Raw genomic sequence first — 57,671 nt, forward strand, 5'->3', positions numbered from 1 at the left:
GCCCTGGTCTGTGGTGATGATTCCGGCTATGAGAATATCATGAAAAAAGATGCTGCACCTAATATTATCGGCACTCAGTCAACAACCATGCCTGACTCTGAGGATGTCATGGGCTGGGAAGTGAAAAATGAGGGACTTTATGTCGTGTTTTCCAAGGATATACCGACGATCATCGAAAACTGGCTTCAGCCTAATGTTTTAAGGTTTTTGAACAGCAATAACCTTGACGTTCCGAATCTCGATCACTTCATTGCGCACCCAGGAGGAAAGAAGGTCCTGGATGCCTATGTTTCTGCTCTCAAATTCCCTGAAGCAATGACCAGGACATCAATGGAGGTCTTAAAAGATTATGGGAATATGTCTTCAGCAACAATACTGTATGTATTAAAAAGGTTCATGGAGACAGCGGAGGCAGGCGATCTTGGACTGGGGGCAGCCTTAGGACCCGGATTTAGCTCCGAATTGCTTTTGATGAGGTGGGAATAACATGGTGTTCCTCATATTTATCGGATTAATCATCTTTCAGAGGCTGACAGAACTAGTCATAGCCAGAAAAAATGAAGCCTGGATGAAAGCACAGGGAGCAATAGAGTTTGGGCAGGGGCACTATCCCGCAATGGTGTCAATCCATACAGCTTTTTTCATATTTTTTATCCTGGAAGTGATCTTCTTTGATAAAAACCTGTCAGGATATTGGCCGGCATTACTTGCTTTGTTTATTTTTACGCAGGTGATGAGAATTTGGTCACTCTCTTCATTGGGAAGGTTCTGGAATACAAAGATCATCATTCTTCCAGGAGCTAACGTCATCAAAAGAGGACCATATAAAATCATCAAGCATCCAAACTATTTAATTGTAGCAATAGAATTGATTGTTATTCCTTTAATGTTCAATGCCTATATCACAATGGCAGTCTTCACCTTGCTGAACATCCTGATTTTATCGATCAGGATTCCTGCAGAGGAGAAGGCGTTGCGAGAGTTGACCATGTATGAATCTGAATTCTCGAATCAGGGTCGGTTCGTCCCGAATTTGTTAAATAAGTGTGACAATTAATCTGCTTCCATTGAAAATGATAATCAATAGTGCTACACTTTCCTTGAGATGAAAATTATTCTCAGTTAAAAAAGAACCTTAAGGATGGTGTCGTACCAATGGTTTCCATGTTAGTTGTTTCTACCATAGCAGCTTACTCCTTACTTATGAAATATGTATTGAGCAATGTACTAAAACCACATTAAAAAACAGATTCTCAATTAGATGAAAGCCCGGACTAAGTTCGGGCTTTTTCTTTTTGTCCATTTGTCAGTGCTTTTCTAGGTTGATTAATGTATTTGTTTTACTTTTTCTAAGAGGCGAAAATGTAATTATAGGAAAAGACCGAAAAATCATATAAAATAAAGTTATTCACAATTTTGTCACAAGGGGTTAGAGGAATGGGCCAGACTATTGCACAGCAAGATCATAAGCTTCTTGGAAAGATTTTATCTTTATATAATTTAATGAATTCAAATCACGATGACGATACAGCTGAAAAAGTAAAGGAATTGGGAAGGAAAGCAGTTGAGGAGGAATTTTCAATTGCTTTTTGCGGACACTTTTCTGCAGGGAAGTCGAGCATGATCAACAGGCTGATCGGCGACAATATCCTGCCCTCAAGCCCAATTCCGACCAGTGCGAACCTGGTACGGATTAAGTCAGGTACTGAATATGCAAAGGTCATCTTCAAAGACGGCGGCTCACGCTTATATCCGGCACCATATGATTATGAAACTGTCAAAACTTACTGCAAGGATGGCGAGCAAATCCAGGCTATCGAAATCAGCCATAATGGTGCGGAGTTTCTGGAACAGGCCGTCATCATGGACACACCTGGGATCGATTCCACTGATGATGCCCATCGGATTGCCACTGAATCGGCGCTCCATCTTTCAGATATCGTGTTTTATGTGATGGATTATAACCATGTCCAATCTGAACTGAATTTCCTTTTTACGAAGGAATTAACAGATGCAGGAAAAGAACTATATTTGATTATCAACCAGGTCGACAAGCACCAGGATGCAGAATTGTCTTTTGAGCAGTTCAAGACGAGTGTTGAAAATTCTTTTGCTGACTGGGGAGTAAAACATGCGGGGATTTTTTATACATCGCTGAAAGCCCCTGAATCGCCACATAATCAATTTCAGATACTCCTTTCGTTTATCATGGAGCGGAAGAACAAGAGAAAAGAAATACTGCCAGTTTCGATTTTTAAGTCGATGGAAAAATTGACCGAGGATCATTTGGCGCATCTTCATCAGAATGTCTCTGAAGAAATCGATCAATTTGAAACAATCCTCGAAGGGCTTTCGGACAGTGAAAGGCAACAGCTGTCATATGAACTGGATAATTTAAGGATGAATATTGAAAAAATCCAGGGTGAACGGGATCCTGAACGTGAATTCCGGGATGGACTCAATGATATTCTAAAAAGCGCCTATCTAATGCCATTCCAGACAAGGGAGCTGGCGGAGGCTTATCTTCAGTCAAGGCAGCCAGACTTTAAAGTGGGTTTGCTATTTTCAAAACAAAAAACGGAACAGGAACGAACAGCAAGACTCGACAGTTTCTATCGAGACCTCGAGGATAAAGTTCAATCCCAGCTCGACTGGCATATCAAGAACTTTTTATCCGAGCTGTTCAAGAAACATAATCTTTCGCAGACCGAGCTGCAGACATCAGCCAATAGCTTTAAGATTGAGTTCCAAACCGAGCTGCTATCTGGAGCCGTCAAGTCTGGTGCAAGACTTTCAGGAGACTATGTTCTCAATTATACTAACGACGTGGCGGAAGCATTGAAGAATCTTGCAAGAAGAAAGCTGGAGCCCATCAAGGAAAAGTTCATCGGCTATGTAAAAGGTCAGGATGATGAGGAGATAAATGAAATTCTCAAGAAAGAAGAACAACTCGCGAAGCTTTTCTCAGCGTGGAAGGCATTGAATGTCATTCTGGAAAACCTGGCCGAGCAACGCAGGTTCGTATCAGAAATTCTGTATGGTCAACCGACAGAATATCAAGAGGAAGCGTATCTGATTTTTAAGGCTGCCGAAGACGAGCCAGAAGTGATCGTAACTGATGATATTGCCTCCTCAAACACTGCGAAGGAAGTGACCGATCCTTTAGTACAGGAAGCTCCTGTCGAGCAAGGCGGGATTGAGATTGCACAATTTCATGAGAAACAACAGAAGCTGGTAAGAAAAATGAATTTTACATCTGAACAGATCGAGAATATACCTGGCTTGAAAAAAATCGCCCGTGAATTAAAGGATAAAGCCTCAAGGTTAAAGGAAAGAGAATTTACTGTTGCCTTGTTCGGGGCATTCAGCGCTGGGAAGTCCTCTTTCGCAAATGCTCTGGTAGGGGAACGGATTTTGCCGGTATCACCAAATCCGACAACTGCTGCCATCAATAAAATTAAACCGGTGACAAATGAGAATCCTCACGGAACGGTCATTGTCAAAATAAAAAGTGCCAGTGAATTACTGAAAGAACTGGACCGCTCTCTGGGATTATTCGGCAAGAACACGACTGATTTCGAACGAGCGATCGATCAAATCAATAGTCTTAATTCCGAGGATAGCGGTTACAGTGCCGCAGAAAAAACGCATTACTCATTTCTCCAGGCTTTTGCCAAAGGATTCAGTGATTTTAAAAATAGTTTCGGCGAGAAGCTTTTTGTTGATCTTGAATCATTCCGAGGCTATGTTGCTGAAGAGGAAAAATCTTGTTTTGTTGAATGGATAGAGGTCTATTATGATTGCGAACTTACAAGAGAGGGGATCACTTTGGTTGATACGCCTGGTGCCGATTCAATCAATGCCCGCCATACAGGAGTTGCCTTCGATTATATCAAGAATTCGGATGCTATTTTATTCGTAACCTACTATAATCATGCCTTCTCAAAAGCGGATAGGGAGTTCCTGATCCAGCTGGGCAGGGTCAAGGATACCTTTGAGCTTGATAAAATGTTTTTCATTGTCAATGCCGTTGATTTGGCGAATTCGGAGGAAGAGCAGTCAGCCGTATTAGAATATGTGAAAGACCAGCTTGTCCAATATGGCATCAGGAAGCCTCATCTGTTCCCAGTTTCAAGTTTGAATGGCTTAAATGCTAAGTTGGATCAAGAGACTGGTGGAGACCAGCTTTTTAATCGATTTGAAAAGGCATTTTATTCATTCATTGCCAATGACCTTATGAATATGGCTGTTGAGTCTGCAGAGGCAAAATGGCGTCAGGCTGTCAATGTGATCGAGGAAATGATTAGGTCGGCAGAAGAAGACAAGGCTGCAAGGACTGATAGGCGGAGGAAGCTATTATCACAAAAAGAAGAAATGCTGAGCGTTTTATCCGAGAAGCAACCGGCAGTGCTTAAGGATCGTCTTGTCCAAGAAAGCGATGAATTGACATATTATATTCGCCAGCGTGTCTTCATCAGGTTTGGGGAATTCTTTAGGGAGGCCTTCAATCCAGCGCTTTTGAAGGACGATGGGCGCAATATGAAGAAGGCTCTTGAAACAGCGCTTGATGAATTGATTGAGAGCATTGGATATGACCTGGCTCAGGAAATGAGGGCCACCTCATTAAGGGCCGAGGCGTTTATTTTACGGATATTGAAAGAGTTCCAGGAAGCTTTGTCAGCCGAATTGCTGAAAATTAATTCTTCGGTTTCTATTTCTGCCACAGAAAATGGTCCATTAACCGGAGTAGACTTTGAAACAGCATACCAGGACATCGATCATGCGATATTCAAGAAGACGCTTGGAATGTTCAAGAATCCCAAATCCTTCTTTGAGAAAAATGAAAAGAAATTAATGGCAGATGAACTTGAAAAGCTTTTACACGGACCTGCAGAGGATTATCTTGAAAAAGAGAATGCAAGGCTGAAAGACCACTACCTTCCTGAATTAGATCGTGAGTTTGAGAAAGTCCAAAAGGATTTTTCAGAGCAGATCACCGAGTATTTCGAAGGAATCACCTCTGCCCTTGATGATAATTTCTCTATCGATACTGTGAAAGCTGCATTGATGAATATAAAAAACGATCAATAAAGGTTGTATGAGGGATGACCAGTAACCGATTTCATGCATGTGCTACTTGTGTTAATTTTCAGGCTGAAAAAATTGATGGGAAAATGAAATATCATTGCCTAAGGCTGGGCTATGAAACCAAAAGCCACTATCAATTCAACTGCTGGGATCCAAAGGAGCATGTAAAAAAATTGATGGTCCAAAAACAAACGAAGGAGTGAATGCCTTGAGAAATCATGTTGATTCAAAATGGCTTAATGATCGTCTGGGAGACAAGGATACAAGAGTCGTCGATTGCCGATTCAAGCTGGGGAATCCTGATGAGGGCAGGCTTCTATATGAACAAAGCCATATTCCAGGCGCTGTTTATTTCGACCTGGAAAAAGATCTTTCTGGTTCGGTCGGGGAGCATGGCGGCAGGCACCCTCTCCCTGAAACAAGTCAGTTTAAAGAGAAGCTTCAGAATGCTGGAATCGATAATGAAACAACAATCGTTGTCTACGACGGAAAGGAAGGAGCATTCGCATCAAGGATGTGGTGGCTTCTTCAATACGTTGGACATGAGAAAGTCTATATCCTGAACGGAGGCTTCGACGCGTGGAAGAAGGCAGGGTATCCGACTGAGGAATCCGTAACGCATTATCAAAAGACAAATTACACGATAAATGAAAATAACGATATGCTGGCTTCCTATGAAGAGGTGAAAGATATTGCACTTGAAGGGAATGGGAGTGCTATCCTTGTTGATTCCCGGGAAAGCAGACGTTACCTTGGAATCGAGGAGCCAATTGACCGGATTCCCGGCCATATCCCGACAGCGATTAATAAACCTTGGATGGACGGCTTTGAAAATGGTTTTTTTAAGCCTCGGGACGAGCAGGAAAAGAGATTTAAAGACCTAGATTTTAGCGAGCCAATCATCGTTTATTGCGGCTCAGGTGTTACGGCAACGCCTAATTATATCGCCTTAAAAGAAGCTGGATTCAAGAATGTCAGACTCTATGCAGGAAGCTACAGCGATTGGGTTTCTTATCATGAAAATCCCGTTTCCAAAAGTGAATGATGTTTTGGGGAAAAGTCGCTTTGACTCAGTCTGGTTAGATGATTGAAGAATGGTTATTTTCGGAATATACAAGGGAACACCTATAATTGTGTTATAATATCAAAGTTGACTTTCACATTAAGGCATCAAGCTTTTTAAATAAAGCAATGGCTCAAAATTCTCATTGGAGGTGCCAGCTTGGAAAATAATAAAACTTCGCTAATGCTGGTTGACGGGATGGCTTTGCTTTTCAGAGCATTCTATGCAACAGCTGTTTCCGGACAGTTCATGATAAATTCCAAAGGGGTCCCAACAAATGCGATCCACGGGTTCATAAAACACTTTGCGACTGCAGTTGCAAATTTCAAGCCTACCCATACTGCAGTATGCTGGGATATGGGCAGCAAAACCTTCCGTACAGAAATGTTCGACCATTATAAAGCAAATAGACCTGAGGCACCTGTTGAGCTGCTGCCGCAGTTTGACCTTGTTAAAGAGGTAGTGGAAGCTCTGGATGTACCAAACATTGGTTTGAGAGGCTATGAAGCTGATGACTGTATAGGGACGATTGCCAGGACGGCTAAGGAAGTGGACTCCATTACGATTCTGACAGGTGATAAGGATATCCTACAGCTTATTGACGACCGGGTTTCTGTCATCCTGCTCCAGAAGGGCTACGGCAATTATCAAGTCCACGATCGCCATAGCCTTTTTGCAGAAAAAGGCATCTGGCCTGAACAGATGATTGATTTAAAAGCCTTCATGGGCGACCCAAGTGATAACTATCCTGGAGTCCGCGGGATTGGTGAAAAGACTGCTATTAAGCTGCTTCAGGAACATAGGGATGTTGAAGGTGTCATCGCGAACCTGCATCTACTGACAAAATCTCAGCGAGCTAAAATCGAAGCTGACCTTGATATGCTTCATTTAAGCAGACAGCTGGCTGAAATCAAATGTGATGTACCTGTTGAATGCAAGATCGACGACGCCAGGTTTAAAATTGACCGGGAAAAGCTTCTTTCCAAGTTCAATGAAGTTGAACTCAAAGGGCTGCACCGTCTGTTCGAATACGAAATGCACGCTTAATGGGAACGGCTGGTAATATACCAGCCGTTTTTTTATGGTTTAGCGTTCAGCAAACTTCGTTATTTTGTATTCTTTTTCTTAGCGGCATTTTCCAGCTTTGACTTTGGTTCTTCAGCCAATTCAGCATCTTGTCCATAGCCTTGTGGATTTACCCCGGGTGCCTTTGTCCCTCTGTTTCCCTTTTTGCTCATATTCAGCAATCCCTCCAGAAAAATTTTTGTTTAAAAATGTTCAGAAATGAGAATTAACCTTTATAGGTTGTCTGCTTATTACAGCTTAATCCTTATTATGAACGGGCAAGAATAAAAGCAATCATTTTTCTTCAAAATAACATGGAGGTGACGGAAGATGAATAAAGGTGCAGTTATTGCAATTTCAAGTATTGGCCTTGCTCAGGCTTTAAAAATACCGTTTCATTATGCTAAGACACAGGAATGGAAACCAGATTTATTTTTGGCCAGCGGCGGAATGCCAAGCTCCCATTCAGCTGGTGTCTCATCTTTAACAACATATGTTGCTCTTACTAAAGGTGTACGTTCGGTTGATTTTGCATTGTCACTCGTGTATGGCATTATTGTCATGTATGATGCCCAGGGGATAAGGAGACAAACAGGAGAACTGACTTTAAAAGTTAATGATCTTGATGAATTAATGGATAAGATTCATGAGGATGACCCTGTAGAGTTTGAAGAAAAGTCTCCAGATCCATTGAAAGAAATGCTGGGCCACCAGCCAAAAGAGGTACTTGGCGGAGCCTTTATTGGCATGGCGATGGGATTTGCTGGATATCTTTTAACAAAAAAACGGTAGAAAAAGCTCGAATATTGCGGTAAAATTTTACTAGAAACGGCTTGAAGAGAGGATTGATTCAGTCAGTGCGGACAGTTGAAGATTACCTGCTTCATTTGAAAAGCAAAGGGTTCCAGTTGCGTGAGGACGCCATCGGCTTTATTTATTTCGGTCAACAGTATACAAATTCTACCGATGAACTCACAAATACAGCCATTGAAATCACACTAAAAGCCCAAAAAGGATTTGATGGAAGCTTTTATATTTCGCTCTTGGAAACCTTTGCTTCTAATAAAATTCATTCCCGCAAAGAAGCGTTGCAGTACGTTAAAAAAATCGAGCTTTTGGCCGTATGACAAAAAGCGGAAGCGCCGGGTCAGCCCCGACAAGCGCTGAAGCTGAACTAGAATATAAAGAGAGGCTGGTTCCAAAGCGCTATGCTTTGAAATCAGCCTCTTTTTTAGGGATTATTTTACGAATGAAACTTTCGAATTTGCCAGACGGCAATTCCGCGAAAACCATACCGGCAAAAATTAATACACAGCCGGCAAGGGCAATATAGGTTAGGCGCTCATCTGCCCAGAAGTAAGCCGTAATTGCTGCAAAAACTGGTTCCATTGCAAAAATCAAGGCAACTCGAGTGGCCGTTGTGTGTTTCTGGAAATTCGTCTGGATAAAAAACGCCAGAGCAGTCGCCAGTATGGATGTAACCAGCAGGGCGATCAGGACATTCGCTGAAAAGATGACCTCAGGGTTGAATGCTCTTTTCCAATCCTCAAAAAGGATAGCTGATATTGCTGACAGAGCCCCTACAGTTGCGATTTGGACCATCGTCAAAAGGAGTGTCGGATAACTGCTGCTGAACTTTCCTGTGAAAACGATGTGCAGTGCGAATCCTGCGGCACATATTAGGACAAAGCCGTCACCAATATTCAGGCTGGATACATCCGACATTGTTAAGAGATAAAGGCCAGCAGTTGCTGCAGAGACCCCTGCGATCGAGTTCAAGCTCGGCCGCTGTTTCAGGATTCCAAGCATTAACAGTGGTACCAGGACCACACTCAATCCAGTTATAAAGCCAGCCTTGGATGAAGTCGTATACAGCAATCCTAATGTCTGGAATGCATAGCCGATGAAAAGCCAGAATCCCAGCATGATCCCGGATAATATCAATTTCTTATCCAGCTTTTTTAGCTGGTCTTTTTCAAAAACCATAAGCCAAAGTCCTAACAAGATTGCTGCCAGGGTAAATCGGACTGCATTGAAGGATTGTGGCTCGAGAAAAGATATTGCATTTTGTACAAGCACAAATGTTGCTCCCCAGATGAGGGCTACGAAAAGCAAGCTTAAATCCGCGAAAGTTGATGCTTTCATATTATTCTTCGGTTCCTTTCATGTTGTTCTCCCTTACAGCCTTTCTTGCCAGGTCGTCCGCTGTTTTATTTTCACTCGATGGAATCCATTTCATGAAGAACAAATCAAATTGCCCGGCAAGCATTAATGCTTTTTCTAGCAGGGGGGAATAAAGCTTGTTTTTCACGAACTCCTTTTCCACTGCTGCATTTACGAGCTGCGAATCGGTCCTGAATGATACAACACTGAAACCTTTTTCAAGACAGATTTCCAATGCTTTTATAAATGCATGATATTCAGCTTCATGGTTAGACATGACCCCAAGAGGGATGGAGTATCTGAAAACTTCTCCTTCTCCTTTTATAAAAATGCCAGCACCGCTTGGTCCAGGGTTGCCAGCACTTGCGCCATCAATATAAACTTCGAACAACAAAGATCACTCCCGGTTTGTTTGTACAGATAATAGTTAGTGTATCATAAGAGGAGCGATAATTTATAAAATATACTACCACCAATAAAGTTTCATCGTCCCTTTTTCATTGTAACGTGTTCAGAAAATGGGTAAGATAACTAAAAATAACCCATTTGGCGGAGCGAAAAAACAGATTAGAAAGCGGGGGAGAATTCATGAAATATAAATTGGAATGGGAATATAAAGTAAAAGGAATAGATCGAATCCTGTTCAGCTCAGATTTTCTTGATGGTGAGCATGCACTTCAGGCCGGTGAAGAGTTAGAGAAATCAGGTAAAGCTGGAGAAATATCTTTTATAGATGAAATCGGTACTTCGTGGACGATAAAGGAGATGCGCAAGCTTCTTGAAGAAGTAGAAGAAGAACCTCATGACCTTACAGTTTACTTTGACGGTGGATTTGATAATTTTAATCATAAGGCAGGACTTGGAACCATAATCTACTTCAAGCAGGGAAAGAAGAAGTACAGATTGCGTGCCAATGAGGTCTTCGATGAGCTTGAAACGAATAACGAAGCAGAATACGCTGCTCTTTATTTTGCCCTCACCATCCTTGAGGAAATGGGTGTAAGGAACATGACCTGTGACATTAAAGGGGATTCGCAAGTGGTACTCAAGCAGCTTGAGGGTGAGTGGCCATGCTATGAAGAAACCCTGAACCGCTGGCTCGACAGGATTGAGAATAAGATCAAGGAACTGGGATTGTATCCGAAATACAATCCTGTAGGCAGGAAGGAAAATAAAGAGGCTGACAAACTGGCGACACAGGCATTGCAAGGTAAAATGATCAATAGCAAAATGCAAATATTATAACGAGGAGAGAAAGGCGGGAATAGATTGACGCGTAATGAAGTCCTTGCCGAGGTGGAAACATTGCTCAATACATTCTGCAATGGATGCTTCCTGAAAAAGCATCACCGGCAAGAAAACGGAAAAAGATATGCCCACCGGTTCTGCATTAACGAATGCACCGTTGGGGAAAAAATAAAAAAATGCGGACAAAGACTTTAGTTTCGATTTCATGGTAGATCTTTTAAGGACATTTTAAAGGAAATGAGTGGCCGAAATGTCCAAGAAAGATAATTTTATGGACATTTCAACGGAGGAGTGAAGTCAAAATGTCTAAGAAAGTGGTTTTAATGGACATTTCAGCGGATGAGTGAAGTCAAAATGTCTAAGAAAGTGATTTTTATGGACATTTCAGCGGATGAGTGAAGTCAAAATGTCTAAGAAAAAGCGTTTAATGGACATTTCATTGGAAGTTCGAGGTCAAAATGTCTAAGAAAGTGATTTTTATGGACATTTCATTGGAAGTTCGAAGTCAAAATGTCCATAAAACGCTCAGAACAATCAACCAATCAAAAAAGGCTGGCGTCAGGCGCCAGCCTTCAACTTTTTGAATTATAGTTTTACTACGTTAGCAGCTTGTGGTCCGCGATTTCCTTCAACGATTTCGAAAGAAACTTCCTGACCCTCTTCTAGTGACTTATAACCATCGCCCTGGATTGCTGAGAAGTGGACGAATACATCGTCTCCGCCTTCTACTTCGATGAAACCGAAACCTTTTTCATTGTTGAACCATTTTACTTTACCGTTTTGCATGTTAAACTTTCCTCCCATGTCTTTCGCGGCACAAATGTGTGCCAAGTTGAATATTATCATCTAATGGATACACCTGCAGTTTTGCCATGGCAATTATAATCTATTAAATGATGTCTTAAATATACAATATTGGGAAGGATTCAGTCAAGAATGTAAGCGTCATACAAACTAAATAATCTTAAAATTTAGTCAATTTAAAATAAAATGAAATTATCTCCTCTTTAGTTCCTATTTCCGGAAATATTTGTTATTATTTTCTTAATCAGAGAGCAATCATTTTAAACTACAAGTCTATTATAAGCTAAGAGGAGGGTATCAATGAAGAAGACCACTCCATCCGCGTTCACGTCCTTAACTGATCATCAAATTGATGCATTATTGGATACAATCAGGAATGGCAATGCCATTCAGGACCGCACACCACAGATCGCAGTAAATAAAAAGCTTGATGATATATCAAAGAAAATCGATGAGGCTTCCAGGCAAATGGAAGAGATATTCGATATTGTTGCAAAGACAGGAGTTGTCCCTGTTGGTGAAATCAAGAATGACATCCTTCCTGTAATCAGGCAGGCGGCTGAAATTCCCCATATCTACCATCTCTTCTATGAGCTGAAGGCGCAGGATGAGTATACCTACAGGCACACAGTCTGTGTTGGCATCATCTCCACATTGATAGGGAAATGGATGAATCTGGGCCAATCGGAGTTGAATGATCTCACTTTGGGAGCGACACTCCATGATATAGGGAAAGCTCGTATCCCTGCCAACATCCTGAACAAGCCAGGAAGGCTGACGCAGGAAGAATACATTGAAATGAAACGCCATACAGCTTATGGCTACCGGATGTTAAAGGACATTCCAGAACTAAATGAAAGAGTTGCGCTGATTGCTCTTCAGCACCATGAGCGTGAGGATGGTGGAGGCTATCCGTTCAGCCTGAGCAGCGAAAAGATAGACGAGCTTGCGAAAATCGTTGCAATTGCAGACGTATACCATGCCATGTCATCCTCAAGGGTCTATCACCAGGCAGAGCCTTTCCATATTGTTATTTCCCAGATGCAAAACGATGTATTCGGAAAATTCAATCCGAAAATCATGCTCGTTTTCCTGTACAGAATCATGGACAGCCTTGTAGGAAGGCGTGTCCTCCTTAGCGACGGCGAAGAGGGGACAATCTTGATGGTTGACCAATTCGAGCCGTTAAGAGCATTGATTAAAACCGGGGATACACTTGTTGATTTGCGGCTGAATCGCGGGTTAAGGATCTCTCGAGTGCTTAATGATTCAATTGTAGGGGTATAATCTGCTGACGCCGTTCATATCTTTTAATAGTCAATGATGATGAATTAAAAGGGTGAGGGCATGTACCGCTTTTCGATAGGTGATGAGGATTGGATTATCATTTTTTCTCCGCATCTTTCACTTGAGCAAACAGAAAAGGAAGAAATTATCCGTTCCATTGCCATCATGGGTCCCCAGTGGGCGGGGTTCAGCCATGGGGAATCCTTTGTGATTTTCCAGCAGCTGGTCGGGGCAATCGTGGTGCGGATCGAAAAAGTTCCTTCGCTGATTTTAACCGTCTCGGCAGTCGTTAACAGGAATCGATGGTACATTAATGACAACAACATAGTCGAGCCATTTGAGGAATAATAAATCTTTTAGGCAGCTGATCATTTCAGCTGCCTGTTATTTTTTTAAGGGTTAGGGTACACAGCCAATGCAGGAAGGCGGGGAAAGCAGCAATAAAAGTCCTTTACGCTTTTGTCGAAAAAAAGATAAAATAGAGTTCGAAGATTAAACAGCACGTTCATATAAAAGTTTTTCAGGAGGAAATTATGAAATTGATTGTTGCGGAAAAGCCTGACCAGGGCAGAACGCTGGCCTCCGTATTCAAAATGAAAAAAAGGGATGGATTCATCGAGATACTCCCCAATGAAATATTCCCTAAAGGTGCTTACGTTTCATGGGCAATCGGCCATTTAACGGAATTGTCTGCACCCGAGCAATATAATCCAGCCTGGAAAAAATGGTCGCTGGATACACTGCCGATCATTCCGGAAAATTTCAAGTACGAAGTCGTCAAATCGAAAGCAAAGCAATTCCAGATCATAAAAAAGCTTGCCACCGATCCGCAGGTCACTGAAATCATCCATGCAGGCGATGCCGGGCGCGAAGGTGAACTGATCATCAGGAACATCCTTCGCCTTGCCAACTGCATGAAGCCAATGAAAAGATTGTGGATTTCCTCGCTGACTCCGAAAGCGATAAAGGAAGGCTTTCAAAACCTTTTGAAAGAATCAGATACAAAGAATCTATATTTTGAAGCATACACTCGTGCTTGTGCTGACTGGGTTGTCGGCATGAACGCATCGAGGCTGTACACTCTTCTTCTTCAAAAGAAAGGCTATTCAGACGTGTTCTCTGTCGGCAGGGTACAGACTCCTACGCTTGCTTTAATTGTAAAAAGAGAGCTTGAAATCGAAAATTTCGTATCGGAACCATTTTGGGAAGTACTCGCAAAATTCAATATCAATGGCAAGAAGTACAGCGGAAAATGGGAAAAAGACGGTGATTCACGGATTAAAACGAAAGAAATGGCCGAGAAAATTGCTGCTTTTTGCGATGGGAAGACTGCGGAAGCAGCAGAGGTTGCCTCTGAGAAAAAAGAATTCCTGCCGCCGCTTTTTTTTAATCTTTCTGCAATCCAGGCGGAAGCAAATCGCCGTTTTAAAATGTCGCCAAAAAAGACTCTGGACATTTTACAAGGATTATATCAAAGGGGAATCGTATCCTATCCGCGATCTGATTCCAGATATGTAACCCCAGGAGAAGCAGAAGGCTTTTCTGCCATTTTGAATAAACTGCAGGCTAATCATGAGTATCAGCAGCTTTTTCCATTACCAAATTCATCGATAAAAAATAATAAACGCTACGTGAATGAAAAAAAAGTCACAGATCACTACGCAATCATCCCGACTGAACAAGTTCCAAACCTAAGCAGGCTGTCCGGGGATGAGCTGAAATTATATGATTTGCTGGCAAGGACACTGATTGCAGCCCATTATGGTCCATACATCGCGGAATATACAACCATCAAGACGGTCGTGGAGGGACGAGCTGAGTTTATTTCCAAGGGAAAAGTCCAGCTGGATGAAGGCTGGAAAAAAGTTCTTCCGCAAAAAGACTCAGACAAAGAGCCAGAGCTGCCTGCTGTCCAGCAAGGAGAAACTGGAACGGTCATGAAAGCAGAGGTAAAGGAAAGCAAAACACAGCCGCCAAAAAGGCTGACTGAAGGCCAGTTGATTACCTTAATGAAAACTGCAGGAAAGCATATTGAGGACAAGGAACTTGAAAAGGTTTTGATGAAAGCTGAAGGCCTTGGAACTGAAGCGACGAGAGCAGGCATCATTACCATGCTTAAAGACAGAGCATATATTGAAGTCCGCAAAAACCTCGTATATGCAACTGCAAAAGCAAAAATACTCGTCGCGGCCGTTGGTGGACAAGTCCTTGCATCACCGGAAATGACAGCGAAATGGGAGCAGAGGCTGCATCAAATAGGGCAGGGAGAGGCTTCGCCCAAGCAGTTCATTGAGCAGACATCAAAAATGATTAAACATCTTGTTTCTGAAACCTCCGAAGGCTCCTCAGGCTGGACTTTTTCCGAGGAACTTACAAACGCCTTTGTGCCGGGGAAAAAGGGCGGGCGATCCCGCCGAACTACTAACCTGGGGAAATGTAAAATATGCGATGGCATGGTTGTGGACAAAGGGACGTTCTACGGCTGTTCAAACTACCAGAAAACTAAATGCAATTTCACTCTCTCCAAACAAATCCTTGGAAAGACAGTAACACAGAAAAATATCAAGAAGCTGTTGGCAGAAGGAAGTACAGACGTGATTGAAGGCTTCCAGAGTAAGGATAAAACCTTCAACGCGAAGCTATATTGGGATGGAGAGGAAAATAAACTCAAATTCGATATAGCTGCACAGCCGGTCAATCAAGGGGGATAGCGCCTTGTCACCCTTGTTCTTCTATAGTAAACTTTAATATGGCTATTGCTTAAGCATTGGAGGTCATGGGATGCCAACACCTAGTATGGAAGATTATATTGAGCAAATTTTTATATTAATAGAACAAAAAGGATATGCCCGGGTAGTGGATATCGCAGAGGCATTATCGGTCCATCCCTCCTCAGTGACAAAAATGGTCCAGAAGCTTGATAAAGACCAGTTCGTGGTTTACGAGAAATATCGAGGTCTTGTGCTGACTCCAAAAGGATATAAAACCGGCAAAAGGCTGGTCGACCGTCATGAACTACTTGAGCAATTGCTGAAGGTGATTGGCGTAAAGGAAGAAAATATATATAATGATGTAGAAGGTATTGAACATCATTTAAGCTGGGATGCAATCGACAGGATTGGAGACCTTGTCCAGTTCTTTGAAGAAGATAAATCTCGTCTCCAGGAATTAAGAGCAATTCAAAAACAAAATGATGAAGAATAAAACAAACACCTGACCATTAATTCAGGTGTTCAGACTGTAGACAAGCTCACTGAAACGGAGCTTGTCTACTTTTTTGTGAGTGGTTAATTTCGGAAGTGGTAAATGCTATATCATCAATGAAATGTACCCTTCTGGAAGGTGAACTCCCTGCATATGGTTACGATAAAAGCCGAATCGTGCCCTTATAGAAGGTGAACCCCCTGCATAAGGTTACGATAAAAGCCAAATCGTGCCCTTATGGAAGACAAACTCCCTGCATAAGGTTACGATTAAAGCAGCCTACTCCTTCTTACATAAATTTATAGGTTTACTTCCGTCCTTTTCTATATATACAAACCACCTGACAATGCTGTCAGGTGGTTTATTCGTTTTTTAATAAATATCGGGAAATTGTTCAAAGCCTGTTCCATCAGCTGAGGCTAAGGAATTATTTCCATCTGCACCCTCATTGATATTTACGCCTGTAATTGTTCCTGTATTAACTTCCATCAGTGCCTTACGGTAAGAAATGATCCTTCCGCTCGATGTCTGGAAACTGATGATTTCACCAGCGTTATTTTTATGTATGGCAACCAATTGTTCTTGTTCCAATATAATCTCTCCTTTCACACCTCCTAGTCTTGCACTTTTTCTGTAAAATTAAACTTAAGAGGAATTCCCTTTTTCGTAGCGAAATAACTATTATAGTAATTAGAAACTAGGCAGGTGAGCTTATGGATACATTTGACTGGAAAATGGAATCTGAAAAACAGTGGGACAGTATGGCCCCCTCGTGGAATTCCAGGAGCAGGGGGATGTGGGAATCTGGAAGCCGAAAGGATATCGTGCCATTCATCAAGCAATTTGTTCCGGAGGGTTCCCTTATTTGTGATTTAGGCTGCGCGGATGGAACAGGTTCGGAAAAGTTGGCGGAAGCAGGATATCTGGTAACTGGAATCGATCTTTCCGAGGAGATGCTTGAAAGAGCCAGGCTGAATCCAAGGAATGAGCACTGTTTTTTCAACAAGGTAAGTCTATCGGATTGCGGAAGTCCTGATAACTATTTCGACGCGGTCATGGCAATTAATTCAATAGAATGGACGAACCATCCCAATGAAGCTTTAAGTGAAATGGCTCGCATCCTCAAACCGAATGGATATGCCTGCATAGGCATACTCGGTCCAACTGCAGGCCCAAGGACAAAGAGCTTCAGAAGATTGTATGGAGAAGAGGTAATCTGCAACACAATCATGCCATGGGAACTAGAGAGGCTCGCTATGGAAAATGGCTGGAGAAAAGCGGGTGAGTTCGGAGTTTTTAAAAAAGCAGCAGAGCAGGTGCCGCATGGTTCATTGCCAGCAGAACTGCAGCAAGCACTATCATTTATGTGGGTTTTCATGTTCCAGGTTTTAAAATAAGGAGGCATTATAATGAGTCGGTATTCAATTGAAGAGTTTGTGAACAACACAAAGCAGCAGGATAAAGGGGAAGGGCTATTTGAGCTGGAAACACCGAGAATGCTGGAAATCAATTTGAATGGCCAGGTATGGTCGAAAGCAGGAGCGATGGTTTCCTATCGCGGCCAGATCAAGTTTGAGCGCGAGGGAGTGCTTGAACATGGGATCGGCAAGATGTTTAAAAAGGCGTTAACGGGTGAAGGTGCTTCACTAATGAAGGCAAATGGAAATGGAAAGCTTTATCTTGCTGATCAGGGAAAGAAAATATCAATCTTGCATTTGCAAAACGAAGCCATTTTCGTAAACGGCAATGACCTGTTGGCATTCGAGCCTTCCATTAGCTGGGATATCAAGTTGATGCGCCGGGTCGCCGGAATGCTGTCCGGCGGATTGTTCAATGTCCGCCTCGAGGGTACGGGCATGGTAGCGATCACATCCCATTATGAACCGCTGACCCTGCTTGTCAGCCCGGATAATCCGGTTTATACAGACCCGAACGCAACAGTAGCCTGGTCTGGAAATCTCCAGCCGGAATTCGTAACAGATATTTCGTTCAAAACGTTCCTTGGCCGTGGAAGCGGCGAATCCATTCAGATGAAATTCAGTGGAGAAGGCTTCGTTGTCGTCCAGCCTTTTGAAGAAGTTTATTACGCTCCGCAAAGTTAATAGAAGAGCCGGAAATAGATCCGAAATGAAGAAAGGCATCGACTCCGTCGATGCCTTTTCTTAATCCCATTCATATGGTGTAGCCTGGTATACATAATAGTTCAGCCAATTGGAGAAGAACAAATGGGCATGTGACCTCCAGCGGTTGACCGGTTTGTTTTCAGGATTATCATTAGGGAAATAATTCTCAGGCACTTCGATTTCAATCCCTTTTTCCTTATCTCTTAAGTATTCTTCTGCGAGTGTTGCAGCTTCGTATTCAAGGTGGCCGGTAATCATGATTTTCCTGCTGTCTCTGCTGGAAATAATCAGAGCGCCGGCTTCTTCTGATGAAGCCAGCAGCTTCAAATCAGGATGATCTTGCAATGACTCTTCAGGGATATCCGTATTTCTCGAATGCGGAGCAATAAATTCATCGTCGAATCCTCTTAAGATTTTTTCGGTATGGTCAAGAACTCTATGGTTGAACACGCCTGAGCACTTTCTCTGCAGGGCATACTTTTTGATGCCAAAATGATGGTATAAAGCAGCCTGTGCTCCCCAGCATATATGCAATGTGGAAGTGACGTTCTGCTCTGTCCAGTTGAGGATGTCCTTCAGTTCGTCCCAGTAATGTACTTCCTCAAATTCCATCAACTCGATTGGTGCACCGGTGATGATCATGCCGTCATATTTCTTTTCTTTTACTTCGGTAAAGGTTTGGTAAAACTCTTCCAGATGGTATTGTGATGTATTTTTTGAATCGTATGTAGCGGTTTTTAAAAATGTTATGTTCACCTGGAGTGGTGTATTTCCAAGCAGTCTCAGCAGCTGTCTCTCTGTTTTTTCTTTTTCGGGCATGAGATTCAGGATCAATATATTCAACGGCCGGATATCCTGTTTTGCAGCTCGGCTGTCGTCCATGATAAATATATTTTCTTTTTCCAGTATTTCTTTCGCTGGCAAGTGCAGCGGGATTTTTATTGGCAAAGTATAACCTCCCCTTTGGTAAATGCTGTTTTTCGCAATCCTTGTTGCTAATCGTACATGTTCTAATAACCGTATTAGTAAAGGTATCGAGGCTCTTTTCATGGAGACTTCTGTATAATGATTGCATCTATACTCGCAAAAAACCCATGTGGCGGTTTTTACTTTTGTTTGAAAAAGTAACAAAGTTTTTGAAAAGAGCCTTAGTAAACTAAAATCAATAATTTTTATTATAGTCTGAATTCTTTCGTGGAGCAATTGGCTAAAGAGGAAATTTTATGACAAATAAATATTTTTTGTCTGATAGTATTTCTCTGATGGTAAAATATAAGTTGGTAAGCATATAGAGAATATCTGGGGGGAATGGAAATGGGAACAAATATTCAAGTTAAGTCAGATATTGAAATTGCTCGTGATAGTAAAATGAAACCAATTGTTGATATTGCAGCGAACATTGGCCTGGACGCCGATGATATTGAGCTGTTCGGAAAGTATAAGGCGAAGCTTTCGTCAGAAGCTTTGGCTAAATTAAAAACAAAAGAAAGCGGCAAGGTCGTACTTGTTACTGCGATCAATCCTACTCCTGCAGGGGAAGGGAAATCAACTGTTACAGTCGGACTTGCAGATGCGTTGAACAAGCTTGGTAAAAAAACAATGATTGCTATGCGTGAGCCTTCTTTAGGACCTACTATGGGAATCAAAGGCGGTGCAACAGGCGGAGGTTTCGCACAGGTGCTTCCGATGGAGGATATCAATCTTCACTTCACGGGTGACCTGCATGCGATTACAACAGCGAATAATGCGCTGGCTGCATTGATTGATAACCATATGCAGCAGGGAAACAACCTTAATATTGATCAGCGCAGGATAGTTTGGAAGCGGGCTCTCGACTTGAATGATCGTGCATTGAGGAAGGTTATCGTCGGACTTGGCGGGCCAATGCAGGGAGTTCCTCGTGAAGACGGCTTCGATATTACGGTTGCTTCTGAAATCATGGCTGTCCTTTGCCTTGCAAGTGACCTGAAGGATTTGAAACTGCGTCTTTCAAAAATGGTTGTTGCTTATAATTATGACAAGCAGCCTGTCACTGTGGGTGATCTAGGAGTAGAAGGGGCTTTGACGCTTTTATTGAAGGAAGCAGTCAAGCCAAATCTTGTCCAGACGATTGAACATACTCCGGCATTGATCCATGGTGGTCCATTTGCGAATATCGCACACGGGTGCAATAGTGTCATCGCCACCGAGGCTGCATCCAAGCTTGCTGATTTCGTCGTTACGGAAGCAGGGTTCGGTGCCGATCTTGGAGCAGAGAAATTCTTGAATATTAAAGCAAGAACAGCAGGAATTGATCCGTCAGCTGTTGTTATTGTAGCGACTATACGCGCACTGAAGATGCATGGCGGAATGAAGAAAACGGAATTGGTCAGAGAAGACGTGAAAGCATTAAGGGATGGATTCACGAACCTTAAAAAGCATATTGAGACGATTTCAAGCTTTGGTTTGCCATATGTTGTTGCAATCAATCGATTCATTACAGATACAGAACTAGAAACAAATACATTGAGAGAGCTGTGCGAGAATGCTGGGATCCCGGTTGCCTTGACGGAAGTTTGGGAAAAGGGCGGCGCCGGCGGAGTGGAGCTTGCGGAGAAGCTTCTTGATGTAATTGAAAAAAGTGAAAACACATTTGCCCACCTTTATGACTTGTCCGATTCACTCGAGGATAAAATCAATACGATTGCCCGTCAGGTTTATGGTGCGGATGGAGTCGAATTTTCGCCGAAAGCCAAGAAGCAGCTTGTTGACTTTGAAGGTTTTGGCTGGGGTGTGCTGCCAATCTGTATGGCCAAAACACAATATTCATTGTCTGATGATCCGCAAAAACTTGGAAGGCCAACAGGCTTCATTATTACAGTCAGGGAACTTAAGCCGTCAGTAGGTGCGGGATTTATCGTCGCATTGACTGGCGAAGTCATGACAATGCCTGGCTTGCCGAAGCTTCCGGCAGCATTGAATATGGATGTCGATGAAGAGGGCAACGCTGTTGGATTGTTCTAAGTAAAATAAAACATTTTGGTCAGTCCTGGCAGGCATAGTGTCGACGTGTGATTGTTATTTCTATCTAGCGTCTGACATAGTGCTTTACATTGGACTGACCATTTTTCATTTGGTAAAGGGCAGAATTATGACTGGTAAAAGGAGTGGAAGCTTTGTTTGATCCGACAGCTTTTGAAAACATCAAAGTCGTCATTGAAGGCGATATATATGACAGGGATTTGAGCGGGGAAATTATTGTCATTGACCGCAATGACTGGATCAATGCCGCCAAGTTGTCGCGTAAATACGAAATTTCATTCGCAAAAAAAGGATATGAACAGGGGCTCTTGTCGGCAAACATGACCATCGAGGCCGGGTTGGAGAACCTCTCTGCTGAACTATTGCAAAACGAGAATGCCAAACAGCTTGCAGGTTGTATAGTAGGTATTTCATTCAAGCTTTTACATAGAAACGAAATGAATGTTTTTAATGAAGTTCAGAAAGCACTGGTGGGGATTTGGGGAAGGGACCGGGCGATTGTGCAGACCGCCATGATCGACCCTTTGGAAAAGAAATCACTCATACAAAGTCAGGTGAAGGTTTCCTTTAATCGCCTTGTTTTCGAAGAACAGATCGACGACTTGTCAGAAATGGTCGATTATATGATAACTTCACTGGAAAAATTAAAAAAAATTATTGATTGAATAATAATTCCTGTCTTTAAGGCAGGAATTTCTGTATTGTTTTCAGAATAATCTATTAACAAAGGGGTTCTCTATAATTCTGCTATTGGTGGAAGCACCCATTGTTAGGACAAGCATATCAGCCCTTTTAAGGTTAGGATTCTCTGTACGATTGATACAGGGGAATGGGTTGGCATCTGCAAACCATAATACTATTAAAATGAAAAAATGAAATAGGGGGAGTTTATTTGAAAAAAATCGCCTGGGTTACTGACAGTACAGCCTACCTGGATGAGGAGTTGAAAAATCATCCTGATGTATATCAAGTACCGATGACTATTGTATTGGATGATGTTGAGTACCTTGATGGAAAAGATCTGACTGCAGAAGAACTATATAAAAAATTAAAGACCGTGAAAACGGCGCCGAAAACCTCGCAGCCGCCTGTTGGTGTCTTTATGGAACTATATGAGAAGCTTGAGAAAGACTATGATCTCGTCTTTTCTGTCCTGATCTCATCCAAGCTGAGCGGGACAGTCGCCTCAAGTTTACAGGCTGCCCAAGCCGTCAATATTCCTGTCATAACCTTTGATTCTAAAGTTCTCACATATCCATTAACATCCCAATTGAAAAAAGGAATTGCGTTGGCTGAACAGGGGGCAACAATCGAGGAAATCAAAGAGAAGCTGGAAACCATTCGGGAGTCCAATGAAACCTATGTGATGATAGGAAGCCTGGAACAGCTTCACCGAAGCGGCCGTATGTCGGGGATGCAATTCTATCTTGGAAGCATGCTGAATATCAAACCAATCATCAGTATTGAAGATGGCGCATTGAATACCAAGGAAAAGGTCCGCAGCGATAAAAAGGCACGCGAGAAAATATTTGATTATTTGACCCAGTCTAACGAGAAATACGGAATTAAGGAAGTGTACATTCTCTATGGCCTTCATAAGGAGGTTGCTGATGAATGGCAACGAGAGCTGGAGGCAATATTTCCTGAGATCACTTTCCTCAGCTGTCCGATTGGAGCCGTGATCGGCGTCCATGCAGGTGAACATACAATCGGAATCAGCTGGAATAACGCAGATGCATAAGTGCCAAATTGGCACTTTTTTTTTTACTTAAACAACTACTCCGATGCAATCAAAACAGGGTAGGAAGGCTCTATCGGACAAATGGATGGAGGAAATCATGAAAAGTGTCCGATAGGCAGGCTCTATCTGACAAACATAGGCGGAAACGGGAAGATATCCTATAAATGTTTCTAAAGGTCAACAGGGGACAATAAAAGGACTAACATTCCAACCAAGAAAGATTTGTCGAATTCCCAATTAACCCAGCCGCCATAAACCAATTTCTATGGTAAAATGAGTTCGGTAGGAAAGTAGGTGCAGGATATGAGAGATAAATTAGCAATGGCAGTGGAGTTTGTCAAAGCTGAACTTGGCAAGGATTCTTCCGGGCATGATTGGCACCATATTGACAGGGTCAGGAAGAATGCCCGACTTATATGGAGCAAAGAACAGCAGGGTGACTGGTTCATCATAGAAATGGCCGCCTTGCTCCACGACATTCCAGATGATAAATTGAATGAATCAGAAGAAGCCGGATGGATGAAACTTGATTCATTTTTACAAAGCATACAATTAGATAGTGAAACCTCATCAAGAATAAAGAGTTGTATTGAAACAGTTTCCTATAAAGGCGGCAGGGTGATCGAGCTTAATAGTATTGAAGCGAAGATTGTCCAGGATGCCGACCGCCTTGATGCCCTTGGTGCGATCGGGATTGCAAGGACATTTGCCTTTGGCGGTAAAAAAGGCCACCCGATCTACGAGCCTGACCTGGATGTCAGGGGGGAAATGACGTTTGAGGAATACAGGAATGGCACCAGTTCTTCGGTCAATCATTTTTATGAGAAGCTTTTAAAGCTTAAAGATAAAATGAATACTGTTCATGCGAAACAACTTGCAGAGGAAAGACATAGTTTCATGGAAACTTTCCTTGAACAATTTTACAGTGAATGGAATGGTAAGGCATGAAAATGATCACGATTGAAAACGTGACGAAAACATACGGAGAAAAAGAGCTTTTCAATGGGATTTCATTTACGATTGGCGAGCGTGAAAGAGTAGGCCTGATTGGTGTGAATGGAACAGGCAAGTCTTCTTTACTCCGGATTGTGGCTGGGATCGACCAGCCGGATCTTGGAGATTTAATCTTTGCAAAAGACTATAAAATCTCATTTTTATCCCAACAGCCTGAAATGGAACATGATAAAACAGTACTTGATCAGGTTTTCAGCGGGGAGGCGCCAATCCTGAAGCTGATGAGGGACTATGAGATTATTTTATCTGAATTAAGCAGAAAACCTGATGATTCAGGGCTTCAGGAAAGATTTTATGAGTTGCAGCGGAGAATGGATAGTTCAGATGGCTGGGATGCCAATACTGCCGCAAAATCCATTCTCATGCAGCTTGGGATTTCTGACTTCACCAAAAAAATGGGGGAGCTTTCAGGTGGGCAGAAGAAGCGTGTCGCACTCGCTCAGGTTTTGATTGAAGCTCCAGACTTGCTGATTCTGGATGAGCCGACAAACCATCTTGATTACGAGACGGTAAAATGGCTTGAAGACTATCTTTCCAGATACTCGGGATCGCTTCTGCTCGTCACCCATGATCGCTATTTCCTTGATAGAGTCACGAATAGGATTTTTGAACTTGACGGAGGGAATCTGTACAGCTATAAAGGCAACTATGCCAGCTTCCTCGAAGCCAAGGCGATCCGCGAGGAAAACGAAGCGGCAACACTTGAAAAGAAGAAGAACTTGTTTAGACAGGAACTCGAGTGGATCAGGCGCGGAGCAAAGGCGAGGACAACTAAACAGAAGGCCCGCATACAGCGCTTTGACAAACTGGATGATGAAGTCTCTAATGTTAAGTCCTCCGAGAAACTCGATATCTCTTTAAGTGGCAGCAGGCTGGGCAAACAGGTGCTTGAACTGAAGGATACAACCAAAAAATATGAAGATAAAGTAATACTCGACAACTTCAATCTGCTTGTGAAACCTGGAGACAGACTGGGAATCATCGGCCGGAACGGGACAGGCAAATCAACTTTGCTGAATATACTCGCAGGCAGGATTAAGCTTGATGATGGTGAAATCATTACCGGACAAACCGTAAAGATCGTTTACTATACTCAAGAAAACGAAGATTTGGACGAAAATAAGCGGGTAATAGAATACCTGAAAGAGACCGCGGAAATAGTCCATACGACTGACGGCAAGACCATTTCCGCTGCACAAATGCTAGAGAGATTCCTGTTTCCGCCTTATGCACATGGAACTCCTATCAGAAAGCTTTCCGGTGGCGAAAAACGCAGACTATACCTGTTAAAACTGTTAATGGAAGAACCAAATGTCCTGCTCCTTGATGAGCCGACAAATGATTTGGATACACAGACATTAACAGTACTGGAAGATTATCTGGAAGAATTCCCGGGTGTCGTCATTACGGTATCCCATGATCGTTATTTCCTTGATAAGGTCGTAGATTTGCTGCTTGTACTGGAAGGAAATGGGCAGACAGATCTGCATTACGGCAACTACTCCGAATACCTTGAAAAGAAACCGAAACCAGAAGCAGCTACTTCGGTACCGAAGAAGGAACGAGTAGACCAGACAGAAAAGCCTAAGAAAAAGAAACTATCCTTCAAAGAGCAAAAAGAATGGGCAGAAATTGAGGATAATATTGCAGGTACAGAAACGCGCCTTGAAGAGGTCCAGGCAGAAATGGCCAATATCGGGAGTGATTTTGAAAAGGGCCAGGCCCTGGTAAATGAAGAGAAAGAATTGAATGAGCAATTAGAGTATCTAATTGAAAGATGGAGCTATTTATCCGAGCTCGCAGAAAACGAATAAGGCCCGGGAAACCAGGTCTTATTTTTTCTGTCTTAAACTTATATGAAGTCATAGCACCTTCAGACAGGTTCAGCGGGAAAAGAGGAAAAGCTGTCACAAGTCCGGACAGGTTCAGAAAAAAAAGGTGAAGCTGTCTGAACCAAGGACGGCTTAGGTCAGAAGGGCTCCGAAATGCTATCTATCCTTCATTATGTTAAAATGGCTTCATCCTGAAGGATGTTGTCGCATTGATTGTTGCTTTTCGTACATGTTCTAAAACACATTAAAAAGGTGTCGGGGCTCTTTTCGAGAAGATTTCTGGATGAAGATTGCTTTAGTTCTCGTAAAAACCCAGGTGCCGGTTTTTACTTTTGGTTAAGAAAGCAACAAAGTTTGCGAAAAGAGCCTTCCTGAAAAATATAAAGGGGTGGGAATGTGAAAATTGTATCAATAGAACCAACGCCGAGCCCGAATACGATGAAGATCAATCTGGATGAAGAACTTCCTATGGGCAAGAGCACTAACTATAAAAAGGATTCAGCGGCCGGGGCACCGGAAGTCGTATTGAACATATTGGATATTGAAGGGGTAAAAGGGGTTTATCATGTTGCAGATTTCCTGGCAGTCGAAAGAAATGCCAAGTATGACTGGAAGGTAATTCTTCCTGAGGTCAGGAAAGCGTTCGGAGAAGATGCAGAGGAATCAGGGGACGATGAACCTGAAATCAATGAGCATTTTGGGGAAGTAAAAGTCCTTGTGCAAGTATATAAGGGGATTCCCATGCAGGTAAAGCTTACTGACGGCACTGAAGAGAAGCGGTATGGACTGCCAGAAACTTTCGTGAAAAAAGTAGGGGAGGTACAATCTCCGGAGGATAACGTTGTCATGGTCCGCAGGTGGAAAGAACTCGGAGTACGGTACGGAGAATTCGATCAGGTAGGAAATGATGTTGTGGAAGAGCTTTTAGCGGCATATCCTCCTGAGAGGCTGGAGGAGCTTGTAAAGCTGGCTAAAAATCCCGGTCAGGAAGCTCAGTTAAGAGCGGCAAAGAAAAAAATCAGGATAACAGAAGCGGATTTGGAAAATCAGGATTGGCGGATAAGATACCAGCTTCTTGAGCAAATGGAAGATCCGACAATAGACGATCTGCCGGTGCTTGAAAAAGCTTTACAGGATGATAAAGCATCCATACGCCGGTTGGCCACCGTATACTTAGGAATGATTGAGGACAAAAAGGTGCTGCCTTTGCTGTACAAAGCCTTAAACGACAAAACCGTTACCGTTCGCAGGACAGCGGGTGACTGCTTATCAGACCTTGGTTTCCCGGAAGCGATGGACGAAATGATGGAAGCACTCAAGGACCCAAGTAAGCTTGTCCGCTGGCGAGCAGCGATGTTCCTTTATGAAGTTGGAAATGAAAGCGCATTGCCATCTTTAAAAGGTGCTGAAGATGACCCGGAATTTGAAGTAAGCATGCAGGTGAAACTGGCAATTGCCCGTATCGAGCTTGGCGAGGAAGCAAAAGGCTCAGTCTGGAAACAGATGACGGAAGCCAGGAAACAATAAAAGATTATCAAGACACCCAGGATGTTCATCTTTACGTCCGGGGTGTCTTTTTTCTATGGAAAAATGAATTTCACTCTGTAATGAGAAAATGTATCCGCTTACTTATTTTTAATAATTAAAATATTTAGATTATTATTGCAAATGTTCCGAAAAAGCGGTATCGTAGTGAATAAAAAATTGGGAGGGACATACTTTGAAAAAAGATTTAAGAATAAAGAGCCATGTGTTTAGTGATGATGCCAGAAAGGCGCCGAACAGGGCTATGCTTCGGGCGGTAGGATTCGGTGACGAGGATTTCAAGAAGCCGATGATCGGAATAGCGAGTACCTGGAGCGAGGTTACTCCTTGTAATATACATATTGATAAGCTGGCTGTGAAAGCAAAAGAGGGTGCAAGGGCGGCAGGTGGGGCGCCGCTGATTTTCAACACGATCACTGTATCAGATGGAATTTCAATGGGGACAGACGGCATGCGCTATTCGCTCCCAAGTCGTGACTTAATTGCTGACTCGATCGAAACAGTGGTCCAGGGAGAGAGCCTGGATGGTTTCGTCGCAATAGGCGGCTGTGATAAAAATATGCCTGGCTGCATGATGGCTATTGCCAGAATGGACCTTCCTTCTGTTTTTGTTTATGGAGGCACGATCAAGCCAGGCAAGCTTGATGATCGGGACATTGACATAGTGTCTGCATTCGAAGGTGTTGGCCAATATAACAAGGGTGCGATCGGTGATGAACAACTTCATAAGATTGAATGTCAAGCTTGCCCGGGATCGGGTTCATGTGGAGGGATGTACACAGCGAATACAATGGCCAGCGCAATCGAGGCCCTTGGGATGAGCCTGCCGGGAAGTTCATCACATCCGGCGGAAACGGATGAAAAGCGTGAAGATTGCTATAAAGCAGGAGAAGTAGTCTATCAGATGCTGGAGCAGGATATTCGCCCAAGACAGATACTAACGAAGGAAGCCTTTGAGAATGCTATTACAGTCGTAATGGCTCTCGGGGGATCTACAAATGCCGTTCTTCATTTAATGGCAATAGCACATGCTGCTGAAGTCGACCTTACGCTGGATGATTTCAACAGGATCCAGGCAAGAGTCCCCCATCTTGCTGACTTAAAGCCAAGCGGCAAATATGTCATGCAGGACCTTTTTGAAGCTGGCGGGGTTTCGGCAGTCATGAAACTCCTCTTAAAAGAAGGGATGCTGCACGGTGATTGCCTCACAGTTACGGGAAAAACACTTGAAGAGAATCTTAAGGATTTTCCAGACTTAAAACCTGGCCAAAAAGTTATCCGGCCTGCAGCTCAGCCATTTAGAAAGGACGGCCCACTCGTTGTTTTAAAAGGAAATCTTGCACCAGACGGCGCAGTAGCGAAAGTATCCGGCTTGAAGGTGAAGGCCATGACGGGTCCGGCCAAGGTTTTTGATGATGAGGAGTCTGCATCCAAAGCCGTGATGTCTGATCAAATTGTCGCTGGAGACGTATTGGTCATCCGTTATGAGGGACCAAAAGGAGGCCCGGGCATGCCTGAGATGCTGAGCTTATCAGCGATACTTGTAGGAAAAGGCCTTGGAGAAAGTGTTGCATTGCTGACAGATGGAAGATTCTCGGGAGGAAGTCATGGACTGGTCATTGGCCATATTGCCCCTGAAGCACAGGTTGGCGGTCCGATTGCATTGATAAAAGATGGGGACATGATAACTGTTGATAGTGAACAAAGGCTGATCTCAGTTGCGTTGAACGAGGAAGAGCTGGCTGCCCGCAGGCAAACCTGGACACCGCCATCACTTCCTTCCAGAGGGGCACTTGCTAAATACGCCAGACTTGTATCTTGTTCCTCCAAAGGAGCTGTAACGGATCATTTTGAAGGAAAGACAGCTCAAGAGCCCGTACATTCCTAGTGTGAGACGTTCTTTTATTGCGTTTGGTATAAATAATATAGTATGCTAACACTGCAAACTATCGTTTGGGAGGGATTTATTTATGTCAATGGCATATGAAGAATATATGAGACAAATGGTAAAGCCGATGCGTGAAGAATTGACACGTGCGGATTTCAAAGAACTGCTTACCGCGGCTGAAGTCGAAGAATTCATGGAAAATGCAGAGGGAACAACACTTGTCGTAGTCAACTCTGTCTGTGGCTGTGCTGCCGGCCTGGCTCGTCCGTCAGCAACTCAAGCAATCTTGCGAAGCGGGAAGAAACCTGATCATCTTGTGACTGTTTTTGCTGGCCAGGACAAAGAAGCAACTGCCAAAATGCGTGAGTACTTCACAGGTCTTGAGCCATCTTCACCATCAATGGCATTGTTAAAAGGAAAAGAAGTTGTTCACTTCATTCCTCGCCATGATATCGAAGGTCAGCCGATGGAAGCAATCATGGATAACTTAACTTCTGCTTTTGATGCCCATTGCTAGGATGTGTTTATTTTCAAAAGCAGGACAATATTAAGTGAGCATACCAAACTGTATTGCTTAAAGTATTCGAAAAGGATGTCTATTGACGTCCTTTTTGTTTGTATGCAGATAGGTGTCAGGGGGTTTAGGGCATGTTTGTGACAACAGCAGGCAGGACAAATGAGAGTATGACCGCAAAAGCTAGAGCCATAGCCCTGGAGCTTAATGTGGATTTCATACCCAGGAAAAAAAGGTCAGTGTCAGGTATCCAGGAAATCGTGAAGGATGATTGCCTGGTAGTTGGCAAAGACCGTCTTGAACTTTTCCCGCTGGGAGCTGAGGAGCCTTTCTTTTTCCATCCGAATTCCGCTATGTTCCGAATCAAACGGTTAATGAAAGGGGAAAATGATCCTCTCATAGATGCAGCAAAACTGCAGGAAGGGATGAGTTTTCTTGATTGTTCGCTCGGTCTGGCTTCAGATAGTATCGTTGCGAGCTTTGTGGTAGGTGAGTCAGGATCTGTCACAGGTATTGAAGCAAGACAAGAGCTCGCATATTTGGTTAAAACTGGACTCAAAGCATGGGATTCAGGATATGAAGCCATCAATAAGTCAATGGCCAAAATAACAGTCATGCAAGATTATTCACTGGAGTTCCTCAAGTTGCAGGGAGATAAAAGCGTAGATTGTGTATATTTTGACCCAATGTTCGATGAATCGATATTAGAGTCAGATGGAATCAGGGGCCTGACTCACTTCGCTATATATGATGGACTTACACAAGAAGTTATTGATCATGCGAAACGTGTTGCCAGGAAACGAGTAGTTCTGAAAGACCATTTCCGAAGCGGGCGATTTGATGAGTATGGCTTTAATGTATACAGAAGAAAAACAGCAAAATTCCATTTCGGAGCCATAGAAAAAGAATGAGGAATCACCTCATTCTTTTTGTATGTAACGAATTCTTCCACCCATTATTGAAACAATGAGAAGCCAATATCTCTCCGTGCCAAAAAATAATGCCTTACCGTCCACCGCATTTCAATTACGACTTAATCCGCAATTGCCAAATAGACAAAATAAGCAAGCATCAAAAAGCTGGCTGCTACGACGATCCATGTCATCTCCATATTATTGACCTCCCTTTTTCACTATCAGTAATGAAGCATCTACTATTTCCTTATTACCATTTTTGAAAAATCTGAAACCCTTTGCCCAATTTTACGTATAAACAAGTTATAATATTCTTAAGCGAATTTTATATATTATCACCAATTCAGGTGAATTCTACGCATAATTTTTTTAGACAAATGCTATTTAAAGCTTAATTATTTCTTATTTACATAAGGATGTGATCCACATGCCCGCATGGCTGCTTAAATCGCTCGTTGTCATGATTTCCATTGTCACTTTTGGGATGGTGTCTCCTGCCCAGGTGAATGGGTTCCTGACAACTACAGCTGAAAGATCAGAAAAGTCAACCTCTGCCGAAACAAGTTTCATTGATTCACTTGATGTACCCGAAGATGAGGAAGCGGAGAGGGACCTGTTCATTGACAGAGCAATGAGAGAAGCCGAACAACAATCTTTCCAGAAATTCGGAACAAAAATTGGTCCTGTAATTGAAGATGAATTCAGGCAAAGTATTTTGCCAAACATTGAAATGGCGATTGAAACGGTAGCTTTCCAGTATCCTGGTGAAAAGCTGAATTCTCTCCGTATCACAGAAATGCCTGGCGGCGGTGAGTCGGAGAAGATATTCCATATCACCGGAGACAATGGCAAGGACATTATCCGTTTCCACGTAAGGAGAGACCAGCCGCCGAAGGATGGTTTCTGGTTTAACTTCCATTACCATACTTATCATGATGATTTCCAGACCCATTATGAGCTTGGAAAAATATTTTGGGCGAAGAATACTCCACCTAAGTGGAAAAGCTGAAGATAAGAATCGAAGGATTCCAAAAGCTGTGCTGATCAATAAAAATGTGAGAATCTCATTTATTTTGGCTGATTTAGGACTTAAATAAAGAAAAACGAAATAAGTTTTTATAGAGGCCCGGCTCATGCTGGGTTTTTCTATACAGCCTAAGAACCAAAAAAATGGGAGGAACATCTAGAATGGCAGACATACTGCAAGGGTTTGTTGATACTTATGTCCAGTTTTTTAATTGGGATATGTGGGTCGAGGTTTTAACTGACCCTGTCAGCTGGGGGCTGATCGGGACACTCGTCATCCTTGAAGGGCTTTTATCTGCTGATAACGCCCTAGTGCTGGCTGTGATGGTGAAACATTTGCCAGAGAAACAGAGAAAAAGAGCTTTATTCTATGGACTGCTTGGTGCATATGCGTTCAGGTTCATCGCAATTGGGATAGGTGTATATTTAATCGAGTTCTGGTGGGTTAAAGTAATTGGCGCTGGTTATTTGGCCTGGCTGGCAATCAAATACTTTATCGAAAAGAAAAAAAGTGAGAATCGGGATAGCGGGGAAGTTGCTGGAATCAATCAGAGCGGCCTTCTGATCCGGTTGTTTGGTACATTTTGGGGTACGGTTGCCGCAGTGGAATTAATGGATATTGCATTCTCTGTGGACAGCGTTCTGGCAGCTTTGGGCATCAGTGAGGAAGTATGGGTATTGCTTCTTGGCGGTATGCTGGGTGTCTTGATGATGAGAGGAGTTGCGGGAGTATTCCTTAGATTGATTGAGCGTATTCCAGAACTGGAGACGACTGCCTACATCCTGATTTTTATCATTTCCGCAAAAATGCTGGCTGGTGTTTTTGGAATCCATATAGAACATGCTTATTTCTTCATCCTGTTGCTGATCACTTTTACAGGAACCTTTGTCGTCCATTTCATGAACAAGAAAAAAGCTGAAGTAAATGAGCAGCAAAAGAATGTCCAATGATGGAACAAGGAACGGATGCAGGTCTGTTCCTTTTTTTTATTCTATATTTGAAAACAATCGAACGCGAAACCTACTTTTCGTGATACTCAGAAAGCTCTCTTGCTGCCCTCCTGACAAATAAGAATATACAGGCAAATACTACATATATGAGTAAATAGATGCCTGTGAAGTAAAGTATGGGGGAGGCTGCTGGCATGATTAAGAGGGAGAAAATAAGTGAATAAAATAATAAATCAAACAAAACGAGACCACCAGAGCTCATAGCCTGGCTGACTTTCCGCAATTCGAGCTGCAAATCTTCAACAGGCTCTCTTTTATAAATAAAGCGCATGTAAGTTCACCTTCCAGATCTAAGTATTCATCTATATGCATGGACAGGAATAAGGGTGAAATCCAGGAATTATAAACTTTCTTGAAACTTTTGTTAAACTAGTCCGTACTGCAATTACAAGCCTAAATAGACGTTTTACTATGTACGTTATGATAATGGGTATAATCAGCCAATTTTAATCATTATTTTTAGTCTATCGTCCTCAGCGGGAAGTGATTTTATGTATTCACATGTGAACCAAATAATAATACATCCATTGCCTGTTACATATGACAACTGGCTGGACCTGATAAAAACCACTGCAAGAGAGCGGCCATTTTACAAAAAAGACGGTGCTTTCACACATATCGGCCAGGTCACTGCCAAGTTCATCGGCATTCCTCATGATGAAGATGAGTATTATAACCAATTGTATGACTATGTTCACTCGAACGGGCTGATGTTATTAAGCGAATCTTCACTAAATCATTCACTTGATCACTTTCGATTTAAATCAATCGAAAAAATAAGCAAATTTAGCGGAGAACAAACTTTACCAATAAAACGCTTTGTGGCACTCATAGACCAAGAAAATTTACTGCCATCCTTTGATAACTTCATGATCAATAGACAAATAAGGGATGCTGCTGTTAAAATGACCGAACTGTATTTAAGAACTGAAAAAGGCGACCTTGAGAGCCAGGAGTTCATTTCAATTCTTAATGATGTCATAGCATGGTTCTTTTACAATTTGAATCACCATCTAAAGAAAGCTAATCCCGAAGGTGATATGCCTGCATTCCTCTGGTATGGAAACTACAGGAAAAGTCATCAGTACCTGTTATACTTTTTGATACAACTTGGGTGCGATTTGGTTACCTTCACACCGGCGGGAAATGATGTATTAGCGATCACGGGGCCGGATAGGCTGAAAGCCTTTGTCCATATTTTCCCGGAGACAGGTATTCCAAAGCCGTTTCCAATGGAAAAGAGTAAGCAAACCTCGACGATAGCATACCGGGCATCAAAGGACATTGAAAAACTCCTAAACTACGATGGAACGATTTTTTATAAACCATGGCAGTTAAGAGAATACGTACCTGATGCCGTTACCCTGAAGACAACGTATGATGAATTGTTTTTAGTTGCCAGGGAAAAGGCGATGATCAGGCCATATTTTGAAGTGAAAAACAAAAGAGTTAAGGTTCCTGCCTTGTTTGCAAAAATTAATGGCGTCTCCAGTAATCGCCGTGAATATTGGAACCGCCTCCATAGATTGATTTTTCAGGAAAATACCTATCTCGTTAAAAGTCTTCCGTTTTTTAAGGGTGCAAACAATGATTTCCGATTCCATTATCAAAAGTCCCTGGACAATGACGGTTTGCTCAATCCGGAAAAGATGACAGGGGCCCGATACTGGAAGTACAGCCACCTGCCTTCAGGTCTTCAAAAGGGTCTTGCTTCTGCAATCAGGAATATATGTGCAAACCCAAAACTGAAGCCGCGGAATAGTGAGAAAGAGGATGATGTCAAGGTCTATTTGTTTAACCAGTCAATGCAGATACCGCCATTCATTTTAAAAATGCTGCAGAAATACGATTACTCCCAGAATGTGCCTAAGCTGATCATTTTTAACAACCAACTCAATGGATCGCTGACCAGGCAAGATGCTGCCCTCCTGTTGTTATTAAATCAATTTGGTATTGATTTAGTGGTTTATAACCCGGCTGGTCAAAGTGATATAGAAAATTACATCGACGATAGCGAATTTGTATCCCACTGGCTTGATGATGTTGTTTTTGAACAAGAGATAAAGGAACCTTCCGCTATAAAAAAAGTAATCTTTCAAGGCATTTTAAAAATCCTAAGGAGAGATTAAGCTGATGAATCCTAATCACGACCGGAATGTGAGCCCGTTAATGGACAATTCGAAGGGACTGTTGAGTGAAGAGGCGGTTAACGATATACAGTTGGCGATGAGAAATGAACCCGAGGTGCAGAAGCTGGCACGGAGCATTGATGAACATGATATCATCCAAATTCTTGAATACGGGAAGGAGCCAGCTGTTGAGATCTCCCGTTTTTCGGATCAAATCCTTGCTGTAATGCGGACGAACAATGTAAAGCAATTTGGACAATTACTTTTGCAGCTGGGCAGGGTTATGGAACGTTTTGACATAAATGATTTTGAAAAAAACTCTGGAGGACTGATCAGCAAGCTATTCAAGAAACGGGAAAAGATGCTTGATAGGCTGTATAGCAAATACCAGTCGATAGGAATAGAAATGGAACAGATCTATGTGAAAATTTCTGAATACCAGAGTGAGATGGCAGAAACAGCGACTATGCTAGAACGACTGTATGAACAGAACATCCAATATTACCTGCTGCTTGAAAAATATGTGGCAGCTGCAGAGCTGAAGCTGAATGAATTGAAAACAAACAAGCTTCCGCAGCTTGAACAAAATGCTTTGAATGGTGATCAAATATTTTCGTTGGAACTAGATTCCTTGCGCAATGCGATTGAGCTCCTGGAACACAGAATATTTGACCTTGGAATGGCAAGAATCATCGCTCTGCAGACTGCACCGCAATTAAGGCTGCTTCAAGGTGGGAATGCGAAGCTCATTGGCAAAATCAATTCGGCATTTATAACCACCATTCCAATTTTTAAAAAAGGGCTGATTCAGGCGGTAGCAGCAAAAAGGCAAAAACTAGCGGCTGAATCAATGAAAGAGCTCGACCGGCGCACGAATGAAATGATGGTTCATAATGCCCGGAACATTGCCGGTCAAAGTATTGAGGTTGCCCGTTTATCGGGTTCACCTGGGATCAAGATTGAGACGATACAGGAATGCTTCAACATTATTCTGAAGGGAATGCAGGAAACAAAGACAATCGAAGAAGAAAATAGGCGTCTCCGTGAAGAAGGGGAACAGCGCTTAAAAGAGTTACAGAAAAACTTTAAGAATAGTAAGCAGAAATAATTGCTTCAAAGCCTGATTGACTCATCCGAACTGTTTTGGATGAGTTTTTTTGTGGTTAAGGAATTTATAAAAGTTATTGAGTTGTGGATAACTCTCTGAAGTTTTCTTAATCCAGCTCCAGCGCCTAGCCCCTCGAGTCGCTTGTCTAGCTGCGGCTCCTAACTCCTCGAGACGCTTCGTTCCTGCCAATGAAGTCAAAGAACGACTTCACTGTCAGGCCCTCCGAGGCATACGATGTGCTAGACCCGCCAGCCACAGGATAAGGAAAGCTTCGAAGCGAATCATCGCACGACCGAAAGCGGTAGCTTTTGGGAGGACGTGGCGTCATAGGCGGGCAGCGCTTGTCGGGGCTTAACGAGGCGCTTGCGCTTTTTGTTCTGTGCCGATCATCATGAAATTCGACAGTACCTTCCTGAAATTCTCAGCCAGCAGGCAAGCGATCATATGTTATAATTTTTAGTAGATTACTATAAGGAAATTCCCTCGTAAAAATCAACTCGCCAACTCAATTTACATCTTCGGAAAAACACTTCAGGAAAGGGGATAATAAATGCGAAAGGTTTATCAAATATTCGTTGTTATCATACTTTCCTTTACAATGCTCGGCAGCTCCAATGCTAATATGGACGGCATTTTTCTATATGAATATCCTAAACAATCCCTGCTCTATGAATCACTCCAGCCTGATGACGCAAGGCTTGCTGGTAAATTGATTGTTCTGCCGGAAAAGGATTTTGACCAGGCAGAAGCTGCTATGATCATAAAAAGACTTACGAGCATTCCGGAAAGCATGATTCAAAAAGCTGTAGACACCAATATTAAAGTGAAGTTATTTGAAGGAAGTTTGACAGATAATCCAACAGCAAGCCATTTGAAGGGGATTGTTCCCAGAGGATATACAACTGAAAAGACATGGGATCAGGTACCCGGGATTGGCGGATCAAGAACCGTTCTTGTGAAAATTGGCAGCAGTGAAAAGGGAAAGGGTCACGGTTCTGTCAATCTTGAGCTGCATGAATTTGCGCACTCACTTGACCGCCATGTTTATGACGGAATCAGGCACGAGGAAAGGTTCCAGGAAATCTGGAAGCGTGAAAGCCGTCTGCTTTTCCCTGGCCGTGCCTATTTCCTTGATTACCCTGAGGAATACTTTGCTGAAAGCTTTGCAATGTTCTATATTGGCGGACTGCCGGCCAAACTCCTTAAGGAGGCCGCGCCGCAAACATATCAATATATCGAAGGCCTCAAATAGGCCTTTTTCCTATTTATTGCATTTAGGCAGGAAATATGGAATCACACAGCAAAGTAATAAGAGAATTCAAAATAAGGGTATATCCTTCCACCATTGTTGATTAATTTGCTAAAATAAGAAAAAGAAATTGAACGATTTGAAGGGCAGGGAGATTCATGAAACAATATCTAGAACTTTGCGAACATGTATTGAAGACTGGGGTAGAAAAAGAAGACCGTACAGGAACTGGAACAATCAGTACTTTCGGCTACCAAATGCGCTTTAACCTCCAGGAGGGATTTCCGCTGCTCACCACAAAGAAACTCCACTTGAGATCAATCATCCATGAACTTTTATGGTTCCTGAATGGCGATACGAACGTGAAATACCTTCAGGAAAATGGAGTGCGTATATGGAATGAATGGGCAGATGAAAAAGGGGAGCTTGGACCGGTCTATGGCAGTCAGTGGAGATCATGGACAGGTGCGGATGGAGAAACTGTAGACCAGATTACGGAATTGATCCATACCATAAAAACCAATCCTGATTCGAGAAGAATGATTGTCAATGCTTGGAATGTGGCTGAAATCGATAAAATGGCCCTTCCGCCTTGCCATTGCATGTTTCAGTTTTACGTCGCTGATGGCAAGCTTTCCTGCCAGCTGTATCAGAGGTCGGCAGATGTATTCCTTGGCGTGCCATTCAACATCGCTTCCTATGCCTTGCTGACATTGATGGTCGCTCATGTCTGCGACCTTGAGCCTGGCGAGTTCGTCCATACTTTTGGGGATACTCATATATACATGAACCACTTGGAGCAGGTTAAACTGCAGCTCACACGGGATCCCAAGCCATTGCCGCAGATGAAAATTAACCCTGAAGTCAAGTCAATATTTGATTTTAAATACGAAGATTTCGAGCTGGTCAACTATGAGGCACACCCACATATCAAAGGGGTGGTCAGTGTATGATATCGCTAATTTGGGCAATGGATGAAAATCGGGTCATCGGATACCATAATCAGCTCCCATGGAGGCTCCCGGAAGACTTAAAGTTTTTCAAGCGTGTAACGATGGGGCACCCAATCATGATGGGAAGAAAAACTTTCGAGTCAATTGGCAAGCCACTTCCTGGGAGAGAAAATATCATCATAACCCGTGATGAAAGCTACCAGAAGGATGGCTGCACAGTCATGAACTCCATTCAAGATTTCATGGCTTATGCAAAGGGAAAAGAAGAAGAGATTTTCGTCATTGGCGGCGCAGAGATTTTTAAGGAAGTTTTGCCAGATGCGGACAAGCTGTACTTAACCATGATCCATCATCAGTTTGAAGGAGACACCTTTTTTCCGGTTTTTGACATCGAAAAGTGGGAGCTAGAATCAAGGGAAATCGGAACGAAGGATGAAAATAATCCCTACGATTATGAGTTTCTGATTTATAAGCGTAAGTAAGAAATACAGTCACTTTAACAGAAGCTTTGTTAGTATACAGAAGGAGGTGGAATGAGAACATTCCACCTCCTTTATCTATATTTCTGCACAAATTACATATAGTCTCAAAACATTAAATCCAGTATAATGACAACAGAATAACCTTAGGAGGAAACAATGCTTCGATTAATTGCGTGTTTTTTGTATATGGGTGGTTATCTTGTTTACACCATACCCAGGCTTTCACGATTAAAGAGATTGCCGGAAGATTTGAAACCAGAAGTTAAAAAGCACCTGATTCATCAGACGCCAAAAAAATGGTCTAAAACATTCATGGCACTTACAGGATCAGAGGTGGAGGTAATTGGACTTCATCATATACCTGAAGGACCAGTGTTATTTGCCAGTAACCATGAAGGCAATTTCGACATACCCGTTCTTATTGGGTCCATTGAAAAACCTTTTGGCTTCATTTCGAAAATTGAAGTGAAGAAGGTCCCGGTTTTATCCTCCTGGATGGAAGCGATTGAATGTGTCTTTATTGACAGAAAAAATCGTGAAAAAGCGGCTGGCTCCATTATGTCAGGGGTGGACCTTTTGAAGAAAGGGAATTCATTGGTGATTTTTCCAGAAGGAACGAGAAGCAAGGGTGGCCCTGTAGGTCTTTTTAAAGCAGGAGGCTTCCGTCTTGCCAAAGATTCCGGGGTTCCGATCGTGCCGGTCTCAATCCAGGGCACCGCTGATGTATTTGAAAAAAACGGACGCTTTGTCAAACCTGCAAAAATAAAAGTGATTATTAGTCCACCGGTTTACAGCCGGCAATATAAGGATAAAGAGCTGATTTCTCTTGCTGAAGAAATAAGGGATATAATCATCCAATCCCGTAATGCAAAACGGATTGCCTCATAATCAGCCTTTAAGGCTTTTTTCTCAAACTTTATGCTATTGAATTTAATATTGGATTGAACTACGTTTATTTCTTCGTAAAGTGGGCGCTTTTTATGAGAAAAGAGCATGCAAACTTAATACCGACCTCAAAATGGTATATATTACGTTAGAATCAGCTTTAGGATTTTAACAACAATCTTTTCGAAAACAGCCTTCATTTAAATGTCAGCAGCCCCTGCTCTTTATCGCAGGGGCTGCTTTTATTGAAAATGGCTGGATGATGTTATGGAGTTCTTATTCGAATTGTGCCAGGCTTTTCATCATTTGTGTGAATTCTGCAGGTATGCAAAAATCATCTGGTTTAAAATTGTCGCGAATCCACTTTACCATTTCCAGCGGACTATTGAAGTACTCTCCGCTTGTATCACTTTTGCGAATCATGTAGCGCCCGTTGTCCTCATCAAGTGTAACCTCTACCGGTAAAGCTCCGTCATAACTGTTTAATGAAAATTCCATTTCATTCCCTCCAGCGTATTTTCGTTATTATATGTTATTTTACTACCATTTTATTCAACATGAAAGCCTAAAATTTTAAATATTTAAAAAATTCAATACATAGTGAAATTTCATGTTATAATGGAAAAATTAATATTTTGGAAAGTGAGGGTGACAAAATGGAACAAGAAACAGTGAAGAAAAAATGGGTGAGTGTAGAGGATATCCTTATTGCTTATCGGCATCTCAAAGAGGTTGTTGCCCACACTCCATTGCAATTGAACCAGCGATTATCAGAAAAATATGAAGCAGATATTTATTTGAAGCGTGAGGATCTACAGCATGTCCGCTCTTTCAAGCTGAGGGGCGCTTATTATTCAATGAAGTTATTATGGGAAGAAGGGCTTGATAATGGTGTAGTTTGCGCGAGTGCCGGCAATCATGCTCAAGGTGTAGCATATGCTTGCCGGCAGCTTGGTGTGAACGGGAAAATTTTTATGCCGGCGACAACGCCTGGCCAAAAAATCAGCCAGGTTGAAATGTTTGGGCGAGAGTACGTCGACATCATCCTGGTCGGTGATACCTTTGATGATTCTTACCGGGAGGCGCGGGAATGTGCTGAACAGGAAGGAAGGGAATTCATCCACCCTTTCGATGATGAAAAGGTGATTGCTGGACAGGGAACTGTTGCAGTTGAGATTCTTAATGATTGTCAGGAATCTGTTGATTTTATTTTCTCCAGTATTGGTGGCGGAGGTTTGATGGCAGGGTTGAGTACATATATAAAAAGCGTATCACCGACGACCACCTTAGTGGGAGTCGAGCCCAGCGGTGCAGCATCCATGAGGGCTGCTTTTGAAGAAAATAGTGTTATTCCCCTAAAAGAAATCGATACATTCGTAGATGGTGCTGCAGTAAAATGTGTAGGCAGCAAGACATATGAAATTTGCAGAGAAAATGTCGATAGACTTGTTGCAGTTCCTGAAGGGAAAGTATGTACTTCTATCCTGGAGCTATATAATGAGCATGCAATTGTGACTGAACCTGCAGGTGCCTTGCCCATTGCAGCACTGGATCTTCTAAGGGATGAGATAAAAGGGAAGTCAGTGGTATGTGTCATTAGCGGAGGAAACAATGATATCAGCAGGATGCAGGAGATTAAAGAAAGATCTCTTCTCCATGAGGGCTTGCTGCATTACTTTATTGTCAATTTTCCACAGCGTGCAGGTGCGCTGCGCGAATTCCTCGATGATGTACTGGGACCCGGGGATGATATCACAAGGTTTGAGTACACAAAGAAGAATAATAAGGAAAGCGGTCCAGCACTTGTCGGAATCGAATTGAAGAATAAGCATGAATATCAAAGACTGATCGCCAGCATGGAGAACAAAGGTTTTGCCTTTATGGAATTGAACAAGGACAATCAGCTGTTTAATTTACTGGTATAATATTTATAATAGATAATTAAGGATAGATGTTATAAAATAAGAAATGTCACACTTCGTCAGATTACGGAGTCCTTTGTGAATTTCTTATGAACTTTCACGGCATTCCTCCACTTTGGGGAGTAAAAGTACTATAATCATAGTAGATTTACAATATGAAAAGGAGATGTTGATATGTTATCTAACATCGGAGTTCCTGGATTAATCTTAATCCTTGTCTTAGCACTCATTATTTTTGGACCTAAAAAGCTTCCAGAGATCGGCCGTGCATTTGGTCAGACGCTTCGCGAATTTAAGAAGTCGACTCGTGAATTGACAAGTGATGTTATGGAAGAATTTGAAGAAGAAAAGAAAGAAATTACGAAAGCTACTAAATAAGGTGTAAGATGCTTTTGTCTTACACCTTTTTTCTTAAAAAGGTTTGTAAATGACAGGCTTTAATCAAGAAGTGCACCAAACGGAATTGGCAGGGGATAGTTATATGGAAGATAAAGAATTAAATCTGGTGGATCATCTCGATGAGCTGCGGAACAGACTGATCATTTCGGCAGTTGCATTTATTATTTTCTTTGGCTTAGGATTTTTCTATGTTAAAGATATATATAACTTTTTTGTCCGCGATTTGGACGTAAAGTTAATAGTCTTAGGTCCAAGTGACATCGTATGGATTTACTTCATGCTTGCCACCATCATCGCGATAGCTGGTACGATTCCTGTATTGGCCACACAGATTTGGCTTTTTGTCAAACCAGCGCTCAGGCCGATTGAACGGAAAATATCACTTTCTTATATCCCGGCTTTATTCTTGCTGTTCATCGTTGGCCTTGCTTTCGGCTACTTTGTGATTTTTCCTACAGTATTGAACTTCCTTGTGGAACTTAGCGGAGATATGCTTGTAACCAACTTTACGGCGGAAAAGTATTTCAAGTTTATTATGAATATGACCCTACCATTTGGAGTGCTGTTCGAATTGCCGGTTGTCGTCATGTTCTTGACTTCCCTGGGAGTCATTAATCCTTACGTTTTAGTAAAGGTCAGAAAATATGCTTATTTTATATTGATTGTGATTTCAGTCATCATTTCACCGCCTGATTTCATGTCGGATATCCTGGTTACGATTCCGCTCCTGGTTTTGTATGAAATCAGTGTAAACTTGTCTAAATTTGTTTACAAACGGAAGCTTAAAAAGGAAAAAGAGTGGCAAGAGCAATATGGTGGTATGGAAGAGGAAAGCGACGAGGAATCATCCTTGTAAAATGAATCAAAACGCATTCAAACGTGTGGACCTTCCACACGTTTTTTGTATTCACAGGCTCACGAAATAGCAAAAAAAATATTATATATCCGCGTAAACAGACACATTTCGAGCAGCATTTAGGGTATAATATAATCAAACGGGTATAAAAGAGGATTGATATTTTGCTATTCAAAAGCCTAGAGTTCAAAAATGTTGTTGGACAGAAGGTTAAAGTCGTGGATATTCCTGTGTTGGAAGAAGAGAGCACCTATTATTTTATGATCCAAGTCCGTTTGCAAACTTTTATAACAGCAATCTACCAGGAAAGAAACGCAAAAAAGTTTTATTCTTTTAAAGAGTATTTAAAGAGAGTTATGAAGTGGCCGGATTATGAGCAGTTATTCCAATGTGCTGAATTAAAAAATAACGCCTGAAGATTCATTTTTGAAGCGCCTCCACAAAGGCGCTTTTGTTCTTTTTACAGGGTTTTTTGAATGTAAATAATTTTCTTTGCATCTGAGAATAGGTATAATAGTCATAGTACGGTGCTTTTGATAGGGATGTGAATTTATGACTAAAATCAAAATTGTAACTGATTCTACTTGTGACTTGAATGATGAACTCATCAAAAAGTGGGGGATTATTGTTGTCCCTTTATCAATTTCTATTAATGGTGAAAACTACTTAGATAGAGTGGATATCAGTCCAAAGGAATTTATGGAAAAGCTGAAAGCCTCTCCTGATTTGCCAAAGAGCTCCCAGCCGCCTGCCGGTGAGTTTTTGAAGGTGTATGACGAGCTGGCCGCGGATGGTTTTGAAATCATTTCTATACATATGACAGGCGGTATGAGCGGTACGGTGCGTTCGGCAGAAAGTGCCGCCCAGATGACCAGTGCAAAGGTAAATGTGGTTGATTCCCGCTTTATTTCGAAAGGGTTAGCCTTTCAAGTTCTTGAGGCTGCGCAGATGGCCGCTGCAGGTAAAACAGCTGATGAAATAGTAGCAAGACTAGATGAGATTAGAAAACAGACTCGTCTTTTTGTCGTCGTTGATACCCTTGAGAATTTGGTCAAGGGAGGGCGGATTGGCAAAGGAAGAGCAATGATCGGCTCATTATTGAATATTAAACCGATCGCCTCACTCGAAGGAGGAGAATATACTCCTGTCTCTAAAGCTAGAAGTCATTCGCAAGTTGTAAAATACCTTAGAAACCAATTTGCCGCAGATACAGAAGGGAAAACCATTAAAGGGGTAGGACTTGTTCATGCGGAAGGAGAAGGACTGGCCGAGAAAATAAAGTCTGCCGTTATTGAAACTTCTGGATATGATGACTTTTCCATCGAAGAAACGACACCAATTGTAAGTACTCACACGGGTCCTGGTGCTATTGGGTTCATGTATTATTTTGAATAGGCTCTTTTCTCAAACTTTGTTGCTATTGACTGCAAAGTAGGATTAAATGACCGATGTTCCTTCACAAAATTAAAGCTAATTATGAGAAAAGAGCTTGCACACTTAATTCCAAACTACATAATGGCTTATTATCAAGTTAAAATCGGCTTTAGGATTTTAACAACAATCTTTTCGAAAACAGCCTTTGAATAAAATAATGAAGTGATAGATCCTGAAGTGTATAACTTCAGGACTTTTTTATGCCCTTTCCCTTGAAATTTATTTCATACACCAAGATAGATGGGCAAAGTTATTTAAATATACAGGATAATTATGAAGTTGTGTCGAATATTTTCAACAATTCACTTTAGGATAGAACGGAATGTGACAATGAAATTATGAAACTGAATGTTAAGAACCTGCCATTATTTAAAAAGATATTAATGTTTTCATTTATGATCACAACGATCGTAGTAGTGTCGATAATGGGGACAAGTTTCTACCTGCAGTCGAAACAATTGAAGAGTCAAATGGCTGACAAGGTTGAAGGGGTCGCAGGAATTTGGTCATCTACACTGGATCCTGAAGATATTAGAAAGGCAAGTGAGTTTCGCGATGAGTCTAACCCTTCCGTCAAGCGGCTGGAAAAACTCCTGACGATGGTAGGTGACAAAAGTGCTTCATTCCTTGGGGCTTATATTATTCTGCCTGAGGAATATCCAAATCAGAAAGTTTACATCTTGTCCGCATCCGATATTTATAAGGCGTACTCTTTCGATTCTCTAATGTTCTATGATGCAGGTGAAGAATTTATAAGTGCATATCGAAATACCCGGGAAAAGAAGAAAATATCGAGTACCGATATCTTCACCGATCAATACGGTTCCTGGATTTCATCCTTCGCTCCAATCACTGATAACAGTGGAAATCTGGTGGCCATTCTTGGAATAGATGCAAAGGCTTCCATAATTAAGGAAAATCAGATGGAAATCCTTATGCTGTTATTATTGGAGATGGCCGCCATTTTGGCAATTGTCTATGTAATCCTGAATTGGGGCCTTAAGAAGGTCATGAAACCAGTTGATGACTTATTCTTTGGCATTAAAGAAATCAGTTCTGGCAATTTCACCGTCAAGCTGCCTGTTCACGATCAATCAGAGTTAAGTTTATTGAGTGAAAAATTCAATGAGATGGCTTCCCAGCTCTCCCAGCTATTCGATAGGGTTTCAGCCGCCTCAAAGCAACTCGGCCAACCATCGCTGGAGGATAAGGAATCGCTTTTGTTAGAGGAAGCGATTAACACAATGGAGGATATATTTGAACGCACAAAGGTACAGCAGGAGCTCCAGCGGGCAGAGAAAATGAACGCAATCGGCCAGCTGGCTGCTTCTGTAGCTCATGAAATCAGGAATCCTATGACTGTCGTGAAAGGTTTTTTGCAAATCTTCCTTTCTAAAGATATGACTGAGGAAGATCATATGTATTTAAAACTTATGATTGAAGAATTGAACAGGGCGGAAACAATCATAAATGACTATTTGAGTCTGGCAAAACCCGATGTTGGGAGGCTTGAAATCATCGATGGCAGCGAGATGACGGAGCAGGTCATGGATTTGATGAGTTCTTACGCGATGATGTCAAAAAACATTTCCATGCACACTGAAATTAAGGATCAGGTAAAAATCAGGGGCAATAAAAGTGAATTAAAACAAGTGCTCATCAATATTTTAAAAAATGGTATTGAGGCGATGGGGGATGGCGGAAGGCTTAGCGTGACACTGGAAAAGCAAGGGGATTTCGGTGTGTTTATCATAAAAGATACAGGCATTGGCATGACTGCGGAGGAGCTTTCAAGACTTGGTACGGCTTTTTATTCGTTGAAAGAACGCGGTACAGGGATGGGGTTGATGGTTTGTTACCAGATTGTTGAAAGGATGAAAGGTCAAATCAAGGTTTCAAGTAAAAAAGGAGAAGGTACCATTTTTGAGATTATGGTCCCGTTATTAATGGAAAGCCCTGAGTAAAATTCGGGGCTTTTTAAAATTTTGCCATTATTTTCAAAGCCCCAAATATAATTTATAAAGGAGGTGTCCGGACTTTGGTGAAAAAAGTGCTTTTCTTTAGTGATTTTGGGATAGATGACAATATTGCTGTATTATATGCGTTCTTTAACAAAGATATAGATTTGGTTGGCGTCGTTGCCGATTACGGAAATGTATCCAAACAAGATGCGCTGCGAAATGCCGCTTATTTGCGGAAGCTGACTGGGAGAAGTGATATTCCAGCTTTTGCAGGTGCAGAATTGCCGTTGACAGGAGATCCGCCTGAATATGTACCAGACGTTCATGGCAGTGAAGGTCTTGGACCAATCATCCCTGATGTAGAGGCGGACTACACTCTGGAAAACTTCCATGGCATACAGGAAATAATCGAACTGAACCCGGATGAAATCATTATTGTGAATGTAGGCAGGCTATCATCACTGGCAGCTGCTTTCATTCTTTATCCGGAAACCATGAAAAAAGTAAAGGATTTTTACATTATGGGTGGTGCGTTCAAAGAACCGGGAAATGTGACTCCAGTGGCTGAAGCTAATTTCTATGGAGATCCATACGCTGCAAATATTGTATTGAGCCAGGCAATCCCACCTGTGAAAATTATTCCGCTTGATGTAACAAGCGGAGCGATTGTGACACCTGCCTTGATCAACGAGCTTGATGAGTACTACCAATCTATTGGGAGTGAAGTAGGAAAGCTAGTGAAGCCAATGTTTGATTATTACTACAAGTTTTATAAGCAGAGGAATCCTGAATTGACGGGAGCTCCCCTTCACGATGTTCTTACACTATGGGCGTTAGTAAAAGAAGATCATGTGGCTTCCCTCGAAATTCCTGTTAAAGTTGTTGTAAACAAAGGAGAGGCATATGGGCAGAGCATCGGAGATTTTAGGAACACAATTAATAAAGCGGATTATCCAGTACATAAAGTAGCTGTTAACTTTAGCTATACAGAGTTCATTAAAGATTTTTTTACAACGATGAAAAATTCAAAATCACAAAATGGCACAGGGTAAATAATGATTATTTCACACTTCTTTCATACCTTTTTCTTTCTTCTCTCAAATGCGTCTGCTAGAATTGTCTATGGACATTATTCGAAAGATTGCAGGTGATGATTTTGAAAAAGGTTTACGCTATTCTTATGCTTTCAGCAGTAATCATTTTTGCTGCGGGATGTGGTGACAGCGGTCTAAAGGATGCGAAGAATTATCCTATAGAGGATTTTACTTTCACGAATCAAAATGGGGAATCAATAAGTAAGGCGGATTTTAAAGATAAAGTCTGGGTTGCCAGCTTTATTTTCACAAACTGTGCGGATGTGTGCCCGCCAATGACAGCCAATATGGCGAAACTTCAGGATATGATGAAAGAAGAAGGGCTCGAGGATGTCGAGATTGTTTCCTTTAGTGTAGATCCTTCTGTCGACAGTCCTGAGGTACTAAAAGAGTATGGCAATAAGTTCAATGTTGATTTCACGAACTGGTCTTTCCTTACAGGTTATTCACAAGAGGAAATAGAAAAATTCGCGCTTGAAAACTTTAAGACTCTTGTCAAGAAACCGGAGACAGGGGATCAGGTGATCCATGGGACAGATTTTTATCTTGTCGATCAAAACGGGGACATGAGGAAATATTATACTGGACTGAAGGAAGTACCGTTTGAACAAATAATTGAAGATATTAAAACACTCCAATAGGCCGCATTTTGTGGCCTGTTTTATTTAGGTCAAGGAATAAGCCTCTCCAGGTTGAACAAATTATAAGGAACATTCGGCGCTGTTAGTACGTTGCAGTTACAGCTTGCGAATAAAGACGGCTGAAATAAGTGCGTATGTAACCCTGAAAAGGGCATTAAATGATATAATGATTATACTTTTAAAGGCAGGTGATTAATATTGTTGAAGAAATTCACCTTACTTTATATAGTGCTGGCGATGATATTAGGATCCTGCAGCCAGTTTGAAAATTTTCAAAAAGGGAACTTCAATAAGGTCAAGGAAACAGGCATGGAATTAAAGGAAGCATTGCCGACTTCCTTCTTCCCGAAGGATTTGCATATTGTTGCTGCGGGGGATTCGCTTACCCAGGGCGTAGGAGACAGCACAGATACGGGTGGATATATCCCATACCTTGCTGAGCAGCTTGAGGCAGAAAAGACAATAAAGAATGCGAATTTCGAAAATTTCGGTGTGAGAGGGAACAGGACAGACCAGCTTCTGGAAAGGCTAAAAAACAAAGATATACAATCTTCTGTAAAGGAAGCTGACCTGGTTATCTTAACAATCGGCGGGAATGATCTGATGAAGGTTGTGAAGGAGAATTTTTCCAGTCTTAAACTAAACCATTTTGAGACAGAACAAAAGTTGTTCGCAAAACAGCTGCAGGAAATCTTCCTGGCCATCAGAAATCAAAATCAGGAAGCTCCCATCGTATTGGTCGGACTCTATAATCCGTTTTACAACTGGTTTGCGGATGTTAAGGAAATGAATCAAATAGTGGATGAATGGAATGCTCAAAGTCTTTCAATAGTAGAGCAGGATGGGAATGCTTACTTTGTCGACATTCATGATATTTTCCTCAATAATGAAGAAAACCTGTTATACACTGATTATTTTCATCCAAATGACCTGGGATACCAATTAATGGCTGACAGGATTTATGAAATCCTTGATGAACAGGTCATTGACTCGATGTCTAACTAAGGTAATGAGATTGGGAAGAGGAGTTACAAAGATTTATGACGAAAAATAAATGGAAAATCAGTTTTTTTATTCTATTGGGTATCGTGGCTGCAGCTATCCTGTTGGTATGGATCCTCATTGCTTCACCAGTTGAGGAATCTAAACCACAACCAGGAACGAGTGGAGCTGGTACGGATGATGTTGCATTTAATGTATCGACCAACAAACGTGATTTAAACAGGGTGATCAACCATTACTTAGAAGAGGAAGCAAAAAATAGTCAGATTGATTATCAAGTATTGCTGACAGATGAGGTTGAGTTATATGGGACGCTTCCGCTCTTCAGTCAAGAGCTGGAATTGCGTCTGACCTTTGAGCCTCAGGCATTGAAGAATGGTGATTTAATCTTGAAACAGAGAACAATTTCTGTGGGGAGGCTCAATCTCCCTGTATCAACTGTACTTAAATTTGTCCGGGACAGCTACGATATGCCGGATGCTGTGAATATCCAGCCGAAGGAAGAGAGAGTATACGTATCAATGGAGAGGCTGAAGCTGAAAAGTGATATCAAGGTCCGGGTAAATGAATTTGATTTGAAAAATGACAACATCAAATTTACTCTGCTTGTTCCAGCGGATTAAGAAGGTACTCTTACGGGTGCCTTCTTTTTGCTTAGTACTTGAATGCCATGGTGAAAGACAGTGGAATACTAATCCTTAAAAAACGAGAATGGTCGGTTTGAATAAGGATTGGAAAATGGTCAGTTAGCAGCAAAAAGTCAGGCCGGTCGCCCGGCCTTTTCACCCTTGCAATACAATTACTTCAATTGGGGGTTCTCCTTTAGCATTACCTAATGCGACAATCGTGTAGGCATTGTTTGGTTCCAATTTAACATCCGGGATGGTAACGACCGTGTTCTTAGTGCCTGCGACTTTAGCTTCCAACGTAACGGTCATTGGATTCAAGGCCAGATAAGTTGTTGCCTGTTTATAGGATACGTTCGAGAATATGACATCCCCATTTTCCCCTGTTATATCTACAGAAGGCGCGTCGGGAGAAAGGTGTATAAATCTAGCTTTTGTTTCTCCTACCGGGGTTTGCGGGTTGTCTTCAAATGTAAGCAGCCTTAGGTTCTTAGCCGGCCCGGCAATGGCAGCTGTGTAAATCCTCCCTGGTTCGACCATAATCTTTTTGCTGATCACAGTAGAAACACTTTCACCTGCAGGATATATGTCGATCTGATATTTCCCTGGCGGAAGCTGCATATGGCTGCTGTTGTTTTTATAGCTGAAGTCGCGGACAACTCGGCTGCCATTTACATAAATATCAACATCCTTTACCGGCGGGGAAGCATGCAAAAAGCGCACCATGGATGGTAATGTGTTGGATGGACTAGCCTGAATAGCAGGGGAGCGCATTAACTGGACAGCTTTATTTAGATTTCGCAGGTGCTTGTGGTAATACATGACGTGCAAATTTGGATCAAGGTATTTATAGTAATTAGCCAAAAGATCATACATGGCCGCTTTATGAAGGTAATCATTCTGGTTCCTGATGGACATACCCCTCACTCCTAAATTTATTGAATGCTCAAATGTAAAATATGCAAATTGGGCGCAATAGGTGCGAATCAGTGTCAGTTGTTAAAGAAAAATTTAGAATAAGTCTTTACATGAGGAATGTTTTTCCATATACTATAAATAATTAAACGAGAGGCAGGTGGAGTGTAATGAGCAGGATGTTAAATGTATTGATGTTGGATGTTACTTATTGCACGGCCCCCTAACCTAAGCGGATCAACTGACTAATAAGTCTTTTTTCTCCATGCTTATGAAACCACGGGCTGTGCATGCCTGTGGTTTTTTATATTACGGAAAGCAAAATGGAGGAAAAAAGAATTGAAGAATTTTGAAAATATTGGTATGACGGCTGAATTGAACAGTCATTTTAATGAAAATTATCCTGACAGAATCAAGCTCGGCAGGGTAGCGTTAGAGCATAAGCATAGTTACCGGGTGTGGCTGGAAGATGGAGAATACCTCTGTACTCTAGCTGGCAAATTGACATTTAATGCAATCAGCCGGGAAGACCTTCCGGCGGTCGGTGACTGGGTTGCTGTACAAACTTCTCCAGGTGAAATGCGAGGGTTAATTAAGGGCATTCTGCCGCGTAAAAGCAAGTTTTCTAGAAAGGCTGCCGGGCAAATTACCGAAGAGCAAATTGTAGCAGCGAATGTTGATACAGTGTTCATCGTAAATTCGCTGAATGATGATCTGAATCTGAGAAGGATTGAACGATATCTGCTGCTCGCCTGGGAAAGTGGTTCAAACCCTGTCATTATTTTGAGCAAAGCAGATTTAGCGACAGACCTAAAAGCCAAAATGGATCAGGTTTCAGCAGTGGCGATCGGGGTACCTGTTATTGCAGTAAGCGTTCTCGAGGGTACGGGCTTTCAGGAACTGCAGCCATATCTTGCTCCTGGTCAAACAGTGGCCTTGATAGGTTCTTCGGGAGTGGGCAAGTCAAGTCTTGTCAATTACTTCACAGGATTTGAAAAGCAGCTGGTCCGGGAAATCAGGGAGAGTGATGATAAGGGCCAGCATACTACGACTCATCGGGAAATGGTTCTGCTGCCTGGAGGAGCGATACTGATTGACACTCCTGGTATGAGGGAAATCCAGCTCTGGACAAGTGAGGGTGGAATTGCCGAAAGCTTCGCTGATATTGAGCAATATGCAGAAGCCTGCAAATTTCGCGATTGCAGTCATAATAACGAACCAGGCTGTGCAGTTTGGTCAGCCATCTATGAAGGGGTGCTGGATGAAAACAGGCTTGCTAGCTATAAAAAGCTGCAAAAAGAATTGGTCTATATTGACAGGAAGCTGGATAAAAAGGCGCAAGCTGATGAAAAGAGGCACTGGAAAAACATCAGTAAGGAAGTCCGCCACAATTCAAAGCATAAACGAAAATAATCAAAAGTCCCTTCCCTTGTGAAGGGGCTTTTATCATTCCATAGAACTACTTGTGGTATTCTTAATCTAGCTCCAGCGCCTAGCCAGTTTTCATCCCTGAGAGTGCTTCCTGGAGTATCTTGCGATAAGCGTTTGCTTTGAGCAGCTCGGGTCGCTTATGCTTTTTTTCTTTGAAGGGTTCTGAATGTGTTTTTTGCTTTAAAAGTTATAGAATAGGGAATAAGTATTTGAGTAGAGTGTTTCATTGATTTATCCAAAGCTTGAAAGAAGAGGTGTCACGATGGAAAAAGGGAATAATGAGCTTGCGACATTTGCCGGAGGTTGTTTCTGGTGCATGGTCAAGCCGTTTGATGAGCAGCCGGGAATTGTCAGCGTTGTATCCGGCTATACTGGAGGCACGACGGAGAATCCTACATATGAGCAGGTTTGCAGCGAGACAACCGGTCATTATGAAGCCGTGCAAATCACATACAATCCAGAAATCTTTCCTTATGAGAAGCTTCTGGAGTTATACTGGCAGCAAATAGATCCGACCGATCCAGGAGGCCAGTTTTACGACAGGGGACAGTCATATCAGACAGCAATTTTTTATCATAACGAAGAACAAAGACAGTTAGCGGAAGAGTCGAAACGGACGCTTGCCGAAAGCGGAGTTTTCACGAAACCTATCGCTACGCAGATTTTACCGGCCAAAACATTTTATCCTGCAGAGACATACCATCAGGATTATTATAAGAAAAATCCTGGACATTATAATGCTTATCATAGGGGTTCAGGACGTTCAGCTTTCATAAAGAACCATTGGGGGGAAAAGAAATGACGAAAAATAATCCAGAGGAGTTAAAGAAAAGATTAACTCCCATGCAATATGAAGTTACACAAAATAATGGAACAGAACCGCCATTCAGGAATGAGTATTGGAATGATCTGCGAGAAGGGATATATGTGGATATCGTCTCTGGCAAGGCTTTATTTAGTTCCCGGGATAAATATGATGCGGGATGCGGCTGGCCAAGTTTTACAAAGCCGATTATGGAGGAAGAAATAACCGAAAAACAAGACCGTAGCCATTTCATGGTCAGGACTGAAGTGCGCAGTAAAACAGCAGATTCCCATCTGGGCCATGTGTTTGATGATGGTCCCGGAGAGAATGGACTGCGATATTGCATTAATTCCGCTGCATTGAGGTTTGTTCCAAAAGAAAAAATGGATGAGGAAGGGTATGGAGAGTACCTCAAGCTGTTTCAGGATTAATCCAAAGGATTAATCAAATGACTAATAATAGCTCTAAGAATGGAAGGAATGATTCGTTTGTTTAAAAAGTTATTTGGAAAAAAAGAAGAGCCGGTAAAAACAATCCAGCTGAAAGCGCCAATTACGGGAAATGCAGTCAATTTAAGTGCAGTTCCTGACCCTGTCTTTTCTGAAAAAATGATGGGGGACGGTGTAGCGATTGAACCGTCAGAGGGAGTTGTCGTGTCGCCAATTGATGGTGAAATTATTCAGGTTTTCCCGACAAAGCACGCGGTCGGAATAAGAGCGAAAAACGGAGCAGAGCTATTGATCCATATTGGATTGGAGACTGTTTCTCTCAAGGGAGAAGGATTCGAAACACATGTGGCTCAAGGCGACAAAGTCAAGGAAGGCGATAAACTGGTAACCTTTGACCTTTCCGTTATCAGCGAAAAAGCAAAGAGTACAGTAACACCGATTATAATCACCAACACTGATCAGGCTGCTTCATTGAAGGTTTTAACAGAAGGAAATGTTGAAAAGGGCACGACACCAATCCTGGAAGTGACTTTTGAATAGGGTAAGTACCCAAACTCAGGAATAGCCTGAGTATAATGGAAAGGGATCGTTCGTCAATGAAAAACAGCCGCTGATTCAGCGGCTGTTTTCATTCACGGATTTTTGGCCATTAATGGATGTCATTCCGCCTGAGAGGATAAATTTCATTGCATCTTCAGGTTTTACATCAATGATTTCTACGTCAGTTTTGGGAATCAGGAAAGTGAAACCTGCCACCTGAAACGTTTGAGGCACATAGACAGCAACATATTCTGATAGTGGCTCATGGAATGCCTTCAGGTTATCGGTTGTGATGAAGCCGAGACTCTTCATGTCGGTACCGGGTATGGTAACCAAAGCAACCTTGGAAAATGACTTTTTATCACCAAGGAAGGAATGGACCGTATCCTTTATAACCGAATAAATCGTTTTGACAAAAGGAGTTTTTTCCAGCAGCTTGTCAATCAGCTTAATGATACTTCCTGTGATGAACCGGGTGGACAGCCATCCCAGAATGGTAATCAGGATAAGGGTGGTCAGAAGGCCGATGCCAGGAATGTACCGTTCTTGTAAATATGGTTTCAGTACATTTCCAAGAAGGCTGTCTAAAAACATGAATACTTTATAAATGACATAGATAACGAGGATGATCGGTACTATTGTCAGGATCCCATTAATGAAGTTCTTCAATACACTTTTCATGGTAAACTCCTTATTCAAAACATATGGAAGTATCATACACTTTTTTACAGGGTTTTTCTATGATTATTTTTTCTTATCCTTTGCGACGATAATCGAAGAAATCTGGGTGATTTGCTTTTCACTGCTATTGTGTGGAGACGTTTTTTCGACTGTTTCAAACCGAACAGTGTGTCGTCCTTTATCCAGGCCGCTTGCAATATATAGATACCTTTCGCGTGTGAAAGGCCACCAGGTAGAGATTGTCCTGATATATTCCCCGTCAATATACACCCTCAGCATTCCGCCATCCTGACTGCGAATAGCTTTTACCCCAAGAATGGAGCCTTTGAATTCGTACTCTAGATAATCACCAGTTCTTTTGCTTATATTTATTCCATTTTCGATGACGAATCCTTTGCTTCCAGATAAGTTCTTTTTTTCATAAAAGTATAAGGTTTGCTCCCTGGTCAATGGCTTTGGGAGACTTGCAATCTCGGCATCTATTTCGATATTATTCTTGATCAGTTCAAACATTGAAGCAGCATACAGCTGGTATCCCTTACCGTTAGGGTGTACAGTATCCGTCGTAAGCTGCTCTGTGAGCATCCCTGATTGCTCAAAAGGAATGCGCATGTCCAGCGGCTTTGCTCCGTAATGGACGGATACTCTTTTAATCGCATCAGCAAATTGTTCCTGTTTTAAGGGACTTTCAATGATGGTGATGATTTCAGATTCAGGGTAACGCTCTTTGGCATTTCGAATCAATTTTTCATAAAAAAAAGTAAACTGTTCGGAATCCATGTATTTGCGATCATTCTCACCAAAAACGATGAAGATGAGATCAATATCCCGGAATTTTGGAGCCTTTTGGAGTTTGTAAATTCCTTCGAAGGCGGTTGCTCCGCTTTGAACGAGCATATTCCTGCGTGCCCGGGCCCCGCTGAAATCTTTTAAAAGCACTTCAAGCTGGCTGTACCAGCGTAAATTTTTATTTTCTGCTCCAGCACCCCGGCCAATGCTGTCACCGATGATCAAATAATTAAATGATGAACCTGCTTCAATCTTTTCATATACTGATAAATCTTCGGAAAGGTAATGTTCTGACTGTATGGCTAAAAGGGAAATAACTGTGGCGGTAAGAAAAACTGTAATGAGAATTTTTTTAGCGCTTGATTTCATTCGTGTTGGTATCCCTCCGGAAAGTAAAGCTTTAACCTAATTGTAACTGCTAGTACAGGAACAGGGAAAAGAAATTTTTCAGCGAGCTGGCTGTAATTTATTTCTTTCATTGAATCGATAATTTTAAAAAATAGGCTAATGCACAAACGGGTCAAGTACCCATATCATACCGTAAAGGGAAAGCAATTCAAAAACAAACGAGGAGTGGTTTTTAATGTACGGATATGATAATGCCCCAATGCCTGTAACATCACCGATGGGAACAGCACCAGCTTATGGCACTTTCTGTGGCGGAGGTTATCCTTATGCAGGAGTCGCCGGTGCTGGAGTAGGAGGAGCTGGTTACGGTTACGGCGGTTTTGCATTGATCGTCGTACTGTTCATCTTGTTAATCATCATTGGTGCATGCTGCAGCTATAACTGGTAAACAATGTGCTGAGATAAAATAGGAGGCTGTCTGCCAGGCAGTCTCTTTTTTTAATTGCGTAAAACACGAACTTTATTTTAAACAATATATGATATAGTTCGTGATTTTTATTGACTCCCCTGCTGTCATTTGTTATATTTACCAAGTGTTAAGCAAAAAACTGATTGGCGGGGGATGCTGAATGAATACAAACTATGATGTTATTGTCGTTGGAGCAGGTCCGGCAGGTATATTTACTTGTTATGAATTATCATTGAAAATGCCTGGTGCGACTGTATTGCTTGTGGATAAAGGACACGATATTTATCGGAGGAACTGCCCAATTTTGCAAAAGAAGATCGAGAAATGCCCGCCAGCAGCAGGGAAGAAGGATTTTGCCGGTTGCCTTCCGGCATGTTCGATTACGAATGGGTTTGGCGGTGCCGGGGCTTATTCTGATGGAAAGTTCAATATTACAAGTGAATTCGGCGGATGGATGACAGATTACCTTCCTGATTCCAAAGTTGTCGAACTAATTAAATACGTAGATGAAATCAATCTCAGGCATGGCGCAACTGAGAGTATAACCGATCCTATGACAGATAAGGTAAGGGAAATTGAGAGAAGGGGCTATGCCGCCGGCTTAAAGCTGCTGAGAGCACAGGTCCGCCATCTTGGTACGGAACAGAACCTTGAAATTTTAAAAAATATTTTTGAGTACTTAAAAGATAAGGTCGATATGGCGTTCAAGACGGAAATCGAGGATTTGATTACCGAAAAAACACCTGATGGCCATAAAGTCATGGGTGTTGAGTTAAGGAACGGTGAGAAAATTTTTGCTGAGAAAGTTGTCGTTGCCCCTGGTCGGGATGGCTCCAAATGGCTGACACAGCTATTGAAAAAAAGAAGACTTAAGATGATGAATAACCAGGTCGATATTGGCGTCCGTGTTGAAACGTCCAATGTCGTCATGGAGGAAATAAATGAGCATTTATATGAAGGGAAATTTATCTTCAATACATCCGTTGGGACAAGTGTCAGGACATTTTGCAGCAATCCATCCGGACATGTTGTGGTCGAGAACCATTCTGGAATCATGCTTGCTAATGGCCATGCTTACAAAGATCCTAACCTGGGAAGCAGCAATACCAATTTTGCCTTGCTTGTATCACATACTTTTTCTGAACCATTCGATAAGCCCAATGAATATGCCCATGAAATCTCCAGGCTGGCAAACAGTCTGTCAAATGGCGGCCTGATTGTACAGAAGTATGGCGATATTTTAAAAGGGAGAAGATCCACTGAAAAAAGGATCAAAGAAGGATTCCTGGAACCGACAATGAAGGAAGCGGTTCCCGGGGATCTTGGACTAGTCCTTCCATATAACACGCTAAAGAGTTTGATTGAAATGACGGAAGCGCTCAATCAGGTTACTCCTGGTCTGGCTTCAGACCATACTTTGTTTTATGGAGTGGAGGCGAAATTCTATTCCGCAAGACCGAAGTTGAATGACAGGTTTGAAACGGAAATAAGCGGTTTGTATGTTGGAGGGGACGGAGCCGGAATCACAAGAGGACTGGCTCAGGCAAGCGCATGTGGTGTATGGATTGCCACCGACATTATCGAAAAGTCCAGGGTTGGCCGGGAAACAGAGCCTGCACTTGTTTAAATATGCATACACACTTCCCCTTCTTTGATAAAATAAACCTAAATACAGAAGAGGCGGGGAGAGTATGTTTGCACCTAAACTAGCGCCAGGGGATGAAATAAGAGTAATCGCTCCTGCGACCAGCATGATCATTTTAAAGGAAGCCCAGGTTGATTTGGCTGTTAAAAGGTTGACTAAACTGGGCTTCAATGTGACTTTCGGAAAGAACGCTGATGCGCATGACGAATTTTTCAGCTCTTCCATTGCAGAAAGAATCGAGGACCTGCATGATGCGTTTGCAGATCCAAATGTAAAAGGGATCCTTCCAGCAATTGGCGGCTATAAT

The 57,671-nt window shown here is 42.1% G+C and carries 59 protein-coding genes (2 of these 59 cut by a window edge); 49 read left to right on the forward strand and 10 right to left on the reverse strand.

Annotated elements, in window-relative coordinates:
- From J7E35_RS15050 to J7E35_RS15070, 5 genes are all read left to right on the forward strand, one after another.
- Positions 1-486, forward strand: partial view of a type III polyketide synthase gene (locus J7E35_RS15050; protein WP_214781067.1) — the 3' portion only. 600 nt of this gene lie to the left of the window's left edge; only the last 486 of its 1,086 coding nucleotides appear in the window; its start codon lies beyond the left edge, outside the window; its stop codon occupies positions 484-486.
- A gap of 1 nt (position 487) precedes the next feature.
- Positions 488-1,057, forward strand: coding sequence for an isoprenylcysteine carboxyl methyltransferase family protein (locus J7E35_RS15055; RefSeq protein WP_214737006.1), 570 nt, complete (start codon positions 488-490; stop codon positions 1,055-1,057).
- A gap of 380 nt (positions 1,058-1,437) precedes the next feature.
- Positions 1,438-5,091: a dynamin family protein gene (locus J7E35_RS15060; protein WP_214781069.1), complete on the forward strand. Its 3,654-nt coding sequence runs from the start codon at positions 1,438-1,440 to the stop codon at positions 5,089-5,091.
- Between the two features lie 205 nt (positions 5,092-5,296).
- On the forward strand, positions 5,297-6,133 hold the full coding sequence (locus J7E35_RS15065) for a sulfurtransferase (RefSeq protein WP_214781071.1): 837 nt from the start codon (positions 5,297-5,299) through the stop codon (positions 6,131-6,133).
- Positions 6,134-6,334: 201 nt separating this feature from the next.
- A complete protein-coding gene (locus J7E35_RS15070) occupies positions 6,335-7,198 on the forward strand; it encodes a 5'-3' exonuclease (protein WP_285289121.1) in 864 nt (287 codons plus the stop codon).
- 59 nt (positions 7,199-7,257) lie between these two features.
- Here the strand turns inward: J7E35_RS15070 and sspL are convergent, their stop codons facing one another.
- A complete protein-coding gene (gene sspL, locus J7E35_RS15075) occupies positions 7,258-7,389 on the reverse strand; it encodes a small, acid-soluble spore protein L (RefSeq protein WP_214736998.1) in 132 nt (43 codons plus the stop codon).
- A gap of 157 nt (positions 7,390-7,546) precedes the next feature.
- Here sspL and J7E35_RS15080 point away from each other — a divergent pair, with 157 nt between their 5' ends.
- Positions 7,547-8,008: a divergent PAP2 family protein gene (locus J7E35_RS15080; protein ID WP_214736996.1), complete on the forward strand. Its 462-nt coding sequence runs from the start codon at positions 7,547-7,549 to the stop codon at positions 8,006-8,008.
- A 53-nt stretch (positions 8,009-8,061) separates the two neighbouring features.
- Positions 8,062-8,343, forward strand: coding sequence for a DUF6123 family protein (locus J7E35_RS15085; protein ID WP_251027647.1), 282 nt, complete (start codon positions 8,062-8,064; stop codon positions 8,341-8,343).
- A 79-nt stretch (positions 8,344-8,422) separates the two neighbouring features.
- On the opposite strand, the gene J7E35_RS15090 is transcribed toward J7E35_RS15085, so the two are convergent.
- Positions 8,423-9,361, reverse strand: a complete 939-nt coding sequence (locus tag J7E35_RS15090; RefSeq protein WP_214736992.1) for a DMT family transporter — start codon at positions 9,359-9,361, stop codon at positions 8,423-8,425.
- Position 9,362: 1 nt separating this feature from the next.
- Positions 9,363-9,770 carry a reverse transcriptase-like protein gene (locus tag J7E35_RS15095; RefSeq protein ID WP_214736990.1) on the reverse strand — a complete coding sequence of 136 codons (408 nt, stop codon included), beginning with the start codon at positions 9,768-9,770 and terminating at the stop codon, positions 9,363-9,365.
- 197 nt (positions 9,771-9,967) lie between these two features.
- On the opposite strand from J7E35_RS15095, the gene J7E35_RS15100 reads away from it, so the two are divergent.
- A complete protein-coding gene (locus J7E35_RS15100; protein ID WP_214736988.1) occupies positions 9,968-10,624 on the forward strand; it encodes a reverse transcriptase-like protein in 657 nt (218 codons plus the stop codon).
- 24 nt (positions 10,625-10,648) lie between these two features.
- Complete coding sequence (locus tag J7E35_RS15105; protein ID WP_214736987.1) at positions 10,649-10,822, forward strand: zinc-finger domain-containing protein; 174 nt, start codon at positions 10,649-10,651, stop codon at positions 10,820-10,822.
- 390 nt (positions 10,823-11,212) lie between these two features.
- Here J7E35_RS15105 and cspD read toward each other — a convergent pair whose 3' ends face one another.
- Positions 11,213-11,413, reverse strand: a complete 201-nt coding sequence (cspD, locus tag J7E35_RS15110) for a cold-shock protein CspD (protein ID WP_023627628.1) — start codon at positions 11,411-11,413, stop codon at positions 11,213-11,215.
- Positions 11,414-11,731: 318 nt separating this feature from the next.
- Here cspD and J7E35_RS15115 point away from each other — a divergent pair, with 318 nt between their 5' ends.
- The 4 genes from J7E35_RS15115 to mntR all read left to right on the forward strand — a co-directional run bounded on the left by J7E35_RS15115 (position 11,732) and on the right by mntR (position 15,922).
- Positions 11,732-12,718, forward strand: coding sequence for an HD-GYP domain-containing protein (locus tag J7E35_RS15115; RefSeq protein WP_214781073.1), 987 nt, complete (start codon positions 11,732-11,734; stop codon positions 12,716-12,718).
- Positions 12,719-12,778: 60 nt separating this feature from the next.
- Entirely contained in the window at positions 12,779-13,066 is a 288-nt protein-coding gene (locus J7E35_RS15120; protein ID WP_214736983.1) for a hypothetical protein, read from the forward strand.
- A 185-nt stretch (positions 13,067-13,251) separates the two neighbouring features.
- Positions 13,252-15,429: a DNA topoisomerase III gene (locus J7E35_RS15125; RefSeq protein ID WP_214781075.1), complete on the forward strand. Its 2,178-nt coding sequence runs from the start codon at positions 13,252-13,254 to the stop codon at positions 15,427-15,429.
- Between the two features lie 70 nt (positions 15,430-15,499).
- Positions 15,500-15,922: a transcriptional regulator MntR gene (gene mntR, locus J7E35_RS15130; protein ID WP_214736979.1), complete on the forward strand. Its 423-nt coding sequence runs from the start codon at positions 15,500-15,502 to the stop codon at positions 15,920-15,922.
- A gap of 372 nt (positions 15,923-16,294) precedes the next feature.
- On the opposite strand, the gene J7E35_RS15135 is transcribed toward mntR, so the two are convergent.
- Entirely contained in the window at positions 16,295-16,513 is a 219-nt protein-coding gene (locus J7E35_RS15135) for a DUF3892 domain-containing protein (RefSeq protein WP_214736977.1), read from the reverse strand.
- A 122-nt stretch (positions 16,514-16,635) separates the two neighbouring features.
- Between J7E35_RS15135 and J7E35_RS15140 the strand changes: the two genes are divergently transcribed.
- The gene (locus J7E35_RS15140; protein WP_214736975.1) at positions 16,636-17,319 is read left to right on the forward strand and encodes a class I SAM-dependent methyltransferase; all 684 of its coding nucleotides are present in this window, start codon (positions 16,636-16,638) and stop codon (positions 17,317-17,319) included.
- A 12-nt stretch (positions 17,320-17,331) separates the two neighbouring features.
- Positions 17,332-18,024, forward strand: coding sequence for an AIM24 family protein (locus tag J7E35_RS15145; RefSeq protein ID WP_214781077.1), 693 nt, complete (start codon positions 17,332-17,334; stop codon positions 18,022-18,024).
- Between the two features lie 60 nt (positions 18,025-18,084).
- Here the strand turns inward: J7E35_RS15145 and metA are convergent, their stop codons facing one another.
- Positions 18,085-18,993, reverse strand: coding sequence for a homoserine O-acetyltransferase MetA (gene metA / locus J7E35_RS15150; RefSeq protein WP_214736973.1), 909 nt, complete (start codon positions 18,991-18,993; stop codon positions 18,085-18,087).
- A gap of 366 nt (positions 18,994-19,359) precedes the next feature.
- On the opposite strand from metA, the gene J7E35_RS15155 reads away from it, so the two are divergent.
- The 17 genes from J7E35_RS15155 (at position 19,360) to J7E35_RS15235 (ending at position 39,360) form a co-directional block, all read left to right on the forward strand.
- Entirely contained in the window at positions 19,360-21,048 is a 1,689-nt protein-coding gene (locus tag J7E35_RS15155) for a formate--tetrahydrofolate ligase (RefSeq protein ID WP_214781079.1), read from the forward strand.
- A 152-nt stretch (positions 21,049-21,200) separates the two neighbouring features.
- Complete coding sequence (locus J7E35_RS15160) at positions 21,201-21,731, forward strand: hypothetical protein (RefSeq protein WP_214736969.1); 531 nt, start codon at positions 21,201-21,203, stop codon at positions 21,729-21,731.
- A gap of 227 nt (positions 21,732-21,958) precedes the next feature.
- Complete coding sequence (locus J7E35_RS15165) at positions 21,959-22,807, forward strand: DegV family protein (protein ID WP_214736967.1); 849 nt, start codon at positions 21,959-21,961, stop codon at positions 22,805-22,807.
- A 303-nt stretch (positions 22,808-23,110) separates the two neighbouring features.
- Positions 23,111-23,755: an HD domain-containing protein gene (locus J7E35_RS15170; RefSeq protein WP_214781081.1), complete on the forward strand. Its 645-nt coding sequence runs from the start codon at positions 23,111-23,113 to the stop codon at positions 23,753-23,755.
- The gene (locus tag J7E35_RS15175) at positions 23,752-25,635 is read left to right on the forward strand and encodes an ABC-F family ATP-binding cassette domain-containing protein (RefSeq protein ID WP_214781084.1); all 1,884 of its coding nucleotides are present in this window, start codon (positions 23,752-23,754) and stop codon (positions 25,633-25,635) included. Before J7E35_RS15170 ends, J7E35_RS15175 begins: the two co-directional genes overlap by 4 nt.
- 414 nt (positions 25,636-26,049) lie before the next feature.
- Positions 26,050-27,180 (forward strand): conserved virulence factor C family protein, encoded by a 1,131-nt coding sequence (locus J7E35_RS15180; RefSeq protein ID WP_214781086.1) that lies wholly within the window; start codon positions 26,050-26,052, stop codon positions 27,178-27,180.
- A 193-nt stretch (positions 27,181-27,373) separates the two neighbouring features.
- Positions 27,374-29,086: a dihydroxy-acid dehydratase gene (gene ilvD, locus J7E35_RS15185; RefSeq protein ID WP_214781088.1), complete on the forward strand. Its 1,713-nt coding sequence runs from the start codon at positions 27,374-27,376 to the stop codon at positions 29,084-29,086.
- A gap of 82 nt (positions 29,087-29,168) precedes the next feature.
- A complete protein-coding gene (locus J7E35_RS15190) occupies positions 29,169-29,603 on the forward strand; it encodes a BrxA/BrxB family bacilliredoxin (protein WP_214781090.1) in 435 nt (144 codons plus the stop codon).
- Positions 29,604-29,734: 131 nt separating this feature from the next.
- Positions 29,735-30,511, forward strand: a complete 777-nt coding sequence (locus J7E35_RS15195) for a class I SAM-dependent methyltransferase (RefSeq protein WP_214781092.1) — start codon at positions 29,735-29,737, stop codon at positions 30,509-30,511.
- Between the two features lie 430 nt (positions 30,512-30,941).
- Positions 30,942-31,523, forward strand: a complete 582-nt coding sequence (locus J7E35_RS15200) for a YpjP family protein (protein ID WP_214781094.1) — start codon at positions 30,942-30,944, stop codon at positions 31,521-31,523.
- 179 nt (positions 31,524-31,702) lie between these two features.
- Complete coding sequence (locus tag J7E35_RS15205) at positions 31,703-32,491, forward strand: TerC family protein (RefSeq protein WP_214781096.1); 789 nt, start codon at positions 31,703-31,705, stop codon at positions 32,489-32,491.
- A 563-nt stretch (positions 32,492-33,054) separates the two neighbouring features.
- The gene (locus J7E35_RS15210) at positions 33,055-34,680 is read left to right on the forward strand and encodes a YceG family protein (RefSeq protein ID WP_353050374.1); all 1,626 of its coding nucleotides are present in this window, start codon (positions 33,055-33,057) and stop codon (positions 34,678-34,680) included.
- 4 nt (positions 34,681-34,684) lie between these two features.
- Positions 34,685-35,788 carry a toxic anion resistance protein gene (locus J7E35_RS15215; RefSeq protein WP_214781099.1) on the forward strand — a complete coding sequence of 368 codons (1,104 nt, stop codon included), beginning with the start codon at positions 34,685-34,687 and terminating at the stop codon, positions 35,786-35,788.
- A 550-nt stretch (positions 35,789-36,338) separates the two neighbouring features.
- Entirely contained in the window at positions 36,339-37,040 is a 702-nt protein-coding gene (locus tag J7E35_RS15220; RefSeq protein WP_214781101.1) for an anthrax toxin lethal factor-related metalloendopeptidase, read from the forward strand.
- A gap of 155 nt (positions 37,041-37,195) precedes the next feature.
- Entirely contained in the window at positions 37,196-37,990 is a 795-nt protein-coding gene (locus J7E35_RS15225; protein ID WP_214781103.1) for a thymidylate synthase, read from the forward strand.
- Positions 37,987-38,472 (forward strand): dihydrofolate reductase, encoded by a 486-nt coding sequence (locus J7E35_RS15230; RefSeq protein ID WP_214781105.1) that lies wholly within the window; start codon positions 37,987-37,989, stop codon positions 38,470-38,472. The genes J7E35_RS15225 and J7E35_RS15230 overlap by 4 nt, the downstream gene beginning before the upstream one ends.
- Positions 38,473-38,628: 156 nt before the next feature.
- Complete coding sequence (locus J7E35_RS15235; protein WP_214781107.1) at positions 38,629-39,360, forward strand: lysophospholipid acyltransferase family protein; 732 nt, start codon at positions 38,629-38,631, stop codon at positions 39,358-39,360.
- Positions 39,361-39,633: 273 nt separating this feature from the next.
- Here the strand turns inward: J7E35_RS15235 and J7E35_RS15240 are convergent, their stop codons facing one another.
- Entirely contained in the window at positions 39,634-39,855 is a 222-nt protein-coding gene (locus J7E35_RS15240) for a hypothetical protein (RefSeq protein ID WP_041966956.1), read from the reverse strand.
- A 158-nt stretch (positions 39,856-40,013) separates the two neighbouring features.
- Between J7E35_RS15240 and ilvA the strand changes: the two genes are divergently transcribed.
- The 10 genes from ilvA to J7E35_RS15290 all read left to right on the forward strand — a co-directional run bounded on the left by ilvA (position 40,014) and on the right by J7E35_RS15290 (position 49,289).
- Positions 40,014-41,282, forward strand: coding sequence for a threonine ammonia-lyase IlvA (ilvA, locus tag J7E35_RS15245; RefSeq protein WP_214781109.1), 1,269 nt, complete (start codon positions 40,014-40,016; stop codon positions 41,280-41,282).
- Positions 41,283-41,453: 171 nt separating this feature from the next.
- A complete protein-coding gene (locus J7E35_RS15250) occupies positions 41,454-41,657 on the forward strand; it encodes a twin-arginine translocase TatA/TatE family subunit (RefSeq protein ID WP_192470480.1) in 204 nt (67 codons plus the stop codon).
- Between the two features lie 103 nt (positions 41,658-41,760).
- Entirely contained in the window at positions 41,761-42,534 is a 774-nt protein-coding gene (gene tatC, locus J7E35_RS15255) for a twin-arginine translocase subunit TatC (RefSeq protein WP_214781111.1), read from the forward strand.
- A 164-nt stretch (positions 42,535-42,698) separates the two neighbouring features.
- Positions 42,699-42,950, forward strand: coding sequence for a DUF2535 family protein (locus J7E35_RS15260; protein ID WP_214781113.1), 252 nt, complete (start codon positions 42,699-42,701; stop codon positions 42,948-42,950).
- 136 nt (positions 42,951-43,086) lie between these two features.
- Positions 43,087-43,929, forward strand: a complete 843-nt coding sequence (locus J7E35_RS15265; RefSeq protein WP_214781115.1) for a DegV family protein — start codon at positions 43,087-43,089, stop codon at positions 43,927-43,929.
- A 434-nt stretch (positions 43,930-44,363) separates the two neighbouring features.
- Entirely contained in the window at positions 44,364-45,932 is a 1,569-nt protein-coding gene (locus J7E35_RS15270) for an ATP-binding protein (RefSeq protein ID WP_251041011.1), read from the forward strand.
- Between the two features lie 74 nt (positions 45,933-46,006).
- Positions 46,007-46,981, forward strand: a complete 975-nt coding sequence (locus J7E35_RS15275; RefSeq protein ID WP_214781118.1) for a nucleoside hydrolase — start codon at positions 46,007-46,009, stop codon at positions 46,979-46,981.
- 128 nt (positions 46,982-47,109) lie between these two features.
- Positions 47,110-47,664, forward strand: coding sequence for an SCO family protein (locus tag J7E35_RS15280; RefSeq protein WP_251041012.1), 555 nt, complete (start codon positions 47,110-47,112; stop codon positions 47,662-47,664).
- A 201-nt stretch (positions 47,665-47,865) separates the two neighbouring features.
- Positions 47,866-48,669 carry an SGNH/GDSL hydrolase family protein gene (locus J7E35_RS15285; protein WP_251041013.1) on the forward strand — a complete coding sequence of 268 codons (804 nt, stop codon included), beginning with the start codon at positions 47,866-47,868 and terminating at the stop codon, positions 48,667-48,669.
- 35 nt (positions 48,670-48,704) lie between these two features.
- Entirely contained in the window at positions 48,705-49,289 is a 585-nt protein-coding gene (locus J7E35_RS15290; protein ID WP_214781122.1) for a YpmS family protein, read from the forward strand.
- Positions 49,290-49,448: 159 nt separating this feature from the next.
- Here the strand turns inward: J7E35_RS15290 and J7E35_RS15295 are convergent, their stop codons facing one another.
- On the reverse strand, positions 49,449-50,210 hold the full coding sequence (locus J7E35_RS15295) for a DUF4397 domain-containing protein (RefSeq protein WP_214781124.1): 762 nt from the start codon (positions 50,208-50,210) through the stop codon (positions 49,449-49,451).
- 360 nt (positions 50,211-50,570) lie between these two features.
- On the opposite strand from J7E35_RS15295, the gene rsgA reads away from it, so the two are divergent.
- From rsgA to J7E35_RS15315, 4 genes are all read left to right on the forward strand, one after another.
- On the forward strand, positions 50,571-51,620 hold the full coding sequence (gene rsgA, locus J7E35_RS15300) for a ribosome small subunit-dependent GTPase A (protein ID WP_214781545.1): 1,050 nt from the start codon (positions 50,571-50,573) through the stop codon (positions 51,618-51,620).
- A 280-nt stretch (positions 51,621-51,900) separates the two neighbouring features.
- Positions 51,901-52,440 (forward strand): peptide-methionine (S)-S-oxide reductase MsrA, encoded by a 540-nt coding sequence (gene msrA / locus J7E35_RS15305; RefSeq protein ID WP_214781126.1) that lies wholly within the window; start codon positions 51,901-51,903, stop codon positions 52,438-52,440.
- Positions 52,437-52,874: a peptide-methionine (R)-S-oxide reductase MsrB gene (gene msrB / locus J7E35_RS15310; RefSeq protein ID WP_214781128.1), complete on the forward strand. Its 438-nt coding sequence runs from the start codon at positions 52,437-52,439 to the stop codon at positions 52,872-52,874. The genes msrA and msrB overlap by 4 nt, the downstream gene beginning before the upstream one ends.
- 57 nt (positions 52,875-52,931) lie before the next feature.
- Positions 52,932-53,432, forward strand: a complete 501-nt coding sequence (locus J7E35_RS15315) for a PTS sugar transporter subunit IIA (protein WP_483297665.1) — start codon at positions 52,932-52,934, stop codon at positions 53,430-53,432.
- A 75-nt stretch (positions 53,433-53,507) separates the two neighbouring features.
- Here J7E35_RS15315 and J7E35_RS15320 read toward each other — a convergent pair whose 3' ends face one another.
- Both J7E35_RS15320 and J7E35_RS15325 read right to left on the reverse strand, forming a co-directional pair.
- Positions 53,508-54,113 (reverse strand): DUF502 domain-containing protein, encoded by a 606-nt coding sequence (locus J7E35_RS15320; RefSeq protein ID WP_214781132.1) that lies wholly within the window; start codon positions 54,111-54,113, stop codon positions 53,508-53,510.
- 63 nt (positions 54,114-54,176) lie between these two features.
- The gene (locus J7E35_RS15325; RefSeq protein WP_214781134.1) at positions 54,177-55,271 is read right to left on the reverse strand and encodes an SGNH/GDSL hydrolase family protein; all 1,095 of its coding nucleotides are present in this window, start codon (positions 55,269-55,271) and stop codon (positions 54,177-54,179) included.
- A 256-nt stretch (positions 55,272-55,527) separates the two neighbouring features.
- Between J7E35_RS15325 and J7E35_RS15330 the strand changes: the two genes are divergently transcribed.
- From J7E35_RS15330 to J7E35_RS15340, 3 genes are all read left to right on the forward strand, one after another.
- The gene (locus J7E35_RS15330; protein WP_214781547.1) at positions 55,528-55,698 is read left to right on the forward strand and encodes a YjcZ family sporulation protein; all 171 of its coding nucleotides are present in this window, start codon (positions 55,528-55,530) and stop codon (positions 55,696-55,698) included.
- A gap of 181 nt (positions 55,699-55,879) precedes the next feature.
- On the forward strand, positions 55,880-57,346 hold the full coding sequence (locus tag J7E35_RS15335; protein WP_214781136.1) for an NAD(P)/FAD-dependent oxidoreductase: 1,467 nt from the start codon (positions 55,880-55,882) through the stop codon (positions 57,344-57,346).
- 64 nt (positions 57,347-57,410) lie between these two features.
- A protein-coding gene (locus J7E35_RS15340; RefSeq protein ID WP_214781137.1) for a S66 family peptidase crosses the window boundary here: on the forward strand, positions 57,411-57,671 show its 5' end (the start). 720 nt of this gene lie beyond the right edge of the window; 261 of the gene's 981 nt are visible here — the first part of the coding sequence; it begins with the start codon at positions 57,411-57,413; the stop codon falls past the right edge of the window.

It is taken from the genome of Bacillus sp. ISL-45, from assembly GCF_018613195.1.
In the GTDB taxonomy this organism is placed as follows: Bacteria; Bacillota; Bacilli; order Bacillales; family Cytobacillaceae; genus Mesobacillus.

Excerpts from the sequence above, each read along its gene's own strand:
- J7E35_RS15225 (WP_214781103.1), top strand. The coding sequence starts at position 37,196 with ATGAAACAATATCTAGAACTTTGCGAACATGTATTGAAGACTGGGGTA.
- J7E35_RS15295 (WP_214781124.1), bottom strand. The coding sequence starts at position 50,210 with ATGTCCATCAGGAACCAGAATGATTACCTTCATAAAGCGGCCATGTAT.
- J7E35_RS15175 (WP_214781084.1), top strand. The coding sequence starts at position 23,752 with ATGAAAATGATCACGATTGAAAACGTGACGAAAACATACGGAGAAAAA.
- cspD (WP_023627628.1), bottom strand. The coding sequence starts at position 11,413 with ATGCAAAACGGTAAAGTAAAATGGTTCAACAATGAAAAAGGTTTCGGT.
- J7E35_RS15170 (WP_214781081.1), top strand. The coding sequence starts at position 23,111 with ATGAGAGATAAATTAGCAATGGCAGTGGAGTTTGTCAAAGCTGAACTT.
- J7E35_RS15060 (WP_214781069.1), top strand. The coding sequence starts at position 1,438 with ATGGGCCAGACTATTGCACAGCAAGATCATAAGCTTCTTGGAAAGATT.
- J7E35_RS15235 (WP_214781107.1), top strand. The coding sequence starts at position 38,629 with ATGCTTCGATTAATTGCGTGTTTTTTGTATATGGGTGGTTATCTTGTT.
- J7E35_RS15325 (WP_214781134.1), bottom strand. The coding sequence starts at position 55,271 with ATGAAATCAAGCGCTAAAAAAATTCTCATTACAGTTTTTCTTACCGCC.
- ilvA (WP_214781109.1), top strand. The coding sequence starts at position 40,014 with ATGGAACAAGAAACAGTGAAGAAAAAATGGGTGAGTGTAGAGGATATC.
- J7E35_RS15120 (WP_214736983.1), top strand. The coding sequence starts at position 12,779 with ATGTACCGCTTTTCGATAGGTGATGAGGATTGGATTATCATTTTTTCT.
- mntR (WP_214736979.1), top strand. The coding sequence starts at position 15,500 with ATGCCAACACCTAGTATGGAAGATTATATTGAGCAAATTTTTATATTA.
- J7E35_RS15265 (WP_214781115.1), top strand. The coding sequence starts at position 43,087 with ATGACTAAAATCAAAATTGTAACTGATTCTACTTGTGACTTGAATGAT.
- J7E35_RS15320 (WP_214781132.1), bottom strand. The coding sequence starts at position 54,113 with ATGAAAAGTGTATTGAAGAACTTCATTAATGGGATCCTGACAATAGTA.
- msrB (WP_214781128.1), top strand. The coding sequence starts at position 52,437 with ATGACGAAAAATAATCCAGAGGAGTTAAAGAAAAGATTAACTCCCATG.
- tatC (WP_214781111.1), top strand. The coding sequence starts at position 41,761 with ATGGAAGATAAAGAATTAAATCTGGTGGATCATCTCGATGAGCTGCGG.
- J7E35_RS15125 (WP_214781075.1), top strand. The coding sequence starts at position 13,252 with ATGAAATTGATTGTTGCGGAAAAGCCTGACCAGGGCAGAACGCTGGCC.
- J7E35_RS15200 (WP_214781094.1), top strand. The coding sequence starts at position 30,942 with ATGCCCGCATGGCTGCTTAAATCGCTCGTTGTCATGATTTCCATTGTC.
- J7E35_RS15070 (WP_285289121.1), top strand. The coding sequence starts at position 6,335 with ATGCTGGTTGACGGGATGGCTTTGCTTTTCAGAGCATTCTATGCAACA.
- J7E35_RS15090 (WP_214736992.1), bottom strand. The coding sequence starts at position 9,361 with ATGAAAGCATCAACTTTCGCGGATTTAAGCTTGCTTTTCGTAGCCCTC.
- J7E35_RS15330 (WP_214781547.1), top strand. The coding sequence starts at position 55,528 with ATGGGAACAGCACCAGCTTATGGCACTTTCTGTGGCGGAGGTTATCCT.
- J7E35_RS15195 (WP_214781092.1), top strand. The coding sequence starts at position 29,735 with ATGTTTGTGACAACAGCAGGCAGGACAAATGAGAGTATGACCGCAAAA.
- J7E35_RS15205 (WP_214781096.1), top strand. The coding sequence starts at position 31,703 with ATGGCAGACATACTGCAAGGGTTTGTTGATACTTATGTCCAGTTTTTT.
- msrA (WP_214781126.1), top strand. The coding sequence starts at position 51,901 with ATGGAAAAAGGGAATAATGAGCTTGCGACATTTGCCGGAGGTTGTTTC.
- J7E35_RS15270 (WP_251041011.1), top strand. The coding sequence starts at position 44,364 with ATGATCACAACGATCGTAGTAGTGTCGATAATGGGGACAAGTTTCTAC.
- J7E35_RS15220 (WP_214781101.1), top strand. The coding sequence starts at position 36,339 with ATGCGAAAGGTTTATCAAATATTCGTTGTTATCATACTTTCCTTTACA.
- J7E35_RS15155 (WP_214781079.1), top strand. The coding sequence starts at position 19,360 with ATGGGAACAAATATTCAAGTTAAGTCAGATATTGAAATTGCTCGTGAT.
- J7E35_RS15190 (WP_214781090.1), top strand. The coding sequence starts at position 29,169 with ATGTCAATGGCATATGAAGAATATATGAGACAAATGGTAAAGCCGATG.
- rsgA (WP_214781545.1), top strand. The coding sequence starts at position 50,571 with ATGACGGCTGAATTGAACAGTCATTTTAATGAAAATTATCCTGACAGA.
- sspL (WP_214736998.1), bottom strand. The coding sequence starts at position 7,389 with ATGAGCAAAAAGGGAAACAGAGGGACAAAGGCACCCGGGGTAAATCCA.
- J7E35_RS15145 (WP_214781077.1), top strand. The coding sequence starts at position 17,332 with ATGAGTCGGTATTCAATTGAAGAGTTTGTGAACAACACAAAGCAGCAG.
- J7E35_RS15055 (WP_214737006.1), top strand. The coding sequence starts at position 488 with ATGGTGTTCCTCATATTTATCGGATTAATCATCTTTCAGAGGCTGACA.
- J7E35_RS15100 (WP_214736988.1), top strand. The coding sequence starts at position 9,968 with ATGAAATATAAATTGGAATGGGAATATAAAGTAAAAGGAATAGATCGA.
- J7E35_RS15115 (WP_214781073.1), top strand. The coding sequence starts at position 11,732 with ATGAAGAAGACCACTCCATCCGCGTTCACGTCCTTAACTGATCATCAA.
- J7E35_RS15290 (WP_214781122.1), top strand. The coding sequence starts at position 48,705 with ATGACGAAAAATAAATGGAAAATCAGTTTTTTTATTCTATTGGGTATC.
- J7E35_RS15240 (WP_041966956.1), bottom strand. The coding sequence starts at position 39,855 with ATGGAATTTTCATTAAACAGTTATGACGGAGCTTTACCGGTAGAGGTT.
- J7E35_RS15215 (WP_214781099.1), top strand. The coding sequence starts at position 34,685 with ATGAATCCTAATCACGACCGGAATGTGAGCCCGTTAATGGACAATTCG.
- J7E35_RS15080 (WP_214736996.1), top strand. The coding sequence starts at position 7,547 with ATGAATAAAGGTGCAGTTATTGCAATTTCAAGTATTGGCCTTGCTCAG.
- J7E35_RS15280 (WP_251041012.1), top strand. The coding sequence starts at position 47,110 with ATGCTTTCAGCAGTAATCATTTTTGCTGCGGGATGTGGTGACAGCGGT.
- J7E35_RS15250 (WP_192470480.1), top strand. The coding sequence starts at position 41,454 with ATGTTATCTAACATCGGAGTTCCTGGATTAATCTTAATCCTTGTCTTA.
- J7E35_RS15230 (WP_214781105.1), top strand. The coding sequence starts at position 37,987 with ATGATATCGCTAATTTGGGCAATGGATGAAAATCGGGTCATCGGATAC.
- J7E35_RS15335 (WP_214781136.1), top strand. The coding sequence starts at position 55,880 with ATGAATACAAACTATGATGTTATTGTCGTTGGAGCAGGTCCGGCAGGT.
- J7E35_RS15140 (WP_214736975.1), top strand. The coding sequence starts at position 16,636 with ATGGATACATTTGACTGGAAAATGGAATCTGAAAAACAGTGGGACAGT.